Origin of the sequence: Micromonospora sp. URMC 103 (assembly GCF_051386435.1) — a bacterium.
In the GTDB taxonomy this organism is placed as follows: Bacteria; Actinomycetota; Actinomycetes; order Mycobacteriales; family Micromonosporaceae; genus Micromonospora.
Genome location: NZ_JBPQTR010000006.1, coordinates 5,001 through 60,730 on the forward strand (window position 1 = coordinate 5,001; position 55,730 = coordinate 60,730).

At 73.2% G+C, this 55,730-nt stretch carries 52 protein-coding genes and 2 tRNA genes (1 of these 54 only partly in view); 15 read left to right on the top strand and 39 right to left on the bottom strand.

The window, feature by feature from the left end; all coding sequences use genetic code 11:
* From ACSNOA_RS26240 to ACSNOA_RS26265, 6 genes are all read right to left on the bottom strand, one after another.
* A protein-coding gene (locus ACSNOA_RS26240; protein WP_436662467.1) for a carbon-nitrogen hydrolase family protein crosses the window boundary here: on the bottom strand, window positions 1-328 show its start. It extends 470 nt beyond the left edge of the window; 328 of the gene's 798 nt are visible here — the first part of the coding sequence; the start codon lies at window positions 326-328; its stop codon lies beyond the left edge, outside the window.
* 84 nt (window positions 329-412) lie between these two features.
* The gene (gene clpX / locus ACSNOA_RS26245) at window positions 413-1,705 is read right to left on the bottom strand and encodes an ATP-dependent Clp protease ATP-binding subunit ClpX (RefSeq protein ID WP_436662468.1); all 1,293 of its coding nucleotides are present in this window, start codon (window positions 1,703-1,705) and stop codon (window positions 413-415) included.
* Between the two features lie 206 nt (window positions 1,706-1,911).
* A complete protein-coding gene (locus ACSNOA_RS26250; RefSeq protein ID WP_436662469.1) occupies window positions 1,912-2,574 on the bottom strand; it encodes an ATP-dependent Clp protease proteolytic subunit in 663 nt (220 codons plus the stop codon).
* A 10-nt stretch (window positions 2,575-2,584) separates the two neighbouring features.
* Complete coding sequence (locus ACSNOA_RS26255; protein WP_436662470.1) at window positions 2,585-3,226, bottom strand: ClpP family protease; 642 nt, start codon at window positions 3,224-3,226, stop codon at window positions 2,585-2,587.
* A 170-nt stretch (window positions 3,227-3,396) separates the two neighbouring features.
* Window positions 3,397-4,749 carry a trigger factor gene (gene tig / locus ACSNOA_RS26260; protein ID WP_436662471.1) on the bottom strand — a complete coding sequence of 451 codons (1,353 nt, stop codon included), beginning with the start codon at window positions 4,747-4,749 and terminating at the stop codon, window positions 3,397-3,399.
* A 145-nt stretch (window positions 4,750-4,894) separates the two neighbouring features.
* Window positions 4,895-4,968: transfer RNA gene (locus ACSNOA_RS26265), tRNA-Pro, on the bottom strand.
* 394 nt (window positions 4,969-5,362) lie between these two features.
* On the opposite strand from ACSNOA_RS26265, the gene ACSNOA_RS26270 reads away from it, so the two are divergent.
* Window positions 5,363-5,433 (top strand) — tRNA-Gly (locus ACSNOA_RS26270).
* 92 nt (window positions 5,434-5,525) lie between these two features.
* On the opposite strand, the gene ACSNOA_RS26275 is transcribed toward ACSNOA_RS26270, so the two are convergent.
* The 4 genes from ACSNOA_RS26275 to ACSNOA_RS26290 all read right to left on the bottom strand — a co-directional run bounded on the left by ACSNOA_RS26275 (window position 5,526) and on the right by ACSNOA_RS26290 (window position 8,940).
* A complete protein-coding gene (locus tag ACSNOA_RS26275; RefSeq protein ID WP_436662472.1) occupies window positions 5,526-5,663 on the bottom strand; it encodes an integrase in 138 nt (45 codons plus the stop codon).
* A gap of 523 nt (window positions 5,664-6,186) precedes the next feature.
* Window positions 6,187-6,516: a DUF4304 domain-containing protein gene (locus tag ACSNOA_RS26280; RefSeq protein ID WP_436662473.1), complete on the bottom strand. Its 330-nt coding sequence runs from the start codon at window positions 6,514-6,516 to the stop codon at window positions 6,187-6,189.
* A gap of 345 nt (window positions 6,517-6,861) precedes the next feature.
* The gene (locus tag ACSNOA_RS26285; protein ID WP_436662474.1) at window positions 6,862-7,536 is read right to left on the bottom strand and encodes a TOPRIM nucleotidyl transferase/hydrolase domain-containing protein; all 675 of its coding nucleotides are present in this window, start codon (window positions 7,534-7,536) and stop codon (window positions 6,862-6,864) included.
* Between the two features lie 363 nt (window positions 7,537-7,899).
* Window positions 7,900-8,940 (bottom strand): L-dopachrome tautomerase-related protein, encoded by a 1,041-nt coding sequence (locus ACSNOA_RS26290; RefSeq protein ID WP_436662475.1) that lies wholly within the window; start codon window positions 8,938-8,940, stop codon window positions 7,900-7,902.
* A gap of 164 nt (window positions 8,941-9,104) precedes the next feature.
* Between ACSNOA_RS26290 and ACSNOA_RS26295 the strand changes: the two genes are divergently transcribed.
* Both ACSNOA_RS26295 and ACSNOA_RS26300 read left to right on the top strand, forming a co-directional pair.
* On the top strand, window positions 9,105-11,246 hold the full coding sequence (locus tag ACSNOA_RS26295) for a M14 family zinc carboxypeptidase (protein ID WP_436662476.1): 2,142 nt from the start codon (window positions 9,105-9,107) through the stop codon (window positions 11,244-11,246).
* Between the two features lie 112 nt (window positions 11,247-11,358).
* Window positions 11,359-11,625 (top strand): hypothetical protein, encoded by a 267-nt coding sequence (locus ACSNOA_RS26300; RefSeq protein WP_436662477.1) that lies wholly within the window; start codon window positions 11,359-11,361, stop codon window positions 11,623-11,625.
* Between the two features lie 149 nt (window positions 11,626-11,774).
* Here ACSNOA_RS26300 and ACSNOA_RS26305 read toward each other — a convergent pair whose 3' ends face one another.
* Entirely contained in the window at window positions 11,775-12,317 is a 543-nt protein-coding gene (locus ACSNOA_RS26305) for a hypothetical protein (protein ID WP_436662478.1), read from the bottom strand.
* Between the two features lie 235 nt (window positions 12,318-12,552).
* Between ACSNOA_RS26305 and ACSNOA_RS26310 the strand changes: the two genes are divergently transcribed.
* Complete coding sequence (locus ACSNOA_RS26310; RefSeq protein WP_436662479.1) at window positions 12,553-12,891, top strand: hypothetical protein; 339 nt, start codon at window positions 12,553-12,555, stop codon at window positions 12,889-12,891.
* A gap of 17 nt (window positions 12,892-12,908) precedes the next feature.
* Here ACSNOA_RS26310 and ACSNOA_RS26315 read toward each other — a convergent pair whose 3' ends face one another.
* The 4 genes from ACSNOA_RS26315 to ACSNOA_RS26330 form a co-directional block, all read right to left on the bottom strand.
* A complete protein-coding gene (locus tag ACSNOA_RS26315) occupies window positions 12,909-13,376 on the bottom strand; it encodes a ribose-5-phosphate isomerase (RefSeq protein ID WP_436662480.1) in 468 nt (155 codons plus the stop codon).
* A gap of 64 nt (window positions 13,377-13,440) precedes the next feature.
* A complete protein-coding gene (locus tag ACSNOA_RS26320; protein WP_436662481.1) occupies window positions 13,441-14,637 on the bottom strand; it encodes a DUF1015 family protein in 1,197 nt (398 codons plus the stop codon).
* A gap of 87 nt (window positions 14,638-14,724) precedes the next feature.
* On the bottom strand, window positions 14,725-15,123 hold the full coding sequence (locus ACSNOA_RS26325) for a hypothetical protein (protein ID WP_436662482.1): 399 nt from the start codon (window positions 15,121-15,123) through the stop codon (window positions 14,725-14,727).
* A gap of 152 nt (window positions 15,124-15,275) precedes the next feature.
* On the bottom strand, window positions 15,276-15,902 hold the full coding sequence (locus tag ACSNOA_RS26330; protein ID WP_436662483.1) for a mycothiol-dependent nitroreductase Rv2466c family protein: 627 nt from the start codon (window positions 15,900-15,902) through the stop codon (window positions 15,276-15,278).
* Window positions 15,903-16,119: 217 nt separating this feature from the next.
* On the opposite strand from ACSNOA_RS26330, the gene pepN reads away from it, so the two are divergent.
* A complete protein-coding gene (gene pepN / locus ACSNOA_RS26335) occupies window positions 16,120-18,666 on the top strand; it encodes an aminopeptidase N (RefSeq protein ID WP_436662484.1) in 2,547 nt (848 codons plus the stop codon).
* 187 nt (window positions 18,667-18,853) lie between these two features.
* Here pepN and ACSNOA_RS26340 read toward each other — a convergent pair whose 3' ends face one another.
* The 14 genes from ACSNOA_RS26340 to ACSNOA_RS26405 all read right to left on the bottom strand — a co-directional run bounded on the left by ACSNOA_RS26340 (window position 18,854) and on the right by ACSNOA_RS26405 (window position 32,260).
* On the bottom strand, window positions 18,854-19,264 hold the full coding sequence (locus tag ACSNOA_RS26340; RefSeq protein ID WP_436662485.1) for a DUF5130 family protein: 411 nt from the start codon (window positions 19,262-19,264) through the stop codon (window positions 18,854-18,856).
* Window positions 19,251-19,559 (bottom strand): aa3-type cytochrome oxidase subunit CtaJ, encoded by a 309-nt coding sequence (gene ctaJ, locus ACSNOA_RS26345; RefSeq protein ID WP_436662486.1) that lies wholly within the window; start codon window positions 19,557-19,559, stop codon window positions 19,251-19,253. The genes ACSNOA_RS26340 and ctaJ overlap by 14 nt, the downstream gene beginning before the upstream one ends.
* Before the next feature lie 57 nt (window positions 19,560-19,616).
* Window positions 19,617-21,080, bottom strand: a complete 1,464-nt coding sequence (locus ACSNOA_RS26350) for an amidase (RefSeq protein WP_436662487.1) — start codon at window positions 21,078-21,080, stop codon at window positions 19,617-19,619.
* Window positions 21,081-21,128: 48 nt separating this feature from the next.
* A complete protein-coding gene (locus ACSNOA_RS26355; protein ID WP_436662488.1) occupies window positions 21,129-22,157 on the bottom strand; it encodes an amidohydrolase family protein in 1,029 nt (342 codons plus the stop codon).
* Window positions 22,157-22,681, bottom strand: coding sequence for a 3-hydroxyanthranilate 3,4-dioxygenase (locus ACSNOA_RS26360; protein ID WP_436662489.1), 525 nt, complete (start codon window positions 22,679-22,681; stop codon window positions 22,157-22,159). The genes ACSNOA_RS26355 and ACSNOA_RS26360 overlap by 1 nt, the downstream gene beginning before the upstream one ends.
* Entirely contained in the window at window positions 22,678-23,106 is a 429-nt protein-coding gene (locus tag ACSNOA_RS26365; RefSeq protein ID WP_436662490.1) for a RidA family protein, read from the bottom strand. The genes ACSNOA_RS26360 and ACSNOA_RS26365 overlap by 4 nt, the downstream gene beginning before the upstream one ends.
* A 127-nt stretch (window positions 23,107-23,233) precedes the next feature.
* Window positions 23,234-24,007 (bottom strand): 2-keto-4-pentenoate hydratase, encoded by a 774-nt coding sequence (locus ACSNOA_RS26370; protein WP_436662491.1) that lies wholly within the window; start codon window positions 24,005-24,007, stop codon window positions 23,234-23,236.
* Window positions 24,004-25,080 carry a 4-hydroxy-2-oxovalerate aldolase gene (dmpG, locus tag ACSNOA_RS26375; protein WP_436662492.1) on the bottom strand — a complete coding sequence of 359 codons (1,077 nt, stop codon included), beginning with the start codon at window positions 25,078-25,080 and terminating at the stop codon, window positions 24,004-24,006. The genes ACSNOA_RS26370 and dmpG overlap by 4 nt, the downstream gene beginning before the upstream one ends.
* Complete coding sequence (locus ACSNOA_RS26380; protein ID WP_436662493.1) at window positions 25,077-26,009, bottom strand: acetaldehyde dehydrogenase (acetylating); 933 nt, start codon at window positions 26,007-26,009, stop codon at window positions 25,077-25,079. Before ACSNOA_RS26380 ends, dmpG begins: the two co-directional genes overlap by 4 nt.
* Entirely contained in the window at window positions 26,006-26,800 is a 795-nt protein-coding gene (locus ACSNOA_RS26385) for a 2-keto-4-pentenoate hydratase (protein WP_436662494.1), read from the bottom strand. The genes ACSNOA_RS26380 and ACSNOA_RS26385 overlap by 4 nt, the downstream gene beginning before the upstream one ends.
* 22 nt (window positions 26,801-26,822) lie before the next feature.
* A complete protein-coding gene (locus tag ACSNOA_RS26390; protein WP_436663382.1) occupies window positions 26,823-28,304 on the bottom strand; it encodes a 2-hydroxymuconic semialdehyde dehydrogenase in 1,482 nt (493 codons plus the stop codon).
* Window positions 28,305-28,327: 23 nt separating this feature from the next.
* Entirely contained in the window at window positions 28,328-29,665 is a 1,338-nt protein-coding gene (locus ACSNOA_RS26395) for an FAD-dependent oxidoreductase (RefSeq protein WP_436662495.1), read from the bottom strand.
* A gap of 371 nt (window positions 29,666-30,036) precedes the next feature.
* Entirely contained in the window at window positions 30,037-31,338 is a 1,302-nt protein-coding gene (gene kynU / locus ACSNOA_RS26400) for a kynureninase (protein WP_436662496.1), read from the bottom strand.
* A gap of 19 nt (window positions 31,339-31,357) precedes the next feature.
* Window positions 31,358-32,260 (bottom strand): tryptophan 2,3-dioxygenase, encoded by a 903-nt coding sequence (locus ACSNOA_RS26405; protein ID WP_436662497.1) that lies wholly within the window; start codon window positions 32,258-32,260, stop codon window positions 31,358-31,360.
* Window positions 32,261-32,405: 145 nt separating this feature from the next.
* Here ACSNOA_RS26405 and ACSNOA_RS26410 point away from each other — a divergent pair, with 145 nt between their 5' ends.
* The 3 genes from ACSNOA_RS26410 to ACSNOA_RS26420 all read left to right on the top strand — a co-directional run bounded on the left by ACSNOA_RS26410 (window position 32,406) and on the right by ACSNOA_RS26420 (window position 34,486).
* Window positions 32,406-32,879 carry an Lrp/AsnC family transcriptional regulator gene (locus ACSNOA_RS26410; protein ID WP_436662498.1) on the top strand — a complete coding sequence of 158 codons (474 nt, stop codon included), beginning with the start codon at window positions 32,406-32,408 and terminating at the stop codon, window positions 32,877-32,879.
* 214 nt (window positions 32,880-33,093) lie between these two features.
* Window positions 33,094-33,630 (top strand): hypothetical protein, encoded by a 537-nt coding sequence (locus ACSNOA_RS26415; RefSeq protein WP_436662499.1) that lies wholly within the window; start codon window positions 33,094-33,096, stop codon window positions 33,628-33,630.
* A gap of 13 nt (window positions 33,631-33,643) precedes the next feature.
* Window positions 33,644-34,486 (top strand): class F sortase, encoded by an 843-nt coding sequence (locus ACSNOA_RS26420; protein WP_436662500.1) that lies wholly within the window; start codon window positions 33,644-33,646, stop codon window positions 34,484-34,486.
* An 11-nt stretch (window positions 34,487-34,497) separates the two neighbouring features.
* On the opposite strand, the gene ACSNOA_RS26425 is transcribed toward ACSNOA_RS26420, so the two are convergent.
* On the bottom strand, window positions 34,498-35,031 hold the full coding sequence (locus ACSNOA_RS26425) for an HNH endonuclease (protein WP_120781325.1): 534 nt from the start codon (window positions 35,029-35,031) through the stop codon (window positions 34,498-34,500).
* 276 nt (window positions 35,032-35,307) lie between these two features.
* Here ACSNOA_RS26425 and ACSNOA_RS26430 point away from each other — a divergent pair, with 276 nt between their 5' ends.
* The 3 genes from ACSNOA_RS26430 to ACSNOA_RS26440 all read left to right on the top strand — a co-directional run bounded on the left by ACSNOA_RS26430 (window position 35,308) and on the right by ACSNOA_RS26440 (window position 38,763).
* On the top strand, window positions 35,308-36,387 hold the full coding sequence (locus ACSNOA_RS26430) for a mechanosensitive ion channel family protein (RefSeq protein ID WP_436662501.1): 1,080 nt from the start codon (window positions 35,308-35,310) through the stop codon (window positions 36,385-36,387).
* A 234-nt stretch (window positions 36,388-36,621) separates the two neighbouring features.
* Window positions 36,622-38,025, top strand: coding sequence for an MFS transporter (locus ACSNOA_RS26435; RefSeq protein ID WP_436662502.1), 1,404 nt, complete (start codon window positions 36,622-36,624; stop codon window positions 38,023-38,025).
* Between the two features lie 318 nt (window positions 38,026-38,343).
* Window positions 38,344-38,763, top strand: coding sequence for a globin (locus ACSNOA_RS26440; protein WP_436662503.1), 420 nt, complete (start codon window positions 38,344-38,346; stop codon window positions 38,761-38,763).
* Between the two features lie 106 nt (window positions 38,764-38,869).
* On the opposite strand, the gene ACSNOA_RS26445 is transcribed toward ACSNOA_RS26440, so the two are convergent.
* The 4 genes from ACSNOA_RS26445 to ettA all read right to left on the bottom strand — a co-directional run bounded on the left by ACSNOA_RS26445 (window position 38,870) and on the right by ettA (window position 42,538).
* On the bottom strand, window positions 38,870-39,454 hold the full coding sequence (locus ACSNOA_RS26445; protein ID WP_436662504.1) for a YbjN domain-containing protein: 585 nt from the start codon (window positions 39,452-39,454) through the stop codon (window positions 38,870-38,872).
* A gap of 131 nt (window positions 39,455-39,585) precedes the next feature.
* Window positions 39,586-40,245: a hypothetical protein gene (locus tag ACSNOA_RS26450; protein ID WP_436663383.1), complete on the bottom strand. Its 660-nt coding sequence runs from the start codon at window positions 40,243-40,245 to the stop codon at window positions 39,586-39,588.
* A gap of 149 nt (window positions 40,246-40,394) precedes the next feature.
* On the bottom strand, window positions 40,395-40,841 hold the full coding sequence (locus ACSNOA_RS26455) for an acyl-CoA thioesterase (protein WP_436662505.1): 447 nt from the start codon (window positions 40,839-40,841) through the stop codon (window positions 40,395-40,397).
* A gap of 20 nt (window positions 40,842-40,861) precedes the next feature.
* The gene (gene ettA, locus ACSNOA_RS26460) at window positions 40,862-42,538 is read right to left on the bottom strand and encodes an energy-dependent translational throttle protein EttA (RefSeq protein ID WP_436662506.1); all 1,677 of its coding nucleotides are present in this window, start codon (window positions 42,536-42,538) and stop codon (window positions 40,862-40,864) included.
* A 336-nt stretch (window positions 42,539-42,874) separates the two neighbouring features.
* On the opposite strand from ettA, the gene ACSNOA_RS26465 reads away from it, so the two are divergent.
* Entirely contained in the window at window positions 42,875-44,275 is a 1,401-nt protein-coding gene (locus ACSNOA_RS26465) for an alpha,alpha-trehalose-phosphate synthase (UDP-forming) (protein WP_436662507.1), read from the top strand.
* A 41-nt stretch (window positions 44,276-44,316) separates the two neighbouring features.
* Window positions 44,317-46,878 (top strand): trehalose-phosphatase, encoded by a 2,562-nt coding sequence (otsB, locus tag ACSNOA_RS26470; RefSeq protein WP_436663384.1) that lies wholly within the window; start codon window positions 44,317-44,319, stop codon window positions 46,876-46,878.
* An 82-nt stretch (window positions 46,879-46,960) separates the two neighbouring features.
* On the opposite strand, the gene cobA is transcribed toward otsB, so the two are convergent.
* Genes cobA through cobC form a run of 3 tightly spaced genes read right to left on the bottom strand, consistent with a single transcriptional unit; the run spans window position 46,961 to window position 50,419 of the window.
* Window positions 46,961-48,205, bottom strand: a complete 1,245-nt coding sequence (gene cobA, locus ACSNOA_RS26475; protein WP_436662508.1) for a uroporphyrinogen-III C-methyltransferase — start codon at window positions 48,203-48,205, stop codon at window positions 46,961-46,963.
* A gap of 22 nt (window positions 48,206-48,227) precedes the next feature.
* Window positions 48,228-49,313, bottom strand: a complete 1,086-nt coding sequence (gene cobT / locus ACSNOA_RS26480; RefSeq protein ID WP_436662509.1) for a nicotinate-nucleotide--dimethylbenzimidazole phosphoribosyltransferase — start codon at window positions 49,311-49,313, stop codon at window positions 48,228-48,230.
* Window positions 49,313-50,419 carry an Rv2231c family pyridoxal phosphate-dependent protein CobC gene (gene cobC / locus ACSNOA_RS26485; RefSeq protein WP_436662510.1) on the bottom strand — a complete coding sequence of 369 codons (1,107 nt, stop codon included), beginning with the start codon at window positions 50,417-50,419 and terminating at the stop codon, window positions 49,313-49,315. Before cobC ends, cobT begins: the two co-directional genes overlap by 1 nt.
* Before the next feature lie 132 nt (window positions 50,420-50,551).
* Here cobC and ACSNOA_RS26490 point away from each other — a divergent pair, with 132 nt between their 5' ends.
* Window positions 50,552-52,684: a transglycosylase domain-containing protein gene (locus tag ACSNOA_RS26490; protein WP_436662511.1), complete on the top strand. Its 2,133-nt coding sequence runs from the start codon at window positions 50,552-50,554 to the stop codon at window positions 52,682-52,684.
* Between the two features lie 21 nt (window positions 52,685-52,705).
* Here the strand turns inward: ACSNOA_RS26490 and ACSNOA_RS26495 are convergent, their stop codons facing one another.
* Window positions 52,706-53,275 (bottom strand): GNAT family N-acetyltransferase, encoded by a 570-nt coding sequence (locus tag ACSNOA_RS26495; RefSeq protein WP_436662512.1) that lies wholly within the window; start codon window positions 53,273-53,275, stop codon window positions 52,706-52,708.
* The gene (locus tag ACSNOA_RS26500) at window positions 53,272-54,675 is read right to left on the bottom strand and encodes a cobyrinate a,c-diamide synthase (protein WP_436662513.1); all 1,404 of its coding nucleotides are present in this window, start codon (window positions 54,673-54,675) and stop codon (window positions 53,272-53,274) included. Before ACSNOA_RS26500 ends, ACSNOA_RS26495 begins: the two co-directional genes overlap by 4 nt.
* Window positions 54,676-54,905: 230 nt before the next feature.
* Here ACSNOA_RS26500 and ACSNOA_RS26505 point away from each other — a divergent pair, with 230 nt between their 5' ends.
* Window positions 54,906-55,727 carry an SURF1 family cytochrome oxidase biogenesis protein gene (locus tag ACSNOA_RS26505; protein ID WP_436662514.1) on the top strand — a complete coding sequence of 274 codons (822 nt, stop codon included), beginning with the start codon at window positions 54,906-54,908 and terminating at the stop codon, window positions 55,725-55,727.
* The last annotated feature ends 3 nt before the right edge of the window (window positions 55,728-55,730 follow it).

Consider the following 55,730-nt stretch of genomic DNA (forward strand, 5'->3'; position numbering starts at 1 on the left):
TCCGATAGCTCGCGGCCAGTGTGCCGGTGCGGTCGAAGACCAACGAGGTGTTCCAGGTGTGCTCCGGATCCGGACCGGCCTCGTGGAACGAGCCGGCCACCAGCCAGATGCCCAGCCGGCGCGCGACCCCGGCGAAGAACTGCCCGACCTCCCCGTCGACGGGCTCCGGATCCGGCAGGCCGGCGGCCGGCCCGAGGTAGTCCACGTACTCGGGAAGGACCGCGAGGTCGGCGCCGCCGGCGGCGGCGCGCTCCAGCAGCGCCTCCGCGGCGGCGAGGTTCGCCTTGCGGTCGTCCCGGGCGTTCAACTGGCAGACGGCGACGCGCATGGGCTCAGCGTACGGGGACCGCCGGCAGCGGGACAGGGCCGGATACGGACCGAGGAGCCCGCGCCGACGAACCTCACGCCCGAATCAGGCGGACTTCTCCTCGCGGTCGCGGCGGGCGCGCCGGCCGGTGAACTCGCGCGGCACGATCGTCGGGTTGACGTTCTCGAGGACGGCCTCGCGGGTGATGAGCACCCGGGCGGCGTCGGGGTTGCTCGGCACCTCGTACATCACGGAGAGCAGGACCTCTTCCATGATCGCCCGGAGGCCCCGGGCGCCGGTGCCGCGCAACATGGCCTGGTCGGCGATCGCCTCCAGGGCCGCCGGATCGAACTCCAACTCGACGCCGTCCAGCTCGAAGAGGCGCTGGTACTGCCGGACCAGAGCGTTGCGGGGTTCCGTGAGGATCCGGACCAGGGCGTCCCGGTCCAGGCTCCGGACGCTGGTGATCACCGGAAGCCGGCCGATGAACTCGGGGATCAGCCCGAACTTCAGCATGTCCTCCGGCATCACCTGGCTGAAGATGTCGTCCGTCGAGCGCTCGGAGACCGCCCGGAGGCGGGCGCCGAACCCGGTGCCGCCGTGCCCCGTGCGCGCCTCGATGATCTGATCCAGCCCCGCGAAGGCACCACCGCAGATGAAGAGCACGTTGGTGGTGTCGATCTGGATGAACTCCTGGTGCGGGTGTTTCCGGCCGCCCTGCGGCGGCACGTTGGCGACCGTGCCCTCCAGCATCTTGAGCAGCGCCTGCTGGACGCCCTCACCGGAGACGTCCCGGGTGATCGACGGGTTCTCCGACTTGCGGGCGATCTTGTCGACTTCGTCGATGTAGATGATGCCCGTCTCGGCGCGCTTGATGTCGTAGTCGGCGGCCTGGATGAGCTTGAGGAGGATGTTCTCCACGTCCTCGCCCACGTAGCCGGCCTCGGTCAGTGCGGTGGCGTCGGCGATCGCGAACGGGACGTTCAGCATGCGCGCCAGCGTCTGCGCCAGGTGGGTCTTGCCACACCCGGTCGGACCGAGCAGGAGGATGTTGGACTTGGCCAGCTCCACGGCGTCGCCGGAGCCCGGCGCGCCGGCCGCCTCGGCCTGGATGCGCTTGTAGTGGTTGTAGACCGCCACGGCGAGCGCCTTCTTGGCCTGGTCCTGCCCCACGACGTAGTTGTCGAGGAACTGGCAGATCTCCATCGGCTTGGGAAGCTCTTCCCACTTCACCTCGCCGGACTCGGCCAGCTCCTCCTCGATGATCTCGTTGCAGAGATCGATGCACTCGTCGCAGATGTAGACCCCGGGCCCCGCGATGAGCTTCTTGACCTGCTTCTGCGACTTGCCGCAGAAGGAGCACTTCAGTAGGTCGCCGCCGTCACCGATCCGTGCCACCTACGTTCTCCCTGCACTCAACCGGCCGGAGGCCCGGCCATGACCCGCGGAGGCTACCCCGCCCGTCTCGTTCGCTTCGCCGGCCGACCGGCGAAGCGGTACGGAACCGACGTTACCCGCTGGCGGGAGTTTCTCCGACCCCCAAAACGGGTGTGTCAGAGGTCGGCCGGGATCAACGCCCCGGCCGACCTCCAACCCGGTGCTGTTCAGCTGGCGGCGTTGGCGGCCAGCAGACCCTTCTTGCGGCTGGTCAGGATCGTGTCGACCAGCCCGTACTCGCGGGACTCCTCGGCCGTCATGATCTTGTCCCGGTCGATGTCCTTGCGGACCTTCTCGATCGGCTGGTTGCAGTGCCGCGCGAGCATGTCCTCCAGCTGCGTCCGCATCCGCAGGATCTCCCGAGCCTGGATCTCGATGTCCGAGCCCTGCCCGTAGCCGCCCTCGGTGGCCGGCTGGTGGATGATGATCCGCGAGTTCGGAAGCGCCATCCGCTTGCCCGGGGTGCCCGCGGAGAGCAGCACCGCCGCCGCGCTGGCGGCCTGGCCGAGGCAGACGGTCTGGATGTCCGGCCGGACGTACTGCATGGTGTCGTAGATCGCCGTCATGGCGGTGAACGAGCCGCCCGGCGAGTTGATGTACATGATGATGTCGCGGTCCGGGTCCGTGCCCTCGAGCGTCAGCAGCTGGGCCATCACGTCGTTGGCCGACGCGTCGTCCACCTGCACGCCGAGGAAGATGATCCGGTCCTCGAAGAGCTTGTTGTACGGGTTCGACTCCTTGACCCCGTACGACGTGCGCTCGACGAACGACGGCAGCACGTAGCGGTTGTGCACGGCCGCGAACTGGGGCGGCAAACTCAGGTCGGTCATCGTCAGCTCCTCAGCTCAGGGTCCCGGCACCTTCCGGAACCTGGGTGGCTCCGGTGATGACCTTGTCGATGAAGCCGTAGTCAACGGCCTCCTGGGCGGTGAACCAACGGTCGCGGTCCGAATCCGCCTCGATCTGCGCGGCGGACTGACCGGTGTGGTGCGCGACCCGCTCCTGGAACATCCGCTTCGTGTAGAGCATCTGCTCCGCCTGGATGGCGATGTCGGCGGCGGTGCCGCCCATGCCGCCCGAGGGCTGGTGCATCATGATCCGCGCGTGCGGCAGGGCGTAGCGCTTGCCCTTGGTGCCCGCGCAGAGCAGCAGCTGGCCCATCGAGGCGGCCATGCCCATGGCCACGGTCGACACGTCGTTGTCGATGAACTGCATCGTGTCGTAAATCGCCATGCCGGAGTAGACCGAGCCACCCGGCGAGTTGATCCAGAGGTTGATGTCGCGGTCCGGGTCCTCCGCGGCGAGCAGCAGCAGCTGCGCGCAGATGCGGTTGGCGACCTGGTCGGTCACCTCGCTGCCCAGGAAGATGATGCGCTCCTTGAGCAACCGGTTGTAGACCGAGTCGTCGAGGTTGCCAATGCTGTCGCCACCTCGGGCGTCGAGCGCCCGCAGCGGCTTCGGTGGGATGTGCATGTCGGTCATGGCAGCCCTTCGCTCTCCGTACCGTCCTACCCGACACTAACCGCTCGCCCGGGCGGCAGAGTCCCGGTCGTGGCACTGTTCGCTCTCAGCGCAGCACCGTCGGGACGTACCCGGAAAAGGGTTGTGGCCGCCACCCGCCGGGACCGGCGGACGGCGGCCTCACCCGACGGTCAGTGCTCGTGGTCGTGGTTGTGCTCGGCCTCGTTGGCGGCCCGCAGCGCGTCGAGGGTCACCTCGTTGCCGGCGGTGTCCTTGATCGTGATCCGCTCCATGACCGAGGCGAGCGCCTTGCCGCGCCGCACGTCGCCGTACACGGCGGGCGCGGCGCCCGAGCGCACCAGCTGGTCGTAGTACTGCTGCGGGGCCATCCCGGCGCGCTGGGCCCGGTGCACGATCTCGTGGCCGAACTCGTCGTCGGAGACCTCGACGTTCTCGGCGTCGGCGAGGGTGTCCAGCAGGAGTTGGACCTTCACACCCTCGGTGGCCGCCTCGGTCAGCTCGGCGTCGATCTGCTCCTCGGTCTTCTCCTCCGAGGCGAGGTAGTCCTCCAGGCTGGCGCCGATGCGCTCGAGCTGGTCGACCATGGCCTGCTTGCGGCTCGCGACCTCCTCGCGGACGACGCCCTCGGGCGCCGGCACCTCGGCGGCGGCGACCAGCTGCTCCAGCGCCTTGTCCCGCGCGGCGTAGATCTGCTCGACCTGCTTGCCGCGGGAGACCCGCTCCCGCAGGTCGTTGCGGAGCTCGTCCATCGTGTCGAACTCGCTCGCCATCTGCGCGAACTCGTCGTTGAGCTCCGGCAGCTCCTTCTCCTTGACCGTGCGCACGGTCACCGACACGTCGGCGTCCCGGCCGGCGAAGTCGCCGCCCACGAGCTGCGTGCTGAAGGTGGTGCTCTCACCGGCCGCGAGGCCGACCACGGCCTCGTCCAGGCCCGGCAGGAGCTGCTTGCTGCCGACCTCGTGCGAGATGTTGGTGGCGGAGCCGCCCGGCACATCCTCGCCGTCGACGGTGGCGTTCAGGTCGATCTGGACGTAGTCGCCCTCCTGAGCAGCCCGCTCGACGGTCTTCAGCGTGGCGAACCGCTCGCGCAGGTTCTTGACCTGCTCGTCGATCTCGCTCTCGTCGATCTGCAGCTCGTCCACGGTCACCTCGAGGGCGGCCAGGTCGGGCAGGGTGATCTCCGGGCGGACGTCGACCTCGGCGGTGAAATTCAGCGAGTCACCGTCGTTGAACTCGGTGATCTCGACCTCGGGGCGGCCGAGCGTCTTCAGGTCGTGCTCCCGCACCGCGGCCATGATGTTCTCGGGGATGGCCTCCTGCACCGCCTCGTTGAGGACGGTCCCCCGGCCCACCCGCTGGTCGATCACGGCCGGCGGGATCTTGCCCCGACGGAAGCCGGGAACCTGGACCTGCTGGCCGATCTCCCGGTACGCCTTCCTGAGGCTCGGCTCGAGCTCGACGAACGGCACCTCGATGGCGAGCCGCACGCGCGTCGGGCTCAGAGTCTCGACGGTGCTCTTCACAGGCGTACTCCTTGACGGATCTCAGTTGAGTCTGGGCGTGTATTCAGCCCATCGAGTGTAGGCGAGCCGGCCGGGCACTCCGGCAGCGCCCGGGGACCGCGCGGAAACCGGCGGCACCCGGGGACGACCCGGCCGCGGACGACAGTCGGGGTGGCGGGATTTGAACCCACGGCCCCTCGCTCCCAAAGCGAGTGCGCTACCAAGCTGCGCCACACCCCGTGGCGACGAAGAGTGTATGCCGTCGCGGGCCGGCTCGGGCCTCGGGGCACGGCCAACCCGACACTTCGCCCTCTTCCGCACCCGTCCGCCGCCTCCGGCCGACGGGCGGCCGGGCGGGGTGCCGGGCGGGGCGCCGGGCCGCCAGGCGGCGAGGAGGCCGGGCGGCGGGCGGGCGGGGTGCCGGGCCGCCGGGCGGCGAGGAGGCCGCACTTTCGGGGAAAGTGCGGCCTCGCCGGCGGGTGGAGGCAGCACTTTCCCCGAACGTGTGCGGATCTTGGCCGGGCGGCGTTGGTCGGGTGGCATTGGTCGGGTGGCGGCCGCGGGCGGGTAGGGCTGCGCGGGCGACGAGGAGATTCGGTACGCTGTCGGCGCGTCCCTGCGTGTCGGGGCGCACGCGGGCGTAGCTCAATGGCAGAGCTTCAGTCTTCCAAACTGACGGTGCGGGTTCGATTCCCGTCGCCCGCTCCCCACGAAGGCCCAGGCAGACCGCAAGATCGCGGCACCTGGGCCGTCCGCATCTCCCCCATCTTCGATCTTGCGTGCCATCCGCGTGCCATTCAACGGCGGCGTCGGCCCTCACCGGCAATCCGGCGGTCCATCGCGGAGGCGATCTCGCGGTCCCGCTCGCTGGTGGCGTGCTGGTAGATCAGGGCGGCGCGCATGGTGGCGTGTCCCATGCGGTGCATCAGCTCCATCGAACTGATCCTGGATCTTGCAACGCGATATGGGCTGACGATCTACGACCCGCAGGGCGATGAAGCGACCCGACCTCACCGTTGATGTGAGCATGTCAAGCATCTGGTGGCGCCAGGGAACTGTAAGACGAACGAGACCTCCCTGTTGCCGACGACTTGACACAGAGAGGTGCCGTTCGTTTGACAGACCCGATCAGCGGCCCGCAAAGCGGGCCGCGCCGGCCCGGCCCTGGCCTGTTGGCGACCTTCGGCCGGCATCGGCCGGGCCGGCCGGCCACGCTTGGGGTAGACACGACCTGAAGACCTCAGGGCTCTGCCCCGAACCCCGGCCCTCCTCAGAGATGCCGCGGCGGATCACCTCGTCGGGCAGTCGCCAGACCAGGAGCGGCGAGGATCAACTCAGCTGTCGCTGATTGCAGTGCGGCGGGCGAGCAACGCAGGAAGGCCGAACTTCCGAATGGCCGCCACGACTTCCGCCGCGACGTTTGGCGCATCCCCCGGACCCGTGATCGTCCACCAATGGTCACGCCCCGATGGCATGAGAGCACCGATGCGTCTCGACCAGACCGGGTCGCCGTAGTAGGCCGTAGTAGGTGTTCGCCGAGGGCGTCTCGGGCAAGTGAGGTCTTTCCTCCCGGCTCCGGGTCCATGCGCCCTTATCCACCAGCAACAAGTTGACCGTGAACTTCGCGCGCTCAGCCGTGTTGTACACCGATGACTGGAATCCGAGCCGCGCCCAGCAAACTTCGTCGTCAAGCCGGTACAGCTTGCCTGATCCCTTCAGACCCATGTCTCGGAGGGCGGGAGCTACAACCTCGCGCAGCACCGCGTTGTAGGCGTCCTGAGCAGTCATCGCGTCGCTCCCTGCTCGGCGCTGGCGCTCTGAGGGTCCATCGGAGCACCATGCCATCCACGTGCCAGTAGCCGATGCCCCCGGCGGTCATCGGAGGGCACGAACGGTCACACCCTCGCTGCCTTGACCTCGCCCACCAGACCCTTTGGGGTCGGGATCTTCGTCCTTCCAACTGACGGTGCGGGTTCGATTCCCGTCGCCCGCTCCACCAGCCTCCGGCCAAGGTCAGAGGCTGCATCCCCCGATCCTGGGCCGGTCGGCCGCTCCCGCTTCGATCTTGCGGGCCATCCGTGGGCCGTAGCTCACGCCCACAGTTGCCCTCGAGTGCCGGGGAACAGCGGGGTGTCAGACGGTGGCGAGCAGCGCGTCGAGCGGTCGAGGCAGGGCGTCCCGGTCGAGCGCCGCCTCGACGAGCAGGCGCGCGTAGCGCAGGTTACGACGTGAGCTGCTGCGCAGGAAGCGCCACACCTGCGCCTCGGGCTCCCGGCCGCGCCAGGCGGGCTGGCTCTGGAACGAGCGGTACGTGCGGAGGTCGCCCTTCGCGTCGAAGAGCGCCTCGACCTGTGCGACGCCCAGGGCGCGGATCAGCTCGTCCTCCAGGTCCTTCACACAGACGTGGAACCCGAGATCCTCCATCTCCGCGCGGGTGCGGGGGAAGCCGTCGCGGGTGGCGGCCAGTCCACGCCGGAACACCTCCTCCTCACGTACGTCGCAGAGACCGGCGAGCCGTATCCCGGTGTCCAGGGGTGCCAACCTCGTCAGGAAGCGGCCGATCGCGTGCGCCCCACCGATCGGCACGATCACCACCCGCTCCGCTTCGAGATCCCGGCCGCGGCCCACCGCGGCGGTTTCCAGCGCCACCTGGTCGCTGATGCCCTCGACGAGCACCACGGCGGCGGCGGACTCGACCTTGGCCAGGGCCCGGGCCGTCGCCCGGATCGACGCGGCATTGCCACCCAGGTGGCCGTCGAGCGCCTCGGCGGGGAACGTGAACGCGTCAGCTCGCCCGCTCGTCGCCATGGCCGCCATCATCGGCGATACGCCGGTGCCCGACCAGGGATTTAGCCCGCCCATTCCGTCTGATCGACACCGTTCCGGCGATCTGGCGGGATCCCGATGCTCCGGATACCGCCAGATCGGCGAAACGGAGTCGATCACGGTGATCACCGCGACGCCCATCGAGACCGTTTCCCCCGGCTGGCCGCGGATCCCCGCTGGGTGCTGCTCGGCGCCCATGTCGACGGGGAGCTCGCGGGATACCGCCCGACCACCCGACCTTCGAGATCGACTTTCGCGACGACACTGCCGGGCGCGGGAACTAGCGTCGGGAGCAACCGGTCCCCGTTCGGCCGGCGCGGGAACCGGCACGCGCCACGGTCCGCGTCAGGCGTGGTCGTTCGGCGCGGGCGGCGCGCCGACGCTCATCCGGTAGATCCAGACCGGGTAGTCGACCCGCTGCGCTCCTCCGGCGAGGCCCGGTGTGCGGTGCAGCTGCGCCGCGGGCAGCCAGAGGTCGCCGTCGGCGTCGATCCACATGGCGTCCACCCAGGCCAGGCGGGGGTCGGCGACCAGCGTCGCCACCTCCCGGTCCGGCGTGATCGTGAGGACGCGTCGCCGCTCGGCGTCGCCGAGGTAGATGGTGCCCGTCGCGTCGATGGCCGTGCCGCCTGTCGTCGGCGTGTCGATCCAGGGCTCGACGTGCGCGGCCACGGTGTCCGGGGTGATCGCCGGGTCGTCGAGCCAGCGGGTCTCGATCCGGGACATGCCCCCGGACGCCGGCTGGTAGTAGAGGTGCCGCCCCTCGGGGGACACCTCGAGCTGGTCGACGTGCAGGACGACCTCGGCGCCGTCCGGATCGTGCAGCACCTCGCCGTCGGCGACGAGCGGGCGGCCGACGGTGCTCGGGTGTCCGTCCAGCACCCGGCGGACGTTCCCGGAGGCCAGGTCGAGCACGAGGAGACCCGGCGCGCCCGCGTCGGTGAGGTACGCCGTACCGCCGTTGAAGCGCACGTCGTCGACGTAGCTGGTGTCCCGGACGGCGGCCGCGAGGTCGTAGATCCGGGTCACGGCGGCGGTGGCCGGGTCGAACACGAGAAGCCGGGCGCCGCCGGGCACCTGGGGCCGGCCGAGCCCCGGCGCGCCCGCGTCGATGATCCACAGCCGGCCGTCCGGCCCGGCGCGCAGGCCGTTGACGTGCACGTACGCCCCGTCGGGGCGGGGCTCGTCGCGAACGGCGTTCCACGACTCGTCCGGAAAGGGCACCCGCCGGCCGTCCGGCATCGCCTCGGCGACCTGGATGCCCGGTCCGTCGGCGCTCGGGTAGCTCACGAAGACGCGCCCGTCGAGCGTGGTCACGCCGGTGCACACACGGTCGTTGGCCACCACCGGTTGCAGCCGGGGGTCCTGCGTGGTCGGCAGCGACATGACGCTCCCCTGGTGCGGCCCGGGTGACACGGATCCTGGCACGCGCTGCCTTCCCCGGTCCGCCCCCACGAAACACCGCCACCGCCGGGGCGGTGTCTTGACAGAAATCGATCTATGGACTGGTGTGTAAACGGCAGTGACATCGACTTCCGTCAGGAGGGCACATGATCGTCCGACGACGGTGGGCGGCCGCCGCGACCGCAGGGATCCTGGTCAGCGCGGTTCTGTCCCAACCCGGCTCCGGCACGGCCGCCCCGGCCGCGCCACGACCCACGGTCACCCTGGCCAGCGGCGAGACCGCCGTGGTCCGGGTCCAGCTACGTGACCAGGCGCAGCTCGACCAGCTCGTCGCCCGCGGCGCCGACCTCGCCAACCGTCCCCGCTCGGCGGACGGGCGGGTGCTGGCCGACGTGGTGCTGACCGGTGCGCAGCTCGCCGAGCTGACGGCGCAGGGGGCCACCGCGCTCCAGGTGGTGCAGCGGGCGGGTGACGGCGCCCGACACTTCGCGGACAGCGTCCGCGCGGCGCAGGCCCGCACCAAGGCGGGGCTCCGCGCCCCGGCCGCCGACCAGCGTACGACCGCCGCGGCGGCCACCGACACGCTCCAGTTCCTCCAGGCGTACTGGTGGACGAGCAACGGGCAGACGTTCGTGCAGACCGAGGTGGCGACCACGGCCACCGACGACCCCGACGTCGAGATCACGGTGAGCTGGCGGACGGCCGACGGGCGGACGGGCTCGTTCCCGCTGTTCCGGTTCGAGGACTCCGGCGAGTACCAGTACCACTACGCGCTTCCCCAGCCGGTGCCGGCCCGGCCCGTGCAGGTGACCGCCACGTCCAGCCTCGGCGGCGTCACCCGCCCGGTCACGCCGACCGTCTGGCCCAACGCCGCCCCGCCGCCGCTGCCGGAGGGCTACCAGAAGGACTTCATCGACGCGTACCTCACGCCGGTGGACATCCAGGCGCGGATCAAGCGGCTCGCCCGCCAGTACCGCGACCTCGTCGACGTGATCGACCTGCCGAACCGCACCCAGGGCTACCGGCGCACCGCCGTGGCGTACCTCGGCGACCCGGCGGCCGCGGCGGTCGTCGTGGAGTCGGTGCGCTTCGGCGACCAGGGCATGAACGGCGTCCAGGTCCGTACCGTCGACCCCGGCCGCGCCAACCGGCCACTCGCCGTCTCGTACCGGGACCGGGTGCTGACCGTCTCCCTGGCCACCGACGGCGCGGGCGCCGTCACGAGCACGACCGACCAGGTCGCCGCCGCCATCAACGGCCGGTTCGGCGACCGGTTCCAGGCGTTCGTGGAGGACGGCTCGGCGGGCCTGCCGATGCCGGTGGCGGGGCCGGCCCGCCTCGACGACGGGCTGCAGGGCACCGAGGTGCCGACCAAGCCGTGGACGGTCCAGGCGCTGCGCATCGGCGTACACCGGGACGGGTCGCGGATCGGCGTGCTCGCGTACTCCCAGGAGCACGCCCGGGAGTGGGCGACGCCGCTCGTCACGCTGGAGTTCGCGGAGCGGATGCTGGCCAACGCGCGCACCGACGCGGCCACCCGGGAGCTGCTGGAGCAGGTCGACATCTTCGTGATCCCGACGGTGAACCCGGACGGCGCCAACTACTCCTTCCACGACTACAACTTCCAGCGCAAGAACCTGGTGAACCACTGCACCGGGACCAGCCGCGATCCGCGTAACCGCAACTCGTGGGGCGTCGACCTGAACCGCAACTACACGGTCGGTTCCTACTTCGACGGGTACGTGGGCGGCAGCGGCAACTGCCTCTCCGGCACCTACTCGGGGACCCGCGAGCTGTCCGAGGCGGAGAGCCGCAACGTCATCGCGCTGGCCCGGGAGCACAGCAACATCCGGTTCGCGATGAACGTGCACTCGTACGGCGGGTACTTCATGTGGCCGCCGGGGGCGTACAAGGCCGACGGGCGGGTCACCCTGCCGCGCCCGTCGATCGACGAGTCGAAGCTGTTCCTCGACAGCGCCCGGCGGATCGTCGGCGCCATCGCCCAGGAGCGCGGCACGGTCACCTGGCCGTCCCAGACCGGTCCCGTGGCGGACGTGCTCTACTCGGCCGCCGGCAACTCGGCCGACGAGCTGTACTACGAGCTGGGCATCTTCGCCTGGGACTTCGAGGTGGGCAACGACCGCTGGAACGCGGCCACCGGCCAGTGGGAGGGCGTCGGCTTCCAGCCGCCGTTCGACGAGGCACACGGCGAATCGCAGGAGTACGCCGGCGGCCTCGTGGAGATGGTCCGGGTCGCCCGCGACTACGCGGCCGCCCAGGAGGGCTGACGACGGGTGCGGGCCGGCCGGGACGCACCGGCCGGCCCGCGCCGCCGGCACCCGTGACCGGGCACCACGTGCCGTCCGTTTTGCGCGGGGATCACCCGGGTACGGCTTCGGTATGGACACGAAGAGCACGGCACACCTCGTCGGTGGCCCACGGGACGGCAGCACTCACGACGCAGGCGGCGACGCCCTCGTCGAACTCGAGATCGACGGCATGTTCCACCGCTACATCCGCACGACGAAGCAGCACGACGACGGCGGCACGATCTACAACTACGACGGCATGGTGGCGCCGGACGGCGGCGAGCCCGGTGTCGAGGACCCGGCCGCCCGGGTCGCCTCGCCCCGGGCCGACGCCGAGGGACACGGCGGCACCCACTGACCGCACGCGGGCCCGGCCGGCACGGATGAACCGCGGCCGGCCGGGTAAGAAGCGGCATCCTGGTGGGGGACGGCCGGTGTCGCGGCGTACCCGCGACCGGGCGCGCGGGCGGGCGGCGTGTGCCGGCCCGCCCGGGCGTACCGCCGGGGTCAGTGCCCGGTGATCCAGTTCCAGGCGGAGACGACCCACTCGGTCTGCTGGAGCCAGGCGACGCCGAGCCCCACGAGGAACACGGCCGTCACGAGGTGAGCGCCGCGGGCGCCTCGCCGGACGCGGCCCATCTGCCGCTCGAGGACCACCCGGCCGACCAGCTGGGACAGCGCGAAGAGGCCCACCGCGACCAGCAGGCTGAGCACGAGGATCAGGAACGGGCCGGTGAGGTTGCCGCCGCCGGAGATGGCCCAGATTCCCCAGCAGACGAACGCGAAGAGGCCGGCCGCGGCACTCCACTCGCCGCCGCGCCGGAGCTGCGCGAGGTGCCAGCTCATCGGCCGGCGGGGCGTCGCCTCACCGGGCCAGCCGGTGCCCGTCGGCTCCTGCTCGACAGTGGGGAACGGCTCGGTACGCGGCGCCCGCTGCTGGCCGACCGAGGCGACGCCCCGGCGGAAACCGTCGCGCTGCGGTGGCACGACCCCGGGCTGCGGCGGCACCTCGACGGTCCGCTCCGCCCACGGCTGTGTCTGGTCCGCCATCTCGTCCTCCCCCTGACCGGCACCACCTTCGGCGCCTGGATCCGAGGGTAGCCACCCGGCAAATCGCCCGCCGAGCCCGCCACCACCCGCCGCACGCCCACTCCCGCCCGCCCTCACCCCGCCCAACCCCCGCGATCTTGCGCTTTGTGCCCCGGCACAAGGGACAAGAGCCGCGAGGCGGGGGCCGAAAGTGCAAGATCGCGAGGCCGGGAGGTGGGGGCGGTACGGTCGGGGAATGGGTGATGCGGAGCGACGGCGACGGCGGCTGCGGCACCACGGGGGTGGCGTCGACGCGGCGGGCTCGGAAGCCGAGGGCGTGTCGGCCAGCACGGCGGGCGTGCACGACGGGGAGCCGCCCCGGCGCCGCGGTCCAGCGGTCGACGAGCGGGAGGGCGAACGGGGCCTGCGCGGTCTCGTCGGCTCGGGTTCGTCGCAGGTCGGGCCGAGCGCCGCCCTCCGCGCCCGGGACGCCGCGCGGCCGACCGAGGAGGACCTGGCCGAGGCGGAGGCGCGGGTGGTCGTCGTACGGCGCAACTGGGTGCCCCGCGAGGACCTGCCCCGCTCGCCGCGCTGAGCGGCGGGCGCCGCCGGTCAGGGCAGCGGGGGCAGTTCGCGGCTCTTCTCGTACGCGGCGACCTGGGCGATGCGCCGCGCGTGCCGCTCGTTGCCGGAGAACGGCGTGGTGAGGAACGCCTCGACGATGGCGGACGCCTCGTCGAGGGTGTGCTGGCGGGCGCCGACGGCCACGATGTTGGCGTCGTTGTGCTGGCGTGCCAGTTGGGCCGTCTCGACGCTCCAGGCCAACGCGGCCCGCACCCCGGCAATCTTGTTGGCGGCGATCTGCTCCCCGTTGCCGGACCCGCCGATGACCACTCCGAGGCTGCCGGCGTCGGCCACCACCCGGTCGCCGGTGTGGAAGCAGAAGACCGGGTAGTCGTCGTCGGGGTCGAAGACGTGCGGCCCGACGTCCACCACCTCGTACCCCTGATTGGCCAGGTAGCTGGCCAGGTGCACCTTCAGCTCGTAGCCGGCGTGGTCGGAACCCAGGTAGACGCGCATACCGCGCAGTCTGTCAGGCCGCCGCCGGGCGCGCCGCGCGGGCGGCGCCCCCGGGGCGTTTTCGTCACAGCAGCTCGGCGACCACCAGGCCACCACGCGCCTTCGGCGTGAACCAGGTGCTCTTACGCGGCATCTTCTCCCGGGCCAGGTTCACCGCGACGAAGTCGTCGACAGTCACCGGGGCGATGAGCACGGCCAGCTCGGCGCGGCCGGCGTCGACCTCGCTGGTCAGCCAGCTCGCCGGGTAGTCGCCGCCCACGTAGGTGATCCGCTTGTCGCCCGGGTCGAGGCCCAGCGCGTCCCGCAGCACGAGCCGCTCGACCAGGGCGTGGTCGAGGTTCTCCAGCCGGCCACCGCCGACGTGCGGCAGCGTCACGGCGTACCCCCGGCCGGGGAGCCGGAGGTGGACGGTGCCGCCGGCGGCGGGAACCTCGACCGGGCCGTCGATCGGGGTGATGCCGGCGCCGGCCGCGCGGAGCCGGTCGAGCAGCTCGTCGCCGCTGGTGGTCAGCTCGCTCACGAGCCGGTTGTACGGCTGGATGGCCACCGACCGCGGCGTGGTGACGACGGCCAGGAAGCGCGGCAGGTCACCGGTCTGCGCGGCGAGGCTGCGGTGGTTGCCGTCGGCGACCACCAGCTCGCCGCCGCCGGCCAGCGCGGTCAGCGCGTCCTGCTCGGGGCCGGGGCCCACCAGCCAGATGGCGTGGGTGCGGCCGGCCTGGTCGGTGTCGGTGGCGGCGGGGGCGCCCGCCGACTCGGTCGCGGCGGCGAGCGCCTCGTGCAGCTCCTCCCCGCGCCCGGTCTGGAGCAGCAGCACCGGTGAGAGCAGGTGCCCGAGCGCGTGGGCCAGGGCGACCCGCTCCCGGACCTTGGCGAGAAAGACGTCCTCGTTGCGGATCACCAGGCCCGGCTCGTCGGCCCGGGTGGAGATCTGGTCCGTGTCCACCATGGCGAAGAGCCCGTACGCCGGGTCCTCCCCCGGCGCGCTGATCCGGTAGAGCACCACGACCTGCTCGGCCGGGGTGTAGCTGCCGTCGGCCTTCGCCTCGCCGAGCCGGGCGACGGCGTCGGGCAGCGCGTCGAGGAACGACTCCCCGAGGCTCTCCGGAGCCCGGTGCGGCATCTCGATGCCGAGGGCACTGTGCGGGTTCGCCTCGATGATCGCGGTGATCTCCGCGTCGTCGGCGAACTCGTCGTAGTTCTGCGCGCCGGTGCCGCCGGTGGTGATCCAGGCCCGGGCGATCGGATGCACGATCGTCATGCCCGCTGACGCTACCGTCGCCGTGCCGGGCGGGGACGCGGACCCGCGCCGTGGTCCACCAGGTGAAAGCACGGCGCGGCCGGCGGATCAGTGCCGGCGCTCGGCCGCCCGGCGATGCCGACCGGCACCGACCGGAGTCGCGCCGACGGGGCCGCCGCCCACCGGGCCCGCGCCGACCGGGCTGCCGCCGACCGGACCGGATCCGACCGGGCCGGATCCACTATTGGGGCCGACCGGGCCGCGGGTGGCCGGCGTGGGCGGGGTACGGCGGGCCGGGGCCGCGCCGGGCGGGGTGAGCCGGGACGTGGCCGCCACCCGGGCCACGCCCACCACGATCGGCGGCGCGAGCAGGTCGGCCACGTGCTCGGGCAGATCGGGCCGGACCGTCGGCCAGCGGGAGTCGTCGACCGACCAGTACGCGGGCACGTCGGCCGGCTCCTGCTTGATCGGCGCGTCGTCACCGGACACGCGGCGGTGCTTGGCCATCGGGATGCCTCCACGAGCTGCGAATTGCGGACTGCGAACGGCTGCGGCGGACATCGAGCCAAACGAGATCGGCGGCGCCCCGGTGACGGGCGCCGTAACGGTGTTAACAGGGCCCCTGCCGCGCCGGCGGCGACGACAGGGGCCCTTCCGCGTCAGTCGAAGATCGGCCCCAGCTCCCGGGTCCGCTTGAGCTCGTAGAAGCCGGGGGTGCCGGCGACCAGCAGGACTCCGTCCCAGAGCCGGCCGGCCGCCTCCCCCTTGGGGGCCGGGGTGATCACCGGGCCGAAGAAGGCGACGGTGCCGCCGTCCGGGCCCGGGGCGTGGATGACCGGGGTGCCGACCTCCTGGCCGACCGGCCGCATACCGGCCTCGTGGCTCGCCCGCAGCGCCTCGTCGTACTCGGTGCTGTCGGCGGCCGCGGCCAGCTCCGGGTCGAGCCCGGCGTCGGCCAGCGCGGCGGCGTACAGCTCCGGGCCGCGCTGCTCCTTCCCCAGGTGGATCCGGGTGCCGAAGGCGGTGTAGAGCGGGCGCAGCACGTCGTTGCCGTAGCGCTGCTCGGCGGCGATGCAGACCCGTACCGGGCCCCAGGCGGTGCTCAGGAACTCCCGATAGTCCTCCGGCAGGTAGTCCCGGCTCTCGTTGAGCACGGACAGGCTCATCACGTGGAAACGGATGTCCACGTCACGGACCCGTTCGACCTCGAGCAGCCAACGGGACGTGATCCAGGCCCACGGACAGGCCGGGTCGAACCACATGTCGACGGCGACACGTTCGCTCACGGTGCGGTCCCTTCACGACGGGGGCGCCGTACCACGCGGCGCCTTCCCCGATCCTCACCCCGGGGCACATCGACCGGCAGCGGAATGAGAGCGTGACCTCGGCCACCGCGGCGCGCCGGTGCGTGCAAGACTCGGTTCCGGGCCGACCACCAGGAGTGGCCGGCGGACGGCGCGGCGGGCGTAAGCGCGAGTGGGATGGAGACGAACAGTGCCGGGAGTGCGCAACCTGACGCAGGTCGAGGCGACCGAGCGGGCACGCCTGCTCGAGGTGACGGGGTACGACATCAGTCTGGACCTGTCGACCGCCGTGCAGGCCGAGGGCCGCACGTTCCGGTCCACCACGGAGGTCCGGTTCCGCTGCGCCGAGCCGGGCGCGAGCACCTTCATCGAGGTGGCCGCCGACTCGGTGCGGTCGGCCACCCTGAACGGGTCGCCGGTCGACCTCTCCGGCTGGTCCGCCGAGAAGGGGCTGACGCTCACCGACCTGCAGAGCGAGAACACGCTCCTCGTCGAAGGCGACTTCGCGTACTCCAACAGCGGGCAGGGCCTGCACCGCACGGTCGACCCGGTCGACGGCGAGACGTACCTCTACAGCCAGTTCGAGACGGCCGACGCCCAGCGCGTGTTCGCGTGCTTCGACCAGCCCGACCTGAAGAGCGTCTACACCTGGCGGGCCACCGTCCCGGACCACTGGCGCGTGGTGTCCAACATGCCGGTGGAGCGGGAGGAGCCGGCCGGCGAGGGCCTGAAGACCCTCCACTTCGCGCAGTCGGTGCGGATGAGCACCTACATCACGGCGCTCTGCGCCGGGCCGTACCACGAGGTGCGCGACAGCCACGACGGCATCGACCTGGGAGTGTTCTGCCGGGCCTCGATGGCGCGGTACCTGGACGCCGACGACCTCTTCCTGATCACCAAGCAGGGCTTCGACTTCTTCCACGAGCAGTTCGGCGTCCGCTACCCGCTGCCGAAGTACGACCAGCTGTGGGTGCCCGACTTCAACGCCGGCGCCATGGAGAACTTCGGCTGCGTCACCCACGCCGAGTCGCACTACATCTTCCGCTCGCAGGTCACCGACTTCGAGTACGAGCAGCGGGCCAACACGATCCTGCACGAGCTGGCGCACATGTGGTTCGGCGACCTCGTCACCATGCGCTGGTGGAACGACCTGTGGCTCAACGAGTCGTTCGCCGAGTGGGCCAGCCACTGGTGCAACACCAACGCCACCCGCTTCCGCGAGGCGTGGACGACGTTCCTGTCCATCCGGAAGAACTGGGGCTACCGGCAGGACCAGCTCTCCTCGACCCACCCGGTCTACACGGAGATGCCGGACATGGAGGCCGTCGAGGTCAACTTCGACGGCATCACGTACGCCAAGGGCGCGAGCGTGCTCAAGCAGCTCGTCGCGTACGTCGGCGAGGAGCCGTTCCTGGCCGGCCTGCGCGCGTACTTCGGCAAGCACGCGTGGGGCAACGCCACCTTCGACGACCTGCTCTCCGAGCTGGAGGCGGCATCCGGCCGGGAGCTGCGCAAGTTCGCGGCCCAGTGGCTGGAGACCGCCCAGGTGAACACGCTGCGGCCGGGGGTGGCCGTCGGCGCCGACGGCGCGTACGAGCGGGTGGTGGTCCGGCAGGAGGCCCCCGCCGGTCACCCGACGCTGCGCACCCACCGGATCGGGGTGGGCCTCTACGACCTGACCGACGGGCGGCTGGTCCGCCGGGAGCGGTTCGAGGTGGACGTCACCGGCGAGCGGACCGAGCTGACCGACCTGGCCGGCGTCCGGGCCGCCGACGTGCTGCTGCTCAACGACGACGACCTCACGTACGCCAAGCTGCGGCTGGACGAGGCGTCGATGGCCACCGTCGTGCAGCACATCGCCGGCTTCGAGTCGTCGCTGGCCCGCGCGCTCTGCTGGACGGCGGCGTGGGACATGACGCGTGACGCCGAGCTCGCCGCCCGCGACTACGTGGCGCTCGTGATGGCGGGGCTGCCCGCCGAGACCGACATCAACCTGGTCACCGCGACCCTGCGCCAGGCCACCACCACGCTCACCCTGTACGCCGACCCGGCCTGGGCGCCGACCGGCTGGGCGGAGCTGGCCCGCACCGCGAAGGCCGCCCTCGCCGCCGCCGAGCCGGGCAGCGGCTTCCAGCTGGCCTGGGCCCGGGCGTACGCCTCGGCGGCACGTGGCAGCGAGGACCTGGCCACCCTGCGGGGCTGGCTGGACGGCACGCAGGTGCCGTCCGGTCTCAGCATCGACACCGAGCTGCGCTGGGGCGTGCTCGCGGCGCTCGTCGCCAACGGGGCGGCCGGGGCCGCCGACGTGGAGGCCGAGCTGGCACGGGATCGGACGGCCAGTGGCGAGCGTGAGGCGGCGTACGTGAACGCGCTGGTGCCGACCGCGGAGAACAAGGCCGCCGTGTGGGCCCTGCTCACCGGGCCCGAGGCGCTTCCGAACTGGCGACACCGGGCGCTGCTGCAGGGCTTCACGCACCCGACGCAGGTCGAGCTGGTGGCACCGTACCGGGAGCGGTACTTCGCCGCCGTCGGCGAGGTCTGGGCCAGCCGCGACAGCGAGCCGGCGCAGGAGTTCGCCCAGCTCGCCTACCCGGCGTACCTGGTGGACGACGACACGGTCGCGGCCACCGACGTCTGGCTGGGCGGGGACGGCCACCCGGCGCCGCTGCGCCGGCTGGTGGCCGAGGGCCGCGACGGCGTGGTCCGCGCCCTGAAGGCCCGCGAGCGCGACGCGCGCAGCGCCTGACGCGACGATCGGAGGCGGCCCGGGGCCGGCGTGGGTGGAGACCCGCGCCCGCCCCGGGCCGGACGACCCCGTCGAGGTCACCGAGCCGTGGCCGATGGTGGTGGAGCCCTCCGCCTGGCCCCGTTGACCAAGGACGAGAAAGCCCGGCCCGCGTACCGCGGGCCGGGCTTCGTCGTACGAGAAGGGCTCAGCCCTTGCCGGCGTGGCTGGCGAGCTGGTCGAGGCCGTTGATGATGCCGCCGGCCAGGTCACCGCCGCCGAACGCCGCCACCATGGAGAGGGCGGCGAGCTTGGCGTACGTGTCCGGGATGCGCTTGCGCGCGTGCCGGCCGGTCACGATCTCCAGCTGCCGCTGGTTGGGCGAGACGGCGATCAGCACCGACCGGTCCGGGTCGGCGAGCTGCCGGTGCAGCCGCTCGGCGTGCTCGCGGATCGGCTCGTCGAGGCCGCCCACGAAGACCGAGAAGACCAGTCCGGTCCCCTGGTCGGCCAGGCGCAGCGCCTCGTCGATACGCAGCAGCTGCCGGGTCGAGAACGGGCCGTCCAGCACCTCCGGCGGGGTGCCCGTGCCGACCTGCGTCTCCTCACCAACGGTCACTTGCGCCTCCGGTTCCACCGGCCGGCGCCTCCCGGCCGGCCTGCTCCTGCTTGCGGCTGGTCAGCGCCGGCGCCTGCGCGCCCGCTGCCAGGGCGGTGCCGGCCGCGTCGGCCAGCTGCTCCGGGCGGGCCAGGAACCAGACCGGAGTGAAGTCGAAGGCCCGGCCCGGCCGGTAGCGCTTGGCGCCGCCACCACCGCCGCCACCGCGGCTGACCACGTACGCCAGACCGCCGATCACCAGTACGGCTGCCGCCGGGATGCCGACGTAGATCAGCAACGTGTCGGTAACAGACAATCCCAACGCCCCCAGGCGGAAGAAGGGACCTCGAGCATCAAGGTCGGGTGGACAGGGTCAGGGCGTCGACCGCCCGACTCCGCTGCCTTTCACGTTAGCGGAGCCGACGGCCCGCCAGATTGCGGGGTGGCGATCCCACCCGCCACTGGCGTGCTCCAGTTGCGCAGCGGTGGCGATCAGCCGTGCGTCGTCACCGTACCGGCCGGTGAGGAGGACCCCCACCGGCAGCCCCGCCGCCGTCTCGCCGACCGGCAGCGAGACGGACGGTTGACCCGTGACGTTGAAGATGGCGCAGTACGGCGAGAACCGCCGCTGCCGGTCGAAATCGGCCGCCGGGTCGCCGTCGGCGCTGAACCAGCCGACGGGCGCCTGCGGCGCCGCGAGGGTGGGGCAGAGCAACAGGTCGCACCCGGCGGTACGGCGCACGCCGAGGCGTACCTGGGCCTGGAGTTCGCCGAGCGTGGCCGACAGCGTCCCTGCCGACACCTCGGCGCCCCGGGCCCGCAGGAACCGGGTGAGGGGCAGGAGCTGGCTCTCCCGCTCCGGTGGCACCGGGGCGAGCGCCAGCACGTACCAGACGACCTCGAACAGCGGCCACGCGGCGGGGCCGAGCGGCGCGGGAACGTCGACCACCTCGTGTCCGGCGGCGGCGAGCAGCGCGGCGGCCCGGTCGACGGCCGCCACGCAGTCGGGGTGGACCGGTTCCTCGGCGAGCATCGGGGCCGTGAACCGGCCGATCCGCAGCCGGCCGGGGACCGCGGCGCGGGCGGCGCCGAGGTAGCCGGTGGGCGGCGCGACCGGCGGCAGGTAGGGCTCGCCCGGCACCGGCTGGGCCAGCACGTCGAGCAGGGCGGCGGCGTCCGCGACCGTACGGCTCATGGGGCCGTGTGTGGGCAGGCCGAACGCGCCGAAGCCGATTGGCCCGCCGGAGACGAGCCCGCGGCTCGGCTTGTAGCCGACCAGACCACAGAGCGCGGCGGGGATGCGCAGCGAGCCACCGCCGTCGGAGCCCTGGGCCACCGGCACCAGCCCGGCCGCCACGGCGGCGGCCGCGCCGCCGCTGGAGCCACCCGCCGTGTACGCGATGTCCCACGGGTTGCGCGCCGGCGGCGCGACGAGGCCCTCGGAGTAGAGCGAGCAGCCCAGCTCGGAGGTGGTCGTCTTGCCGAGGCTCACCATGCCGGCCGCCGCCATGAACCGCACCACGTCGGCGTCGACGGGCGGCACGAAGTCGGCGAAGGCCGCGGAGCCGAAGGTCGTCCGGACCCCGGCGGTCAGGGTCAGGTCCTTGATCGCGGTCGGTGTCCCGTGCAGGGGCCCTCGCGCGTCGGCGGGCGCCGCGTCGGCGGCCCGGGCGGCGTCCCGCGCACGCTCGGGGGTGACGGTGACGAACGCGCCGACGGTGTCGCCGAGCGCGTCCACCCGGCGCAGGTGGTGCTCGACGAGTTCCACGCTGGACAGCTCGCCGCGGGCGATGGCGGCGGCCTGCTCCAGCGCGGTCAGGTCGTGCGGCTCGGCCATGCCCTCATCCTGCCCGTCCGCCGGCCGCCGGGCGCGCAGACACGGCCGTCAGTCGGTAACGGGCCGGCCGAGGAAGCGCAGGGCGTTGCGGGAGAGCAGCTTGTCGCGCTGGCCGGCCGTGAGGAAGTCGGCCGTGCGGACCACCTGGCCGACGGGGCGCTCCCCCAGCGGGTACGGGTAGTCGCTGCCCACGAGCACCCGGTCCTCGCCCATGGTGTCGACGAGCAGCCGCAGGGCGGCCGGGTCGAAGACCACCGAGTCGACCAGGAACCGGTCGACGTACGCGCTGGGCGGTGCCGTCGAGGCGCCGCGGACCAGGTCGCCACGGCGGTGCCAGGCGTTGTCGGCACGGCCGAGCCAGAACGGGAAGCTGCCGCCGCCGTGCGCGAAGCAGATCCGCAGCGTGTCGGGGACCCGGTCGAAGACGCCGCCGAGGATCAGCGCCAGCAGCGACAGGTGGGTCTCGGCCGGCATGCCGCTGAGCCAGCGGGCCATCCACCGGTCGAGGCGCGGGCCGCCGGGCATGTCCCAGGGGTGGACGAAGACCGGGGCGCCGACGTGCGCGCAGTGCTGGAGGAAGGTGACCACGCCCGCGTCGTCCAGGTCGCGGTCGCCCACGTGGTTGCCGATCTCCACACCGGCGTGGCCGGCCGCGAGGCAGCGGTCCAGCTCGGCGCAGGCCGCGTCCGGGTCCTGGAGCGGCACCTGGCAGAACGGCACGAGCCGCGGTCCGCCCGCGGCGGTGACCGTCAGCGTGAGGTCGTTGAAGATCCGGGCGACCTTCACGGCCTGGTCGGCGGGGCGGTCGTAGCTGAAGAAGACCGGCGTGGGTGAGACGACCTGCACGTCGACGCCGTCGGCGTCCATGTCGGCCAGTCGTGTCGGCGCGTCCCAGCACTCGGCGCCGACCGGCCGGAACTCCGTCTCACCCACCATGATCATGGCGGCGCGCTCGGAGTCGACCCGCAGCCAGGGCCAGCCGGACCCGCCGCACGCGGCGCCGAGGTCCGGCCATCCCTTCGGTACGACGTGCGTGTGCACGTCGACGACCGGCGGCGCGGCGGCCGGACCGCCCATCAGCCCTTGCCCGGGTGCAGCGCGCCGCAGCTCGTGCAGGTGCGGGCCTTCTCGTCGCCGTAGAACGCCTGGAAGACCGGCGGCAGGTCGGCCGCGATGTCGCGGACCTGCAACTCCACCTCGTGCACCTTGTGGCCGCACTGCGGGCAGTACCACTGGAACCTCTCCAGGGTGCCCTCCTCCCGGACCCGTTCCACCACGACGCCGATCGAGCCGGCCTCTGGGCGCTGCGGCGAGTGCGGGGTGTTGCGCGGCAGCATCCACATCTGACCCTCGCGCACGTGCACCGTACGCGGCCCCTCGGGAAGCATGAGGTTGATGTGCATGTTGCCCTTGACCTGGTAGAAGAACTCCTCGTACGGGTCGACGTGGAAGTCGGTCCGCTGGTTGGGCCCGCCGACGACCATCACGATGAAGTCGTCCCCGCCGGGGAACATCTCCTTGTTGCCGACCGGCGGCTTGAGCAGGTGCTGGTTCTCGGCGATCCACCCGGGAAAGCTGAACGGCTCGGCGATCTCGCTCACGACTGACCTCCTGACGGGAGAAGGGCCACGGCCTGAATCTCGATGAGCAGGTGCGGGTGCGGCAGTTGGTGCACGGCGACCGTGGTGCGGGTGGGCCCGGTGGCGTCGAAGAACTCCGCCCACACCTCGTTGTAGCCGCCGAAGTCGTTCATGTTGACCAGGTACGAGGTGACCTGGACCAGGTCGGACAGGTCCGCGCCCACCGAGCGCAACAGGTCGCGGACGTTCTCGATGACGGCCCGCGTCTGCGCGCGGATGTCGAGGTCGGTCGTGCCGAACTCGTCCACCCGCACACCCGCGAACGTGTTGTCCGGGCGGCGCGAGGACGTGCCGGAGACGAAGACGAAGCCGCCGGCCACCTTGACGTGCGGGAACGCCCCGCGCGGGACGGCCTTCCCCGCGACGACCAACGCTTCACCACTCACGACACACCACGCCCGGGGACGGACGCGCGAACAACGACCACGACCGCGTTCCGGGCAGCCCGGCCGGCGGAGGGATCAAGCCTGACCGCCCGGAGCCGCCCGGGCTGCCCGGAACCCCCAACGCCGATCACGACGAAGCCCGCAGCGAGGCCGTACCCAGCTTCTCCACCACGGCCCGCACGTACGCGCCGCGGCGCAGCGGCACGGCAGCCGTCGCGGCGCCGGCCAGGAAGACCCAGCCCTCGCGCAGCCGCACCCCGTGCCGGCCGGCCAGCCGCAGCCCCTCGTCGAGCGCGCGGCGCGGGTCGCCGAGGATCGCCGCCGTCGAGCCGACCTGCGCCACCCGGCCGTCGATCTCCAGCAGCACGCCCAGGTTCTCCAGCCCGTCCGGCACGGGCGACCAGGGGCCGATCGCGAACGCGGCGGCCGAGGTGTTGTCGGCGATCACGTCGGGCAGCGAGAACGTGAAGTTCGCGTACCGGGAGTCGATCAGCTCGATGGCCGGGGCCACCGCGCGGACCGCGTCGGTGAAGTCGCCCACCGGCTCGCCCGGCTCGGGCAGCCGGTCCAGCAGGAACGCGACCTCCGGCTCGACCCGCGGATGGATGTACGCGCCCACGTCGACCGTGCCGCCGTCGGGCACCCGCATCGCGTCGGTGAGCCGGCCCCAGATCACCTCGTCCACCCCGACCTGGGCCATCTTCGCCCGGCTCGTGAGACCCATCTTGAGCCCCACGAGCCGCTCGCCCCGGGCCAGCCGGCGCTGCACCAGCGCGGTCTGCACCGCGTACGCGGCGTCCACGTCGAGGCCGGTCTCGGCGGCGAGCTGGCCGGTGGCGGTGGCCGTGTCGGCCGCCGCGCCCAGCCTCTCGGCGATCCCGGCGACGTCCGGTCCGATCACGCGGGCTCCTCCTGTTCGGCGCGCTGGCGCACCAGGTCCAGCGCCACGTCGACGATCATGTCCTCCTGACCGCCGACCATCCGCCGACGGCCCAGCTCGACGAGGATCGAGCGGACGTCCACCCCGTACCGCGTCGAGGCGCGCTCGGCGTGCCGGAGGAAGCTCGAGTAGACGCCGGCGTAGCCGAGCGAGAGCGTCTCCCGGTCGACCTGCACGGGCCGGTCCTGCAACGGCCGGACGAGGTCGTCCGCGGCGTCCATCAGCGCGAACACGTCGCAGCCGTGCTTCCAGCCGTGCAGTTCGGCGACCGCCACGAAGACCTCCAGCGGGGCGTTGCCGGCGCCCGCGCCCTGCCCCGCGAGGGAGGCGTCCACCCGTACGGTCCGCCCGTGCGGCGCCTCCGGGCCGGCCGGGCCCGCGCCGGCGACCCGCCCGTGCTCGACGGCCACCACGCTGTTCGCGACCCCGAGCGAGAGGTTGTGGTGCGCGTGGATGCCGATCTGCGTTCCCGGCTCGAGCACCTGCCGGTACGCGTCGATCCGCTCCGCCACGTCGGACATCAGCAGCCGGCCGCCGGAGTCGGTGACGTACACGCAGTGCGCCCCGTACGACTCCATGAGCCGGGCCTGCGCGGCCAGCGTGGCCGGGTCGGCCATGTGCGACATCATGAGGAACCCGGAGACGTCCATGCCGTTCTCCCGGGCCCAGGAGATGTGCTGGGCGGAGATGTCCGCCTCGGTGCAGTGGGTGGCGATGCGGACGCTGGTGACGCCGAGCGCGCGGGCGGCCCGCAGGTCGGCGATGGTGCCGATGCCGGGCAGCAGCAGCGTGGTGAGCTTCGCGTTCGTGAGCACCTCGGCCGCCGCCGCGATCCACTCGGCGTCGCTGGCCGCGCCGTGGCCGTAGTTGACGCTCGACCCGGCGAGCCCGTCGCCGTGCGCCACCTCGATGGCGGCCACGCCGGCCGCGTCCAGCGCCCCGGCGATGGCCCGCACCTGCGCGACGGTGTACCGGTGCGCGATGGCGTGCATGCCGTCGCGCAGCGTCACGTCCTGGATGTAGAGGTCGGTCATGCGGGCACCCCCTCCGCGCGGAGCGCGACCAGCCGCTCCGCGGTACGCAGCGCCGCCGAGGTCATGATGTCGAGGTTGCCGGCGTACGCGGGCAGGTAGTGCCCGGCGCCGGAGACCTCCAGGAAGACGGAGACCTGGAGACCCCGCAGGTGGCGGCCCAGCGACGGCACGTAGGTGTCCACCCGGTCGAACTGCACGTCCTGCTTGAGCCGGTAACCGGGCACGTACTCCCGCACGGCGGCCACCATCTCCGCCACGGATTCCGCGACGGCCGCCGTGTCGGCGTCGGCGTCCGGGCAGAGGCAGTAGACCGTGTCGCGCATCAACAGCGGCGGCTCGGCCGGGTTGAGGACGATGATGGCCTTGCCCCGCTCGGCGCCACCCACCACCTCGATGGCCCGGGCCGTGGTCTCGGTGAACTCGTCGATGTTCGCCCGGGTGCCCGGGCCGGCCGACCGCGAGGCGATCGAGGCGACGATCTCGCCGTACGCCACCGGGGTGACCCGGCCGACCGCGGCGACGATCGGCACGGTGGCCTGCCCGCCGCAGGTGACCATGTTGAGGTTCCGCTCGCGCAGGTGCTCGTCCAGGTTCACGGGCGGCACCACGTACGGGCCGATGGCGGCCGGGGTCAGGTCGATCACCGTCCGCCCGTGCGCGCGCAGCAGCGCGTCGTTGTGCCGGTGCGCCCCGGCCGAGGTGGCGTCGAAGACCAGCTCCACGTCGGCGAACTCCGGCATCGCCACCAGCCCGTCCACGCCCTCGACCGTGGTGGCCACGCCGAGCCGGCGCGCCCGGGCGAGGCCGTCGGAGGCCGGGTCGATGCCGGCGAGGGCGACCATCCGCAGGCCGGCGCCGAGCCGGAGCACCTTGATCATCAGGTCGGTCCCGATGTTGCCGGAACCGATCACCGCCACCCCGACAGTCACCCGGCCTCCCTCGTGAAACACGTCCGTACCGAACCGAGGCCGGAGATCCGTGCCTCGTACGCCGCGCCGGGCTCGACCGGCACCATGGGGCCGAGCGCTCCGGAGAGCACCACGTCCCCGGCGCGCAGCGGGTCGCCGGAGCGGGCCATGGTGCGCGCGAGCCACTCCAGCGCGTGCAGCGGGTTGCCGAGGCAGGCCGCGCCCGCGCCCACCGAGACGGGCTCGCCCGCGCGCTCCAGCACCATGCCGCACAGCCGCAGGTCGACGTCGGCGAGGCGGCGCGGCGAGGTGCCCAGCACGAACAGCCCGCTCGAGGCGTTGTCGGCCACGGTGTCCACGATGGAGATGTCCCAGTCGGCGATCCGCGAGTCGACGATCTCGATGGCCGGCAGCAGGTGGTCGACCGCGCGGACGAGGTCGGTCGTGGTGACCCGCTCGTCGGTCAGGTCGGCGCCGAGCACGAACGCGACCTCCGCCTCCACCCTCGGCTGGAGCAGCCGGTCCATCGACACCTCGACCCCGTCGCCGACGGCCATGGCGTCGGTCAGCATTCCGAAGTCCGGCTGGAAGACGCCGAGGCTCTCCTGCACGGCCCGCGACGTCAGCCCGATCTTCGCGCCCACCCGGCGCTCGCCGCGGCCCTGCCAGGCCCGCGCCTGGAGCTGCTGCACGCGGTACGCCGACTCGACGTCCCCCTCCGGCAGCAGCCGGCCCCGCAACGGCGGGCAGGGCTTCCCCGTGCTGCGCGCGTCGGCCAGCTCCCGGTTCGCGGCTTCCAGATCAACCCTCATGCCTGCTCCTCGCTGCGTGCGCTCACGACAGGTCCACGCAGACGTTGGTGAGTTCGGAATAGAAGTCGAGCGAGTGCACGCCGCCCTCGCGGCCGATCCCGGACGCCTTCACCCCGCCGAACGGCGTGCGCAGGTCGCGCAGGAACCAGGTGTTCACCCAGACGATGCCGGCGTCCAACCGGGCGCCGGCCCGGTGCGCCACACCCACGTCCCGGGTCCACACCGTCGCCGCGAGCCCGTACTCGGTGCCGTTCGCGAGCGCGTACGCCTCCTCCTCGTCGTCGAAGGGGGCGACGTGCACGACCGGGCCGAAGATCTCCTCCCGGTTGGTCCGGGCGTCCGGGCCGAGCCCGGTGAGCACGGTCGGCTGCACGTACGCGCCGCCGTCGCGGGCGTCGCCGAAGTGGGGCGTCCCGCCCCCGGTGAGCACCTGCGCGCCCTCCGCGCGGGCCAGGTCGTAGTGGCCGAGCACCTTGGCCCGGTGGCCGTGGGAGATGAGCGGCATGGTGGCCGTGGCCTCGTCGGTCGGCCAGCCGTACGCCAGGTCGCCGGCCCGCTTCGCGAGCCGGGCGGTGAACTCCTCGAACACCGGCCGCTGCACGTAGATGCGCTCGGTGCAGAGGCAGACCTGGCCGCCGTTGGTGAAGCTGGAGCGCACCGAGCCGGCCACCGCGGCGTCCAGGTCGGCGTCGGCGAAGACGAGACCGGCGTTCTTGCCGCCCAACTCGAAGCTCACGGCCTTCACCCCGTCGGCGGCGGCGCGCATGATGGCGCTGCCGGTGGCCGACTCGCCGGTGAAGGTGATGGCGTCGACCCCCGGGTGCCGGGTGAGGAACTCGCCCGCCGAGTCCGGCCCGAAGCCGTGCACCAGGTTGAACACCCCGGCCGGCACGCCGGCCGCCGCCATGACCTCGGCGAGCACCGTCGCCGACGCCGGCGTCTCCTCGCTGGGCTTGACGACCACGGCGTTGCCGCAGGCCAGCGCCGGCGCCACCTTCCAGGTGAGCAGCAGTAGCGGCAGGTTCCACGGGACGATGACGGCCACCACGCCGACCGGCTTGCGGACGGCGTAGTTCAGGGCCCGCCCGCCGGTCGGCGTGACGGTCGTGAACGACTCGGTGGGCGCGGTGGCCACGATCTCGGCGAACGCCCGGAAGTTCGCGGCGCCGCGCGGGATGTCGAGCGTCCGGGCCTGGGAGATGGACTTGCCGGTGTCGGCCACCTCGGCCGCCACGAGGTCGTCGAACCGGCGCTCCAGCTCGTCGGCGACCCGGCGCAGCACCTCGGCGCGCTCCCGTTCGCCCATCCGCCCCCACGGGCCGCGCAGCGCTGCCCGGGCGGCGGCCACCGCGTCGTCCACACAGGAGGCGTCGGCCTCGACGACCTCGAAGACGGGCTCGCCGGTGACCGGGCTGGCCTTCGGAAACCGTGTGCCGACGGCCACGAACTCGCCGCCCACGAAGTTGCGCAGCAGACCCGGCCCGTCCGGCGCCCGGCCGGTCATGAGCCGCGGATCCCAGGTGACCGTCATCGACGCCTCCCTCGGCTGAGCACCGCGCCGGCCGCCCCGGCCAGCAGCGCCGCCGCGCCCGCCGCGACCGCGCCGAGCACCTGGTGCTGCCGGCGGACCCGGCGGACCACCTCGGCGTACGGGGTGGTGGAGAACGACACCAGCTCGTACCGGGAAACGTACCGTCCGGGCAGCGTCCGCTCCAGCGCGTGTTCCACCCGCCGGCCGAGCTGGAACAGCGGCGAGGCGACCTTGTCGCGCATCTCCACGAAGTTGGTGAGCGCCATCCGCGCGATCGCCTCGACGTTGTCCTGCCGGCGCCGCTGGAACAGCGGCAGCGCCACCGTCCAGTCGTCGTCGCTCTCGTCCAGGCAGCGGTCCAGTTCGACCACGTCCTCGAAGGCGCAGTTGGCGCCCTGGCCGTAGAACGGGACGATGGCGTGCGCCGCGTCGCCGACGAGGCCCACCGTGCCGTTCGCCTGCCACGGTGTGCAGCGGACCGTGCCGAGCACGCCGACCGGGTTGTGCTGGTAGTCGTCGACCAGGTTGGGCGCGAGCGGGACGAGGTCGGGGTAGTGCTCGGCGAAGTGCCGCTCGATCGCGGCCGGGCTGCCCAGCGAGGCGAAGGCCGCGGTGCCGTGGGTGGGCCAGAAGAGCGTGCAGGTGAAGGAGCGGTCCGGGTTGGGCAGCGCGATCATCATGGAGGTGCCGCGCGGCCAGATGTGCAGGGCGTCCGGGTCCAGCGCGAAGTCGCCGCCGAGCGGCGGGATGGTCAGCTCCTTGTAGCCGTAGTCGAGGAAGTCCAGGCTCTCGGTGAGCAGCCCGTGCGCGAGCAGCTGCCCGCGTACCGCCGAACCGGCGCCGTCGGCGCCGAGGACGACCGGCGCGGTCGCTGTGACCTTGCCCTGCGGGGTCTCGAAGGTCATCCCGCCGGTGGCCGGGTCGAGCCCGACGAGCCGGTGGTCGAACGCGATCCGCACCCCGGGCAGCGCGGTGGCCGCGTCGAGCAGGGCGTTGTTGAGCGCGCCCCGGCTGATCGAGTTGATCGCCCGGTCGCCGGAGGCGCTGTACGACTGGAACTGCGGCTGCCCCGCGACGGGGTGGATCATCCGGCCGCGCATCGGTAGGGCGTCGCCCATCACCTGCGTGTCCAGGCCGATGCGGCGCAACGCGTCGAGACCGCGCTCGGACAGGGCCAGGTTGATCGACCGGCCCCGCTCGACCCGGCCCGTACGCGGATCGGGCCGCCGCTCGTAGAGCGCCACCCGGTAGCCGCGCCGGGCCAGGAAACAGGCGAGCAGGCAACCGGCGAGGCCCGCGCCCACCACCGCGATCTCGTCGCGCTCCGTGCTCATGGGCGGAGCCTGCCTTTCGTTCGCGACTGCGGGGCTCGCAAGACCGGCTCACTCCTCGCGCTCACCGACGCCTGCCTTTCGTTCGCGACTGCGGGGCTCGCAAGACCGGCTCACTCCTCGCGCTCACCGACGCCTGCCTTTCGTTCGCGACTGCGGGGCTCGCAAGACCGGCTCACTCCTCGCGCTCACCGACGCCTGCCTTTCGTTCGCGACTGCGGGGCTCGCAAGACCGGCTCACTCCTCGCGCTCACCGACGCCTGCCTTTCGTTCGCGACTGCGGGGCTCGCAAGACCGGCTCACTCCTCGCGCTCACCGACGCCTGCCTTTCGTTCGCGACTGCGGGGCTCGCAAGACCGGCTCACTCCTCGCGCTCACGGCGCCACCGTCGCGGCGAGCGCGTCGGCCACCCGCCAGCAGTCGTGGTACGTGGAGTAGAGCGGCACCGGGGCGAACCGGACGATGTCCGGCTCCCGGGCGTCGGCGATCACGCCGTGCTCGTGGCGCAGCCGCTTGGTGAGCCCGGCGGCGCTGCCGGCGCCGATCCGCACCGAGAGCTGGCAGCCGCGTCGGCGCGGGTCCCGCGGGGTGACCACGCCGAGCGGCCGGTCGGCCGTGACCTCGTCGAGGAGTCGCTCCAGGTACGCGGTGAGGCGCACGCTCCGCTCGCGCAGCGCCGGCATGCCGACCGTGTCGAACAGCTCCAGCGAGGTGCGGACCGGACCCATCGCGAAGATCGGCGGGTTGGAGATCTGCCAGGCGTCCACGGTGACCGGTGGCCGCGACACCGGGGTCATCTCGAAGCGGGTCGCCGCCTCGGTGCTCCACCACCCCTCGAAGCGGGGCAGCGACGGGTCGCCGAGGTGCCGCTCGTGCACGAAGGCCCCGGCCAGCGCCCCGGGGCCGGAGTTGAGGTACTTGTAGGAGCACCAGGCGGCGAAGTCGACGTCCCACTCGTGCAGGCGCAGCGGCACGTTGCCGGCGGCGTGGGCGAGGTCCCAGCCGACGGTCGTGCCGGCCGCCCGGCCGGCCGCCGTGATGGCCGGGATGTCGAGCAGCTCGCCGGTGAGGTAGTTGACGCCACCGAGCAGCACGAGCGCCACCCGGTCGCCCTCGGCGGCGAGGTAGCCCGTCACGTCCTCGGTGCGCAGCGTGTCCTCGCCGGGGCGTGGCCGCAGGCGGACCACCGTCTCCTCCGGGTCGAGGCCGTGGAAGCGGGCCTGGCTGCGCACCGCGTAGCTGTCGGAGGGAAAGGCGCTGTCCTCGATGACGATGCGGGTACGCGAGCCGGCCGGGCGGTAGAAGCTGACCATGAGCAGGTGCAGGTTCACCGTGAGCGAGTTCATCACCACGGTCTCCGCGGGGAGCGCGCCGACCAGTCGCGCGGCCGGCGCGGTGAGCAGCTCGTGGTACGGCAGCCAGGGCCGTTCGGCCTCCAGGTGCCCCTCGACGCCGAGCCGGCTCCAGGCGTCGAGGTCGGCGAGGAGCTCCTCGCGGGTGGCCCGCGGTTGCAGCCCCAGCGAGTTGCCGGCCAGGTACGCCGCCTCGGGGTAGCGGCCGCCGTCGGCCGGGGGCACGTGGAACAGGTGGCGGTGCCCGGGGTCGTCGGCGTCGAGCCGCCGCGCCTCCTCCTCGGAGGCGGACAGGCGCGGCCGGGCGGGGTGCGGGGCGTTCATGAGGGGGTCTCGCTTCCGGTCACATGCTGGTGCGGGCCGACCACAGCTCCGGGAAGACCACCCGGGCCATGCTGCGCTGCAGCCAGGCCAGCCCGGCGGAGCCGCCGCTGCCGACCTTCGCGCCCATGGTCCGCTGCACCGCCTTGACATGTTCCCAGCGCCAGTCGCCGAACTGTTCGGCCACCTCGGTGAGCGCGTCGCCGAGCAGCCGGAGGTGGTTGTCCGGCCCGTCGTCGGCGTAGATCCGCACCCAGGCCGCCTCGACGTGGGGGTGCGCCTCGTGCTCGTCGGAGACGTCCCGCTCCAGCAGGTCGGCGGGGATGTCGAAGCCGCGGCGGGCGAGCAGGGCGACCACGTCGTCCCAGAGGCTCGGCGCGGCGAGCGCCTCGCGCAGCTCGGCGTACACGTCGGACTGCCGGCGGAACGGCCGGATCAGCGCCGCGTCGCGGAGGCCGAGCAGGAACTCCAGCTGCCGGTACATGGCCGACTGGAACCCGGACGCCTCGCCGAGCAGGTCGCGGAACCGGTTGAAGTCGGCCGGGGTCATCCAGCGCAGGCCCCGCCAGGCCGCATTGAGCGCCTCCAGGTGCAGGCCCGCCCGGCGCAGCGGCGCCAGCGCGTCCCACACCCGGTCGGCCCGGATGAGCCGCTGGGCCTCGATCAGCTCGTAGCGGGTCAGCCCGAAGTACAGCTCCATGATCTGGCTGACCATGAGGAACGACATCTCGCCGGGGTCGTCGCTGATCGGCTGTTGCAGCCGGTGCAGGGTGCTGGCGTGCGTGTACACGTCGTACGGCACACGGTCGTCGAACTCCAGGGTCGGTTCGCCGCCGGTGCGCGCCGCCCTGGCCTCGCGCTGTTCGGGCGTGACCGGCCGCACCGGTGCGGGCGCGGGGGGCCGCCGCAGCTCCGTCTGCTTCACCGTCGTCTCCTCCATGAGCCGGGTTCCGCCATGATGTCGCGGCGGATCCCCCGGATGGAATGCCCGATCAACGGGACTGGCGGGCCTCGACCTGCCGGACCGAAGGCGTGAGGGCGATTCCGGTTCAGGAAAGTAAGGTCTGCTCATGGACGACATGGACTGGGCGCTGCTACGCGAGTTGCAGGCCGACGCCCGCCTCTCCTTCAGCGAACTGTCCCGCCGGGTGCACCTGTCGCCGCCCGCGGTCGCCGAGCGCGTACGCCGGCTGGAGGAGTCGGGGGTGATCACCGGCTACCACGCCCACGTCGACCTCAGCCGGGCGGGGCGCAGCGTGGTGGCCCTGATCCGGATGTCCTGCTACGGGTCCCGATGCATCCTGTACGACCCCGAGGTCGCCGACTGGCCCGAGATCCTGGAAATCCACCGGATCACCGGCGACGCGTGCAGCATGCTGAAGGTGGCGGCCGGCTCGATCGGGGAGTTCGAGCGGGTCATCGACCGCCTCGCTCCGTACGGCCAGCCCTCCAGCACGATGGTGCTCTCCACCCCGCTGGACTGGCATCCCGTCACGCCGCTCCCGCGACCCCGCCCTCCCCGAACCGACGCCCGCCACCGCTGACCCCTCCCCGCGTTCCCCGCGCTCTCTTCACGGCGGTGATCAGTCAGTTATCGGTGCTGGATGCCCGTTTGTCGGCAACGACTTCATGATCACCGCAGGGCGCGGGGTGGGGACCCGTGCGGGGGCCGGCACGGCGGGTTTGTGAGCGGTCGATGGGGAAAGCACCGCGGGTCGCCCCAGCAGGACCGGTACACCGGTGCCGGGAGGGAGGATCATGCGGGGTCTGCGACCGGACGGCGGCGTGTTTCCCGCCCCGTCGACCATCCTGCGGCTGCTCGGCGCGTTCGCGCTGGTCGCGGCGTTCGTCCTGATCGGCGCCGGGCCCGCCCGCGCGGGCGAAAACGTCTTCGTCGAGGTGACGCCCAACAGCGTCCAGGCCGGCGGCCGGGTGCACATCCGGGCGAGCTGCGACAACGCCAACAACCGCCAGGCCCAGGTCGACTCGGACGCGTTCGGCCGGGTGACGCTGCGACCGGACAACGGCTTCCTCACCGGCTCGGTGACGGTGCCGGGTAACAAGGAACCGGGCGACTACCCGGTCAACCTGCGCTGCCAGAACGGCAACACGGCGTCCACCAACCTCACGGTGCTCAACATGGCCCAGCCGAGCAAGGGCCCGGCGACCGGGGGCGGCGGCACCGCCAGCCGGGGCACCGGCATGCTGCTGCTGATCGGCGGCGTGGCGGCCGTGGGCGCCGCGGTGGCCCTCGGCATGGCGGGCGCCCGCCGGCGGACCGGGACGGGTTCCTGACCCGGGAAGCACCATGGCCCGCACATCCGCACGCCGCAGGCGCCCGGATCGCGGCCGGCTCCGGGCGGCCACCCGGTCGGCGCTGCACGCGTCCGGTCGACTGGCCTTCCGGAGTTCCCGCCGGCTGCGCCGGGTCGCCCGGCACGCGTTCTCCGCGAGCGTGGCCACGACCGACCCGTCGGCCCGGCCGTTGCCGGTCCGGCCCCGACGGTCCGCGGTACGCCGGCGGCTCGGCGCCGGCACCGGCCCCGGATTTCCGGTGCTGGCCATCGCCACGCTCATGGTGCTGATCGTCGCGATGCTCGGGGTCGAGCGCGTGACCGGGATCGACGTCCTGCCGGACCAGATCAGCGCCGGCCTTCGACCGCCGCCGAAGAAGTTCCCGGTCCTACCGGCCAGCACGCCCGTGGAGCTCACCATCCGCACCATCGACCTGCGGGCGCCGGTGCACAGCGTGGGCATCGCCGCCGACGGCAGCATCGGCGTACCGGACGCGGGCCGGGCACAGGAGGCCGGCTGGTACGACCAGGGGCCGACCCCCGGCCAGTACGGGCCGGCCGTGATCGTCGGGCACGTCGACACCACCACGGGGCCGGCGGTCTTCCACGAGCTCAAGGAACTCCGCGCCGGCGACCGGGTCGAGGTGACCCGCTCCGACGGCACGGTGGCGGTCTTCGAGGTCAACGACGTGCAGCGGTTCGACAAGTCGGAACTGCCGGCGGGCGAGGTGTTCGGTGACTTCAGCCGCCCCAACCTGCGCCTCATCACCTGCGGTGGGCGCTGGGTCGGCGGGGAGACCGGCTACGCCGACAACGTGGTGGTGTTCGCGTCGCTGGTGAAGGCGCGCCGGACGTGAGCCGCCGGGCCTCAGGCCGCCTCGGGCTCGCGCAGGTCGAGCCAGTCGGCCCAGCGCGGGTCGGGCGCCCGGTGGCCGAGGACCCGCCAGGCCGTGCCCTTCGGCGCCGCCGGCAGCGCGTGCAGCCGCCAGCCCAGCTCGGCCGGGGTCTTGTCGCCCTTCGTGTGGTTGCACCGGGCGCAGGCGGCCACCACGTTCTCCCACGCGTGGCGGCCACCCCGGCTGCGGGGGAAGACGTGGTCGATGGTCTCGGCCGGGCCCCGGCAGTAGGCGCAGCGCCAACCGTCGCGGGCGAAGATGGCCCGGCGGGACAGGCCGACGTGCGTGCGGTAGGGCACCCGGACGTACCGGGTCAACCGGACCACCGAGGGCACCGGGAGCGCGTCCCGGGCGCTGTGCAGGATGCCGTCGCCGTCGGCCACGCAGACGGCCTTGGCGGAGAGGACGAGGATCGCGGCACGACGCACCGACACGACACACAGCGGCTCGTAGGTGGCGTTGAGGACCAGCGCACCGGAGCCCACCGTGGGTCGTATGTCAGGCATCGCGATCACCCTCCCGGTTACAGCGGCCCCCTCCGCGCGCCGCCGACCGGGGGCACGACGGCCCACACGGTCGACGCCGGTCGGATCACCGACGTCCGTTGCGCCAATAGTCCCTGATCGGACCCCGGATTGCACGTACTAATCCGGGGTCCCTCATGAAGCATTTTCCGACCGTGGCAAGATGACCGGTTTCGCCCCCGTCCGTTCACCGGGCCGTCGGCGCGGACTCCTGCGGACGTCACCCTCCGGTGGGTCGGCGGCGGCCCGTCGGGCCCGTTGCGGTACGAAGACAGGGTGACTGCCTCCGTCCTGACGCTTCTCGCCGCCGCCTCCGCCGCACCGGCCCCGAGCGAGACACCCAGCCCGGACTGTCTGAACGAGGCGCTGTGCAACGCCGTGTGGCGGTCCACCCGGTCGGTCTGGTTCGCCGAGGGCAGCTACTGGATCCTGATCAAGCCGCTGCGGATCGTCCTCATCCTGCTGCTGGCGGCGGTCGCCCGCTGGGCCGTACACCGCACGATCGACCGGCTGGTGCGCACCACCAGCGACGCCGGCGTGCCGACCATGCTGCGCCCGCTGCGGGAGCGCATCCCGACCGCCGCGACCGAGCCCGGCGAGTTCGTCCCCGAACGGCGGCGGCAGCGGGCCGAGGCCATCGGCTCGGTCCTGCGCAGCCTCACCACCGCGTTCGTCTTCGGCATCGCCATGCTCATGATCCTGCGGGAGTTCAGCTTCGACCTGGCGCCGCTGCTGGCCAGCGCCGGCATCGCCGGGGTGGCGCTGGGCTTCGGCGCGCAGAGCCTGGTCAAGGACCTGCTCGCCGGCCTGTTCATGCTGATCGAGGACCAGTACGGCGTCGGCGACACCGTCGACCTTGGCGAGGCGACGGGCGTGGTCGAGTCGGTCGGGTTGCGGGTCACCACCGTCCGCGACGGCCGTGGCGTGCTCTGGTACATCCGCAACGGCGAGATCGTGCGGGTCGGCAACAAGAGCCAGGGCTGGGCGCTCGTCGTGGTGGACCTGCCGATCGGCTTCGCCGGCACGGAGGAGGCCACGGCCGTGCTGCGTACGGCCGCCGCCTCGGTGGCGCTGGACCCGGAGCTGTCGCCGGAGATCGTCGAGGCGCCCGAGGTGCTCGGCGTGGAACAGATGACGGTGGACGGCGCGGTCATCCGGACGGTGGTGAAGACGACGGCGGACGGCCAGTTCGCGGTCGGGCGGGAGCTGCGCCGCCGGCTGGCCGAGGCGCTGGAGAACTCCGGGATCACCGCGCAGATCGCCGCCGCACGCCTCTTCCCGGGCGTGGCGGCCCGGCCGCCGGCCGGCGGCGAGACGGGGCAGAGCGGCGCGACCTGATCCGCCGGCTGGCCGACGATCCAGGGGTCGCGGGCCGGCCGGCCCCTCAGGTATCGTCCGTTCGTTCAGTCGGAGATGCGACGATCTATCCGTTCGCCCTAGCCAGTTGTCAGACGATCGGGCAGAATCCGGGGCACGCGTTCCGCCAGAAGCGTGCTGCGTCCTCGCTGATCCGCAGATCTGACGAGAGTTCCCGGGCTGGCGTCGTCACCAGTGGCCCGGCCCTGGGGAACGATGGAGGCGACGGTGTCCGACGAGCGACCCTCACCGGAAGGGCCAGCCACCTTCCGTGAGGTCTTCGCCCAGCGGGAGTTCGGGGCCCTCTTCACGGCGAGCGCGCTCTCCTGGGTCGGCGACTACCTCGCGAAGGCCGCGGTCACGCTGCTGGTCTACGAGGAGACAAAGTCGGTCGCGCTCTCCGCCGCCGCCTTCGCCGTCAGCTACCTGCCATGGCTGATCGGCGGGCCGCTGCTGGCCGCCGTCGCCGAGCGGCACCCGTACCGGCGGGTCATGGTGATCTGCGACCTCATCCGGATGGCGTTGATGCTGCTCATCGCCATCCCGGGGCTGCCCGCCCCGGCCCTGCTCGGGCTGCTCTTCCTCGCCACGCTGGCCAATCCCCCGAGCCAGGCCGCCAAGTCGGCGCTGATACCGCAGATCCTGACCGGCGACCGGCTCGTCCTGGGGCTGTCGCTCACCTCCAGCGTCGGCCAGGCCGCGCAGGTCGTCGGCTACCTGATGGGCGCCGCCATCGCGGGATTCGACCCCGTCATCGCGTTGCTGATCAACGCGGCCACCTTCGCCGTCTCGGCGATCCTGGTCCGCTTCGGCGTCGCCGACCGGCCGGCGGCACTGGGCCGGGCGCACCGCTCCCACCTGCTCCGGGAGACCGCCGAGGGGTTCCAGATCGTCTTCGGCACCCCGGTCCTGCGGGCGATCGCCGTGCTCGTGTTCAGCGTCATGCTCTTCTCGATCGTGCCCGAGGGCCTCGCCGCCGGTTGGGCCAAGGACACGGCGGGCGACGGCCTCGACGCCGGTGTGGCGCAGGCGGTCATCATGGCCGCCAATCCGGTCGGCTTCATCCTGGGTGGGCTGGCGATCGGGCGCGTCTTCGGCCCGTCCCGCCGGTTGGCACTGATGCGGCCGCTGGCCGTGCTCGCGCCGCTCACCCTCGTGCCGGCCCTGCTCGATCCCGCACCGGTGGTGGTGGCCCTGCTCGCGGCGGCCTGCGGCTTCGCGGTCGCGGGCATGCTGCCCACGGCGAACGGCCTCTTCGTGCAGGCCCTGCCCGACGCGTTCCGGGCCCGTGCCTTCGGGGTGATGGGCACCGGCGTCCAGGTGATCCAGGGGCTGGCCGTGCTGGTCACCGGGGTGCTCGCGGAACGCTTCTCCATCCCACCGGTGGTCGGCGTGTGGAGCCTCGCCGGCGTGTTTCTCATGCTGGTCGTCGCGCTGACCTGGCCGAGCCGGCGGTCGGTGGAGGCGGCCGTGGCGGAGGCCCGGTTCGGCCCCGGGGGCGCGGCGCGGGTGCCCGCCCCGGAGCAGCCGGGGCCGGGCGGCGAACCGACCGACCCGGCCACCGGGCCGGTCGCCGGTCCGTCGACGGACGACGGGCGCCGCCGCCACGCGGTCACCTAGCGCAGCGCGGCACGGTCGACTCGACTTCCAAGGAAGGCGCGGTGTCGACGGCCCGCGGACAGCGCGACATCACGGAACCCGAGTCGATCTCGGCGCGCGACGCTGGCCTCCAGGGAACAACCATCGCGCGTCGCTTGATCAACACCAGCTCGCCGATGTGGCGGTGACCGACGCCTCGGGACACCGGCACATCGCCGAAACGGAGCCGATCAACCTGCGCCCGGCCCCGAGCGGACCGAGCCGGGCCGCCGCCCCCGTGACCCGACGCACAGAGGCCTCCGTGCCGCCGGCGCCACGCGCGCCTGGCAGGATGGAACGGTGAACCCCGCAGGCGAATCCGACCGTTCCCGGCCGTCGGCGACCCTCTTCGACGCGATCGGCGGCGAGCCCACCTTCCGGAAGCTGGTGGACGAGTTCTACGCCGGTGTCGCCACCGACCCGCTGCTGCGGCCGATGTACCCCGAGGAGGACCTCGGGCCGGCGGCCGACCGGCTCACGCTCTTCCTGATCCAGTACTGGGGCGGCCCCAACACCTACTCGTCCCAGCGCGGGCACCCGCGACTGCGGATGCGGCACGCGCCGTTCCGGATCGGGGTCGCCGAGCGGGACGCCTGGCTGCGCCACATGCGCCGGGCCGTCGACCGGCTCGACCTGCCGCAGGACCACGCCACCGCGCTCTGGGAGTATCTGGAGCGGGCCGCGTTCTTCATGGTCAACGTCATGGAGGACCCGGCCTGACACCCGCCGGGCCGTCGCGACGGCCCGGTGCCGCGACGCGCTCGGCCCTCGCTCCACCACGAGACGCCCGCCGGAGGCTACCGGCGCGACCCGCGGCCGGCGCGGCTCAGAGCAGGGCGCCCTCGTCGTGCAGCCAGTCGACGAAGCTCGTGGCCACGGCGGCGCCGCAGTCGAGCATCTCGACCAGGAGGGCGTCGTGCGTCCCGGCGCCCAGCGGCACCTGGAGCTCGGCGTAGATCGGCAGTTGACCGCGCTCGGTCGGGTCACCGACGTACGCCTTGCAGAACCGTCGGGTGTGGTTCCACTCGTTGACCACCCGGTAGGCCCGGTCGGCCCAGTCCGGCGGCACCGTCGCGTGTGGACGCGCCCGCATCACGAGGATCTCGTCCTCGGGCCCCTCGAGCGCGACCAGCACGGCGTGGCGCTCCCACATGGCCAGCAGGTTGCCGTCGCCGTCGGCCAGGTAGCGCACGTCGAGCAGGTCGAGCGCGTCGCAGACCCGGCCCAGGGTGACCGGCGCCACGGTGGCCGGCATCTCGGCGAGCACCGACCGGTCGTTGGCCGTGCAGTCGTCTCCCGGCTGGCGCGGGGTCGGTGGTCCGACCCGGACGGTGCCTTCCACTGTGATCCCGCTTCGACTTTCCGGATCGCCGCCGTTGGCGGGACCGGGGCGCCATGACCACCACGGCATCGCTCGCGCACCTCACTCCCCAGCGGATCCAGCTGCCTACGGTGCGTTGGATCCGAGCATGGACGGTACCCGGACAGCCGGGTTGAAGCATCCCCCCAACGACCGCCCCGGGCCAGAAGAATGAGTGCGGGTCATCCGTTCGGACGATCTCGCAGGGGCGTCAGGCCAAGATCGCTGCCCTTCTGCAACCAGGCCGCTCCGTACGGCCCCACCAGACCGACCCATCGGCCGGCGACCCGCACCTGCACGGCGGCCGCCGCGTGGGGGCCACCAGACGGGCCCAGGAAGCCCATCCGGACCAGCCCCTGCACGAGGCGCTGCGGCACCTCGACCGGCGCACCGGGCGGGTCGTCCGGGGTGACCACGACGGCCACGTGGTCGAGGAGGGCGTCCCGCACGGCGCGCTGCCCCACGGCCCGGCCCGCCACGCCCTGCTCGCTGGCGGCACGCAGCGTGCCGGCAGCGGCCCGGGCGATACGCCGCAGGTCGTCGGCCGGCAGCGTCTCCACGGGCCGGCTCACGGCCGGCGGCAGTGGCCAGCGCCACTGGGCGTCCCGTCGGGGCGGCAACGCGGCGCCGGAGCGCTCCAGCTCGGCCAGCAGGTCGGCGGCCGCGACGGCCACGTCGCCGGGGCACACGCCCGTCACGGTCCGCACCACGAGCACGTTCCAGGGCAGCCGCGCCCAGAGCGCCGTCCGGTCCGGGCCGACCGGTCGGAGCCGTACGGGTGCGGCCGAATCCAGGCGGACCAGCCGGGCGAGGAACGCGCCGGCGTCGGCCGTCTCCACGATCCCGTGCCCCCCGTCCGCCGGCTCGGCGGGCCGCGGCCCCGCCTGCCCCGGCGGCGGCCCCGCCTGCCCCGGCGGCTGCGCCGGCCCGCCGGGCACGGGGAGCGCCGTCCCCGGGCGGGAAGGACCGGGGCGAGCCGGACCCGGGCGGGTCACGGCGTCCCGCCCGAGGGCGCGTAGGTCAGCAGGAACTCCCGCTCCTGCGGGGTGATCCGCCGCGGGACCTGCCGCTCCAGGTCGAACGGCACCAGCACCGAGCGGGCCCGCCCGGCCAGCACCTCACCGTCGTACAGCTCGTAGGCGACGGTGAACCGGGAGGGTCGGATCTCCTCCACCCACAGCTCGATGCGCACGGTCGGCGCGGCCTCGCTGGTGGCCCGGTCGAGGGCGTAGTCGACCGGGCGCAGGTAGTCGACCTCGTGCCGGCGGATGACCACGCCCTCGGCGAACGAGTCCACGCCCCACGCCCGGCCGCCGGCGAACATCAACGCCACCCGGGCCTCCTCGTACAGCGTGAGGAAGCGGGAGTTGTTGACGTGCCCGTACGCGTCCAGGTCGGACCACCGCAGGGTGCAGTGGTAGACAAAGCGGTCACTCATGGTCCGGCGCCGGTCGGCGACTAGTCCCGGGTCAGCTTGCGGTAGGTCACCCGGTGCGGGCGGGCCGCCTCGGCGCCGAGCCGGTCGATCTTGTTCTTCTCGTACGCCTCGAAGTTGCCCTCGAACCAGAACCACCTGGCCGGGTTCTGGTCGTCGCCCTCCCAGGCCAGGATGTGCGTGGCGACCCGGTCGAGGAACATCCGGTCGTGCGAGATGACCACGGCGCAGCCGGGGAACTCCAGCAGCGCGTTCTCGAGGCTGGAGAGGGTCTCCACGTCCAGGTCGTTGGTCGGCTCGTCGAGCAGGATCACGTTGCCGCCGATCTTCAGCGTCAGCGCCAGGTTGAGCCGGTTGCGCTCGCCACCGGAGAGCACCTTGGTCGGCTTCTGCTGGTCCGGCCCCTTGAAGCCGAACGCCGCGATGTACGCCCGCGACGGCATCTCGACCTTGCCCACCATGAGGTGGTCCAGACCGTCGGAGACGGTCTCCCAGACCGTCCGGTCCCCGGCCAGCCCCTGCCGGTTCTGGTCGACGTACGACAGCGAGACGGTCTCGCCGACGCGGACGTCGCCGCCGGTCGGCTGCTCCAGCCCCACGATGGTCTTGAACAGCGTCGTCTTGCCGACGCCGTTCGGGCCGATGATGCCGACGATGCCGTTGCGCGGCAGCGAGAACGACAGGTTGTCGATGAGCACCCGGTCGCCGAAGGCCTTCGTGAGGTTGTGCGCCTCGATGACCGTGTTGCCCAGGCGCGGGCCCGGCGGGATCTGGATCTCCTCGAAGTCCAGCTTGCGGGTCTTCTCCGCCTCGGCGGCCATCTCGTCGTAGCGGTCGAGGCGGGCCTTGGACTTGGTCTGCCGGGCCTTGGCGTTGGAGCGCACCCACTCGAGTTCCTCGGAGAGGCGCTTCTTCATCTTGGCGTCGCGCCGGCCCTCCACGGACAGCCGGGCGGCCTTCTTCTCGAGGTACGTCGAGTAGTTGCCCTCGTAGCCGATGGCCCGGCCGCGGTCCAGCTCCAGGATCCAGCCGGCCACGTTGTCGAGGAAGTACCGGTCGTGGGTGATGGCGAGCACGGTGCCGGCGTACTTGGCCAGGTGCTGCTCCAGCCACTGCACGCTCTCGGCGTCCAGGTGGTTGGTGGGCTCGTCGAGCAGCAGCAGGTCGGGCGCCTCCAGCAGCAGCTTGCACAGCGCCACCCGGCGGCGCTCGCCGCCGGAGAGCTTGGTGACGTCGGCGTCCGGCGGCGGGCAGCGCAGCGCGTCCATCGCCAGCTCGAGCTTCGAGTCGATGTCCCACGCGTCGGCGTTGTCCAGCTCCTCCTGGAGCTTGCCCATCTCCTCCATCAGCTCGTCGGAGTAGTCGGTCGCCATCTGCTCGGCGATCTTGTTGAACCGCTCGAGCTTCGCCTTGGTCTCGGCGACCGCCTCCTCGACGTTGCCGAGGACGGTCTTCGCGTCGTTGAGCGGCGGCTCCTGGGCGAGCAGGCCCACGGTGTAGCCGGGCATCAGCCGGGCCTCGCCGTTGCTCGGCCGGTCGAGCCCTGCCATGATCTTGAGGAGGCTGGACTTACCGGCGCCGTTCGGCCCGACCACACCGATCTTGGCCCCCGGCAGGAAGTTCAGCGTCACGTTGTCCAGCACGACCTTGTCGCCGTGCGCCTTGCGCGCCTTTTCCAGGACGTAGATGAACTGGGCCACGGTGCGGGCTACCTCCGTAGGTTGCGACTGGGAGCCGGCGGGCGAGAGCGCGGGCGGCGGGTGCCTCCGCGGCCGCCGGCCGGGGCCGGCCGCACGCACGCCGTCGTCAATCCTGACAGGTACGAGCCGCCGCGCCCACATCACCCCGCCCGGCGTACGCCCGCGTCGTGGGAACCCGGACCCCCGGGTGCGCCCCCGCGCCGGCTGTTGACAAGATCACCGGAGGGATTCGACGACCGCGGGGCGGGTAGGGAACTCCGGCACGGGGGTCCAGACGCCGCAGCTACGCTCAGTACGCTCATGCGGTTGACCCGTCAGCACCGGAGGTGGCCGAACGTGACCGTCCGCAGCTCCTTTGTCGTAGTGGCGAACCGCCTGCCGGTCGACGAGGTGAGCACGCCAGAGGGACGGCAGTGGCGGCGCAGCCCGGGTGGGCTGGTGACCGCGCTGCACCCCGTCCTCGCCGAGCACCAGGGCACCTGGGTGGGCTGGGCCGGGGGCACCGGCGCCGCTCCCGAGCCGTTCGACCTGGAGGGCATCCGGCTGCACCCGGTGCCGTTGAGCGCCGAGGAGCTGGAGCGCTACTACGAGGGCCAGTCCAACGCGACCATCTGGCCGCTCTACCACGACGCCGTCGAGACGCCGGTCTACAAGCGGCGCTGGCGGGAGACGTACCGCCTCGTCAACGCCCGCTTCGCGGAGGCCGCGGCGGACGTGGCGGCCGAGGGCGCCACGGTCTGGGTGCAGGACTACCAGCTCCAGCTGGTCCCCGCGATGCTCCGCGAGCTGCGGCCCGACCTGCGGATCGGTTTCTTCCTGCACATCCCGTTCCCGCCCATCGAGCTGTTCATGCAGATGCCGTTCCGCACGGAGATCCTGCGCGGCCTGCTCGGCGCCGACCTCGTGGGGTTCCAGCAGCGGCTGGCCGCCCAGAACTTCGTCCGGCTGGCGCGCCACCTCCTCGGCCTGCGCTACGAGGGGCAGATGATCCAGGCCGACGGCCGGCAGGTGAAGGCCGGAGCGTTCCCGATCTCGATCGACACCCGTGAGATGGAGCGGATGGCCGCCGACCCGGCGGTCCAGGCCCGCGCCAAGGAGATCCGCGAGGAGCTGGGCAACCCCCGGACGATCATCCTGGGTGTCGACCGGCTGGACTACACGAAGGGCATCGAGCTGCGGCTCAAGGCGTTCCGGGAGCTGCTCGCCGACGGGAAGCTCACGGTGCCGGACGCCGTCATGGTGCAGGTTGCCACACCGAGCCGGGAACGGGTCGAGCACTACCAAGCCCTCCGCGTCAAGGTCGAACGCGAGGTTGGTCGGATTAATGGCGAATTCGGCAGGGTGGGCGTGCCCGCGGTGCATTATCTGCATCAGTCGTACAGTCGCAGCGAGCTGGCCGCGATGTACGTCGCTGCCGACGTCATGATGGTGACCCCGCTGCGAGACGGAATGAATCTGGTGGCCAAGGAGTACGTGGCATCGCGCGCCGACCAGGGCGGCGCGCTCGTGCTCAGTGAGTTCGCCGGCGCCGCCACCGAGCTGCGCCAGGCGTTCCTGTGCAACCCGCACGACCCTGACGCGGTCAAGGACGCCCTGCTGCGGGCCGTGCACGTCGAGAAGCCGGAGGCTCGCCGCCGCATGCGGACAATGCAACGCCACCTACGCACGAACGACGTGGGTCACTGGGCCAAGTCGTTCCTCACCGAGCTCGGCGTGCCGGAGGCGGAGGCCGCGTGACCACGCCCGTTCCCGGTGGCGCGGTCGTCGCCACCGACGTGATGGACCCCGAGCTGCGCGCGGCCATCGGCCGGATCGCGCGGGTGCCCCAGCTCCTGGTGGCCTGCGACTACGACGGCACCCTGGCGCCGATCGTCGAGGACCCGAGCAAGGCCGTGCCGCTGCCCGAGTCGGTGGCCGCCATCCGCGCGCTGGCCGCGCTGCCGCAGACCACCGTGGCGGTGGTCTCCGGCCGGGCGCTGCGCGACCTGGCCGCGCTGTCCCGGCTGCCCAGCGAGGTGCACCTGGTCGGCAGCCACGGCTCGGAGTTCGACATCGGGTTCGTCGAGCGCCTCTCCCCCGAGCTGATCGAGGTCCGCAGCCGCCTGCGCGGCGCGCTGCGGGAGATCGCGGCGGCCCACCCGGGCATCCGGTTGGAGCGCAAGCCGGCGAGCGTCGCGGTGCACACCCGCGGGGTCGACCCGCAGATCGCCGCGGCCGCCATCGAGGCGGTCCGCAGCGGCCCCGCCACCTGGGACGGCGTCACCGTCACGCAGGGCAAGGAGGTTATCGAGCTGTCGGTGGTGGCCACCCACAAGGGCACCGCCGTCGACCAGCTCCGCACGCAGCTCTCCGCCAGCGCCGTGCTCTTCATCGGTGACGACGTCACCGACGAGAACGCGTTCGGCAACCTCCACGGGCCGGACGTCGGCATCAAGATCGGCCCGGGCGACACCCAGGCGCACTACCGGGTCGCCGAGCCGATCGAGGCGGCGCGGGCGCTCGGCCTGCTGCTGGAGACCCGGCGGCACTGGCTCTTCGGCGAGCGTGCCGTGCCGATCGAGCGGCACTCGATGCTGGCGAACGGCCGCACCGTCGGCCTGGTCACCCCCGACGCCAAGATCACCTGGCTCTGCCACCCGAAGCCGGACTCCGCGGCCATCTTCGCCGACCTGGTCGGCGGCGGCCCGGCGGGGCACTTCACCGTGTCCGCCGAGCGCGGCGGGATCCCGCTCGGCCAGCGCTACCGGCCCGGCACCATGACCGTGGAGACGCGGTGGTCGGGTCTCACCGTCACCGACTGGCTGGACGAGCCCTACCAGGAGACCACGCCCGACGGACCGGTCGTCATGAGCGGCGACTCGACCCTCGTCCGGGTGCTGAGCGGCACCGGCCGGGCGCGGATCGAGTTCGCCCCCCGCCCCGAGTTCGGTCAGGTGGCCGTCCAACTGCAACCCCTCGACGACGGCCTGCTCGTGCTCGGCTCCAACGAGCCGATCGCCCTCTACTCCCCCGGCGTCGAGTGGGAGGTCGCGAGCGACGGCGTCTACGAGTACGCGAAGGCGGTCGTCGACCTGCGGGCCGCGGGCGGCCAGATCGTCCTGGAGCTGCGTTTCGGCACCCACAGCCTCGAGCACCACCGGGTGCCGGTGCACGAACGGCAGGCCGCGGCCGAGCAGCCGTGGCGGGACTGGGTGGCCACCCTCCGGCTCCCCACCACCGCCCGCGACCTCGTGGTCCGCAGCGCGCTCACCCTGCGCGGGCTCTGCCACCAGCCCACCGGCTCGATCCTGGCGGCCGCGACCACCTCCCTCCCCGAGGAGCTGGGTGGCGTCCGCAACTGGGACTACCGCTACTGCTGGCTGCGCGACGCGGCGCTCACCGCCCGGTCGCTGGTCGACCTCGGTTCGACCGAGGAGGCCGAGGGTCTGCTCCGGTGGATCGACGGCGTCGTCGAGCGCACCGGCGGCCACCCCGAACGGCTGCACCCGCTCTACACCGTCGACGGGTACGAACTCGGCGCCGAGGCGGTCATCGACACCCTGCCCGGCTACGCCGGCTCCCGTCCCGTCCGGGTCGGCAACCTGGCCAACCACCAGCTCCAACTGGACGTCTTCGGGCCGGTCGCGGACCTCATCGCCGCCGTGGCCGACCTGCGCGGCTCGGTACGCGAGACCGAGTGGCGGGTGCTCGAGTCGATGGTCGAGGCGGTCAGCCGCCGCTGGCACGAGCCCGACCACGGCATCTGGGAGGCCCGCCTCCCGCCCCGGCACCACATCTTCTCGAAGGTCATGTGCTGGATGACCGTCGACCGGGCGCTGCACGTCGTACGCCAGCACGGCGGCGAGGACCGGCCCGAGTGGGTGGAGCTGCGCGACCGGATCGCCGCCAACGTGCTCGAGTACGGCTGGCACGAGCACGCCGAGGCGTACAGCGTCGCGTACGGGGACGAGGACATGGACGCGTCCTCGCTCTGGATCGGCCTCTCGGGGCTGCTCCCGGGCGACGACCCGCGTTTCCTCTCCACCGTTCTGAAGATCGAGGCCGACCTGCGCAGCGGCCCCGTCGTCTACCGCTACCACTGGGACGACGGGCTGCCCGGCCGGGAGGGCGGCTTCCACATCTGCACCGCGTGGCTCATCGAGGCGTACCTGCGCACGGGCCGGCGTGCGGACGCCGAGGAGCTGTTCGCCCAGATGGTCGACACGGCCGGCCCCACCGGGCTGCTCCCCGAGCAGTACGACCCGCTGGCCGAGCGCGGGCTGGGCAACCACCCGCAGGCCTACAGCCACCTCGGCCTGATCCGCTGCGCCCTCCTGCTGGACAACATGCTCAAGCAGTGACCCACCGGCGCACCGGGCGCCCGCGCGCGGCTCGCGAACCGCGGGCCGCGCGCGGGACCCTTGGGCCGGTGGGCCCGCGGGGTCAGGCCCGGAGGGCGTCCACCACGTCGCCGATCACCACGGTCGCCGGTGGGCGCAGTCCGGCGGCGGCCACCTCGGCGGCGACCGTCCCCAGGGTCGAGCGGAGCATCCGCTGGCCGCCCGTCGTGCCCTCCTGCACGACGGCCGCCGGAGTCTCGGCGGAACGGCCGTGCGCCACGAGGGTCGCCGCGATGGCCGCGAGGTTCTTCAGCCCCATGAGGACCACGAGGGTGCCGCGCAGGGCGGCCAGGGCGTCCCAGCGCACCAGCGAGGCCGGTGAGTCCGGGGCCACGTGCCCGGAGACCACGGTGAACTCGTGGGCCACCGCCCGGTGGGTGACCGGAATGCCGGCCGCCGCGGGCGCCGCGACGGCACTCGTCACGCCGGGCACCACGGTCACCGGCACACCGGCCGCCGCGCAGGCCAGCAGTTCCTCACCGCCCCGGCCGAAGACGTACGGGTCGCCGCCCTTGAGGCGGACCACGAACCGCCCGGCGCGCGCTCGGTCGACGAGGATCCGGTTGATCTCCTCCTGGGTCCGGGCCGGCCCGTACGGGATCTTGGCGGCGTCGACGAGCTCCACGTCGGCGCGCAGCTCGTCGAGGAGCAGCCCGGGCACCAGCCGGTCGGCGACCACCACGTCCGCCCGGGTGAGCAGCCGCCAGCCCTTCACGGTGATCAGCTCCGGGTCGCCCGGACCCGCGCCGACCAGGGCGACCCGCCCGCCCGCCGTGTCGGCCGGGGACTCCCGCACCGCCGGAGGCGCGGACACCAGGCCCGGACGGCCCGCCAGGAGGTCCCGAACGGCGTCGCGCACGGTCATGGCCCGCCGGGGATCGCCGCCGCCCAGCACGGCGACGGTCACCGGCCCCTGCCGGGTCACGGCCGGGGTCCAGGCCGTCGCCGCCGCCCGGTCGTCGGCGCGTACGCAGAAGATGCGCCGCTCGGCGGCGGCCGCGCTCACGGCCACGGCGGCGCCCGGGTCGTCCACCGCCACCTGCACGAGCCAGGCCCCGTCCAGGTCGGTGGGGGCGAAGCGACGCTCCGCCCAGCGCAGCCGGCCGGCGTCGGCGTGCGCGCGCAACGCCGGGGTCAGCTCCGGCGCGACCACCAGGACGTCGGCACCGGCGTCCAGGAGCGCCGGCACCCGGCGCGTGGCCACCGCTCCCCCGCCCACCACGACCACCCGCCGTCCGTGCAGGCGAAGCCCGAGGGGGTACGGGCTCGCGTCGCCCCGCCCGCTCACACCGCCACCCCGCGCCGCCCGGTCACTTCTCGGACACCCCGGCCGAGTCGAACGTGGCCACCTCGTGCAGCACCCGGACCGCGCCGGTCACCACCGGCAGCGCGAGCAGCGCGCCGGTGCCCTCGCCGAGGCGCAGCCCGAGGTCGACGAGCGGGTCGAGCCCGAGCCGGCGCAGGGCGAGCGTGGCGCCGGGCTCGGCCGAGCGGTGCCCGGCCACCATGGCGCCCACCGCGTCCGGGGCGAACGCGGCGGCGGCGAGCGCCGCGGAGCAGGCGATCACCCCGTCCAGCAGCACGGGCACCCGGCGGGCGGCCGCGCCGAGGACCAGCCCGGCCAGCGCCGCGTGCTCCAGCCCGCCGACCGCGGCCAGCACGCCCAGCGGGTCGGCCGGGTCCGGCCGGTGCCGGGCCAGCGCGCCCCGCACCACCTCCACCTTCCGCCGGTACGTGGGGTCGTCGACGCCGGTGCCCCGGCCCGTCGCGTCGGCCGGATCGGCGCCCGTGAACGCCGCGACCAGGGCGGCGGCGGGCGTGGTGTTGCCGATGCCCATGTCGCCGGTGAGCAGGATCCGGGCGCCGGCGTCGACCAGCTCGCCGGCCACCCGGATGCCGGTCTCCAGCGCGGCGCGGGCCTCGTCCCGGGTGAGGGCGGCGGTCACCGAGAGGTCACGGGTGCCGGGCCGGACGGTGGCGCGCACCAGCCGCGGCACGCCCTGGTCGAGGACGGCGGTCGCCGGCTCGCCGCTTTCGGGCAGCGGGGTGGCCACGCCGACGTCGACCACGGTGACGGCGGCGCCGGCCTGCCGGGCGAACGCGTTGACCACGGCGCCACCGGCCAGGAAGTTGCCGATCATCTGCGCGGTGACCTCCTGCGGCCAGGGGCTCACCCCCTGGGCGTGGACGCCGTGGTCACCCGCGAAGATCGCCACCGCGGCCGGCTCGGGCAGCGGCGGCGGGCAGGCACCCGCGAGGCCGGCGAGGCGTACGGAGAGGTCCTCCAGCGCGCCGAGCGAGCCGGCGGGCTTGGTGAGCCGGCCGTGCAGCTCCCGCGCCGCGGCCATGGCGGTCTCGTCCAGCGGCCCGATCGCCGCGATCGTGGTCTCCAGCATCATGCCTCCATGATCTCGCCCAGTACCCGGGTGAACGCGTCGGTGGTGGCGCGGTCCCGCACGGCCACCCGCAGCCAGTCCGGCCCGAGGCCGGGAAAGGTGTCCCCCCGCCGTACGGCCCAGCCCCGCTCGCGCAGAGCGACCCGGACTGCGGCGGCGCCCGGCAGGTGGACCAGCACGAACGCGCTCGCGGGCCGGCCGGCGACGCGTACGCCCGGCAGGTCGGCCAGGCGGGCCACCAGGTGGTCGCGGTCGGCGGCGAGTTGCGCGGCGATGGCGCGCTCGGCCTCGACCGCGACGGGGCTCGCGCAGGCGGCGGCGGCCGCCAGCGCGGGCGTCGAGACGGCCCAGAGCGGCTGGACGGCGGCGAGCCGGTGCAGCAGGTCGGGTGCGCCGAGCAGGTAACCGACCCGCAGCCCGGCCAGTCCCCAGGTCTTCGTGAGGCTGCGCACCACGAGCAGGCCGGGGAGGTCCCGGCGGTTGGCGAGGGACTCCGGTTCGCCGGGGTGGCCGGGGGCGGTCGTGGTGTCGGCGAACGCCTCGTCGACGACGAGTACGCGGCCGGGGCGGGCGAGCGCCGCCACGGCCTCGGCCGGGTGCAGCACGGAGGTGGGGTTGGTCGGGTTGCCGATCATCACGAGGTCGGCCTCCTCGGGCACCCGCGCCGGGTCGAGGCGGAACCCGTCGGCGGCGTCGAGCAGCACCCGCTCGACCCGGTGGCCCGCCGCGCGCAGCGCGGCCTCGGGCTCGGTGAACTGCGGGTGCACCACGACCGGCCGGCGTACGCCGCGCAGCGCCTGGGCGAGGAGCACGAAGCCCTCGGCGGCCCCGGCGGTGAGCAGCACCTCCTCCGGGGGACGGCCGTGCCGGGCGGCGACCGCCTCCCGGGCCGCCGTCGGGTCGGGATAGCGGGCCAGGTCGGTCAGCGTGGCGGCGATCGGCCCGGCCAGCCACGGCGGCAGGGGCGCCCGGCGGACGTTGACGGCGAGGTCGACGAGCCCCTCGCCCACCTCGGCGTCACCGTGGTGGGCGAGGTCGGGCTCGCCGCCGGGCACCGGCCGCGGGGGACGGCGGCCCGGCCGCGCCTCGCTCGCCCGTCCACGCATGCCCGCGATCCTGCCGGGAAGGCGGCCCTCGGGACAGCGGGCGCGGGCGTGGGACGCGTCACCACCCGCATCCCGTCCGCCCGTTTATGAATTCTTCTCATTTCCGAATCGGAAATGTCATAGCTTGGCCCTGTGAGCAACCGACCCCTTGCTGCCGCTGGTCGTGCCATTCCTCTCCTTCGCATCGGGCTGATCGCCGGGATCGTGATCGCCGCCGTCGCCTACCCCGTGGTCGCCTTCACCGGGCTGGGCGCGAAGGCCACCGCGCACGCCACGGAGCACAAGACCAAGCTGTTGACCAAGGCCCTGCCGGCCGAGACCTCGTACCTGTACGCCCCGGACGGGCGCACCGTGCTGACGATGTTCTACGAGGAGTACCGGCAGTACACGAAGCTCGAGGACATGTCGCCGAACATCCAGCAGGCCATCGTGGCCGCCGAGGATTCGCGCTTCTACCAGCACAAGGGCGTCGACCCCAAGGGTGTGGCGCGCGCCTTCGTGGCCAACGCCCGCTCGAGCGGGGTGTCCCAGGGCGCCTCCACGCTGACCATGCAGTACGTCCGGATGGCACTGCGGGACAGCGCGACGACGCCGAAGGAGGTGCAGGAGGCCACCCAGCAGACCAGCCTGCGCAAGATCAAGGAAATGCGGCTGGCGCTGGACCTGGAGAAGGAACTGAGCAAGGAGGACATCCTCGAGCGCTACCTGAACTCGGCGTACTTCGGCCACCGCGCGTACGGCATCTACGCGGCCAGCGAGATCTTCTTCTCGAAGACGCCGAAGGATCTCACCCCCGTGGAGGCGGCGACCCTCGCCGGGCTCGTGAAGTCCCCCAGCGAGTACGACCCGGCGACCTCGGACCAGAAGGAGGCCACCGGCCGGCGCAACTACGTCCTCGACCGGATGGCCCAGCTCGGCTACCTGTCCCCGGACGCGGTCGCGGCGGCCAAGGCCGAGCCGATCCGGCTGAAGCTCACCGACCCGCCGAACGACTGCGCTGCCATTCCCGAGAAGTTCAACAGCTGGGGCTTCGCCTGCGACTACCTGAAGAACTGGTGGAGCGCGCAGCCGGCGTTCGGGGAGAACCGGCTGGAGCGGATGGACAAGCTGCGTCGCGGCGGCTACCGGATCGTGCTGAGCCTCGACCCGAAGGTCCAGGAGGCGGCGGAGAAGAACGTCGGGACCAAGGAGGCCACCGGCAGCCCCTTCGCCAACGGCATCGTGGTCTCCGAGCCCGGCACCGGGCGTGTCAAGGCCATGGCCGTGAACCGGACGTACTCGCTGGACCTCAGCGAGAACCCGCAGAGCTCCAATCCCGAGGCCGGGCCGAAGGTGAAGGCCAACTACCCGAACACCGTGGCGCCCCTGCTCGGCGGCGGTGACCTGCCGGGCTACCAGGCCGGGTCGACGTTCAAGATGTTCCCGATGCTGGCCGCGCTCAACGCCGGGATGCCCCTCTCCACGTCGTTCAACGCCCCGTACCGCTACCAGTCCAAGGTCTTCGACAACTGGGCACCCACGAACGCCAGCGGGGCGATGACCGGTCAGCAGACCATGTGGTCCGGGTTCGGCAAGTCGGTCAACACGTACTTCGTCTGGCTGGAGGAACGAATCGGCGCCGAGGCGGGCGTCCGGCTCGCCGAGCAGCTCGGACTGCGCTGGCGCACCGACGTCGACCGGGACCAGGCCTCCCCCGAGAAGGTGAAGAAGTGGGGCGCGTTCACCCTGGGCGTCTCCGACGCCACACCGCTGGAGATGGCGAACGCGTACGCGGCCATCGCGGCCGACGGCCGGTACTGCGAGGCGATGCCGGTGCAGGGCATCTACAACCGCGACGGCACGCCGGCCACGTACACCACCGCCAGTGGCATCAGCCGGGAGGTCGCCAAGCCCCGCTGCCGGCAGGTGGTGAGCGCCGACGCGGCCCGGGCGGCCACCGACGCGGCCCGCTGCCCCACCGGCGACACCCCGGCACGGGGTGGCTGCGGCGGCTGGTCGACGGCCGACAGCGTGCGCGGCACGGTCGGGCGGCCGGTGGCCGGCAAGACGGGTACCACGGACAGCACCCGGTCGGCCTGGTTCGTCGGCTACACGCCGGAGTTGGCCGCCGCGAGCTTCATCTCCGACCCGGACAACCCGTTCAACGCGGTGGGTGACGGGCAGTCCCAGGTGCCGATCGCCGCGGTGGCGGAGACCCTGCGCGACGCCCTGAAGGGCAAACCCACCCGCCAGTTCACCCCACCCTCCGACGCGATGGTGGGCTGAGGGGCGGGCCGGGCCGGGCGGTCAGCGGAGGTCGGCCGCCACGAAGGACCACACTTCCAGGTCGACGCGGCCGCCGCGGACGTACCCGGCGTTGCGGAGCAGTCCCTCGTAGCTGAACCCGGCCTTCTCGGCGACCCGGCGCGACGCCGTGTTCCCCGGCGCCACCCGCAGCTCGACGCGCTGGAAGCCGTGTTCGAGGATCAGCGCGATGGCCACGGCGTCGACGGCCTCGGCGGCCAGGCCGAAACCCCGGGCGTCCGGCGCGATCGCGTACGAGACCTCGGTGAGCCGGGCGCCCCAGTCGGTACGCCGGGTCCAGAGGCACCCGACGAGCCGGGAGTCCTCCCGGCGGACCACCCCGTAGTGGTCGCCGTCGCCGCTGTCGCGACGCTGCCGGGCCAGATCCGTGCACCAGGCGTGCCCGTCGATCGGGCCGGAGTCGTCGGCCAGCGGCAGCCACCGCCGGGTCAGCTTGTCGGCGAAGATCTCCCCGGCCGCCGCCGCGTCCGCCGCCGCGAGCTGCCGTACCTCCGTCCGCGGCGTGGAGACGGTGAGCGTCGGGAAGCGGCGTACCGCCACCTGACCGATCACGCCGGCGCCCCGCCCGACGCGGCCGGCACCGCCTCGGGGGCCGGATCGGCCAGCGCCGCGGCCACCAGCCGGGTGGCGATCTCCGGGTGCCCGGCCCAGTGCAGGGTGAGTTGGGAGGCGTACACGTTGCGCCAGACGAAACCCTCCGGCGTTCCGCCCTCCCAGCTCCAGGCCGGTCGCTCGCCGGCGCGCGGGGAGAGCACGGCGCGGTGCTCCTTGTGCCCCACCAGCACCGAGCCCTGGGAAGCCACGACGCTGTCGGTGCGGGCCGTCGCCTCCCGGTAGCCCACGACGAGGCCGTCCCGCGTGGCGCCCACGGCGTCCAGCACCCCGCACATCGGCAGGCCGTCCAGCTCGCGGGCGAGCCAGAGCAGGCCCGCCCCCTCGGCGACCACCGGCCGGCCGGTGCGTGCCAGCTCGGCCACCGCGATGCAGAGCCGCCGGTTGGCCGACAGCTGCTCGGCGTACGACTCGGGCAGCGCCCCGCCGACGACCAGCGCGCGGGTGCCCGCGGGCAGCGCCTCGTCGCGCAGCGGGTCGAACGTCACCACCTCGGCGCCGGCGGCCCGGAGCAGCTCCGCCGTCTCCGGCGGGCTGTAGCTGCCGCCCGGCCCGCCGGCCACCGCGACCACGGGACGCTCCGCCGGCGCCTCCGGCGAGCCGAGCTCCTCCCGCGGCGACCAGGCCGTGGCCGGCAACGGCGGCGCGGACCGCGCCAGCCCGAGCACCCGGTCCAGGTCGACGGTCGCGGCGACGGCCTCCCCCAGGCGGCGCACGGCGCGGGCCGTCTCGGCGGAACCGTCGATCGCCGGGATCACGCCGTGACGCCGGCTGGGCAGCACGGCCGGCAGGTCCTGGCGGCGCAGCGCCCCGTAGACCGGGACGTCGATGTCGTCGAGCGCCTCCCGCAGCATCGCCTCGTGCCGGGAGGAGGCGACCCGGGTGAGGATCACGCCGCCGAGCCAGAGCTGCTCGTCGAAGGAGCGGAAGCCGTGCACGAGGGCGGCCGCCGACTGGCCCATGGCCGCCACGTCGACGACCAGCACCACGGGGCTGCGCAGCGCCGTGGCCACGGCCGCGGTCGAATCCTGTTCGGGACGGCCGGTCACGCTGTCGTACAGGCCCATGCTGCCCTGCACCACGGCGAGCCCGGCGCCCGCGGCGCCGTGCGCGAGCAGCGGCCCGAGCCGGTCGGCGCCGACGAGCCGGGGATCGAGGGTGCGTCCGGGCCGGCCGGTGGCCAGGCCGAGATAGGCGGCGTCGACCTGGTCCGGCCCGATCTTGAAACCGGCGACCTCGACGTCGCGGTCGGCCAGCGCGGCGAGCAGCCCGATCGCCAGGGCGTTCTTGCCGTGGCCGGAGGACGGCGCGCTCAGCACCAGGCGCGGCACGACGGTCATCAGCGACTCCTCGCGGACGGCGGGGGACCCGGTCGCGGCACCGCGGCAGCGGTCCGCCCGGTGACGATACCGGCCCGCGCCGCCGCCCGAGTGACACCCGAAGGGGCCTGTCGCCGCGCCGGAACGGGCCGTCACCGGCCCGTCGCGCACCGGAACCGGCCCGCACCGGCACCGTCGCCCGGCGCAGCCGGACCGTCGCCGCCAGTGGCCCCCGTCATACGAGTAGCCTCGTGGCTGTGTACCGGTTCCTGCTGACCCCGCGCTGGCTTGGGTTCCTCGCGCTGGCCCTGGTCGCCGCGACGGTGATGGTGTTCCTCGGCAACTGGCAGCTGGACCGCTACCGGGGGCGCACCGCGATCAACGAGCGGATCGACGCCGGCGAGAGAATGACGCCGGTGCCGCTGCGCGACGCGCTGGCCGCCCCGAGCGGAGGCGCGGGCACCACCGGGCCGGCCCCCGCCGAGGAGAAGGTCTGGACCCGGGTCACGGTCACCGGCCGGTACGACCCCACGAACACCGTCCTCGTCCGCGGCCGGACGGTCGACAGCCGGGTGGGCTTCGAGGTGGTCACCCCGCTCGTGCTGACCGACGGCAGCGCCGTGCTGGTCGACCGGGGCTGGATCCCGCCGGCGCCCGGCGGCGCCACCGCGCAGCCGCAGGTGCCGCCCACCCCGACCGGCGACGTCACGGTGGTCGGCCGGGTGCACGAGACCGAGAGCCGCCCGGGCGCGGTGGACCGGCGCGACGGGCGGCTCGAGACCCGGCGGATCGCCGTCGGCCGGCTGGCCCGCGAGCTGCCCTACCCCGTCTACGGCGCGTACGTGCTGCTGGACGAACAGACCCCGGCCGCCGACCCGACCTTCCGGGCCGTGCCCGTCGGGCACACGAACAACTGGCAGAACTTCGGCTACATCGTGCAGTGGTGGCTCTTCGCGGCGATGACCCTCTTCGCGTACGGGTGGGCGGCCCGCCGGGAGGCGCGCCGCGCGGCCGGCCTCGACACGCCACCCGGCGACCGGGCCGCCGAGCCGGAGCCGAGCGCCTCGGCCTGAGCC

What these genes read in the sequence shown, in the direction of transcription:
- ACSNOA_RS26350 (WP_436662487.1), bottom strand. Translation starts at nt 21,080, where the DNA reads ATGGCCGAGCCGCACGACCTGACCGCGCTGGAGCAGGCCGCCGCCATC.
- ACSNOA_RS26280 (WP_436662473.1), bottom strand. Translation starts at nt 6,516, where the DNA reads ATGACTGCTCAGGACGCCTACAACGCGGTGCTGCGCGAGGTTGTAGCT.
- ACSNOA_RS26355 (WP_436662488.1), bottom strand. Translation starts at nt 22,157, where the DNA reads ATGGGCGGTCCGGCCGCCGCGCCGCCGGTCGTCGACGTGCACACGCAC.
- ACSNOA_RS26275 (WP_436662472.1), bottom strand. Translation starts at nt 5,663, where the DNA reads ATGGAGCTGATGCACCGCATGGGACACGCCACCATGCGCGCCGCCCTG.
- ACSNOA_RS26290 (WP_436662475.1), bottom strand. Translation starts at nt 8,940, where the DNA reads ATGTCGCTGCCGACCACGCAGGACCCCCGGCTGCAACCGGTGGTGGCC.
- ACSNOA_RS26285 (WP_436662474.1), bottom strand. Translation starts at nt 7,536, where the DNA reads ATGGCGACGAGCGGGCGAGCTGACGCGTTCACGTTCCCCGCCGAGGCG.
- ACSNOA_RS26445 (WP_436662504.1), bottom strand. Translation starts at nt 39,454, where the DNA reads ATGCCGTGGTGGTCATGGCGCCCCGGTCCCGCCAACGGCGGCGATCCG.
- ACSNOA_RS26410 (WP_436662498.1), top strand. Translation starts at nt 32,406, where the DNA reads ATGGACGACATGGACTGGGCGCTGCTACGCGAGTTGCAGGCCGACGCC.
- ACSNOA_RS26395 (WP_436662495.1), bottom strand. Translation starts at nt 29,665, where the DNA reads ATGAGCACGGAGCGCGACGAGATCGCGGTGGTGGGCGCGGGCCTCGCC.
- ACSNOA_RS26300 (WP_436662477.1), top strand. Translation starts at nt 11,359, where the DNA reads ATGGACACGAAGAGCACGGCACACCTCGTCGGTGGCCCACGGGACGGC.
- otsB (WP_436663384.1), top strand. Translation starts at nt 44,317, where the DNA reads ATGGACCCCGAGCTGCGCGCGGCCATCGGCCGGATCGCGCGGGTGCCC.
- ACSNOA_RS26385 (WP_436662494.1), bottom strand. Translation starts at nt 26,800, where the DNA reads ATGAGGGTTGATCTGGAAGCCGCGAACCGGGAGCTGGCCGACGCGCGC.
- ACSNOA_RS26455 (WP_436662505.1), bottom strand. Translation starts at nt 40,841, where the DNA reads ATGAGTGACCGCTTTGTCTACCACTGCACCCTGCGGTGGTCCGACCTG.
- ACSNOA_RS26255 (WP_436662470.1), bottom strand. Translation starts at nt 3,226, where the DNA reads ATGACCGACATGCACATCCCACCGAAGCCGCTGCGGGCGCTCGACGCC.
- cobT (WP_436662509.1), bottom strand. Translation starts at nt 49,313, where the DNA reads ATGCTGGAGACCACGATCGCGGCGATCGGGCCGCTGGACGAGACCGCC.
- ACSNOA_RS26315 (WP_436662480.1), bottom strand. Translation starts at nt 13,376, where the DNA reads ATGCGCGTCTACCTGGGTTCCGACCACGCCGGCTACGAGCTGAAGGTG.
- ACSNOA_RS26500 (WP_436662513.1), bottom strand. Translation starts at nt 54,675, where the DNA reads ATGACCGTCGTGCCGCGCCTGGTGCTGAGCGCGCCGTCCTCCGGCCAC.
- ACSNOA_RS26325 (WP_436662482.1), bottom strand. Translation starts at nt 15,123, where the DNA reads ATGGCCAAGCACCGCCGCGTGTCCGGTGACGACGCGCCGATCAAGCAG.
- ACSNOA_RS26415 (WP_436662499.1), top strand. Translation starts at nt 33,094, where the DNA reads ATGCGGGGTCTGCGACCGGACGGCGGCGTGTTTCCCGCCCCGTCGACC.
- ACSNOA_RS26310 (WP_436662479.1), top strand. Translation starts at nt 12,553, where the DNA reads ATGGGTGATGCGGAGCGACGGCGACGGCGGCTGCGGCACCACGGGGGT.
- ACSNOA_RS26390 (WP_436663382.1), bottom strand. Translation starts at nt 28,304, where the DNA reads ATGACCGGCCGGGCGCCGGACGGGCCGGGTCTGCTGCGCAACTTCGTG.
- ACSNOA_RS26320 (WP_436662481.1), bottom strand. Translation starts at nt 14,637, where the DNA reads ATGACGATCGTGCATCCGATCGCCCGGGCCTGGATCACCACCGGCGGC.
- ACSNOA_RS26250 (WP_436662469.1), bottom strand. Translation starts at nt 2,574, where the DNA reads ATGACCGACCTGAGTTTGCCGCCCCAGTTCGCGGCCGTGCACAACCGC.
- ACSNOA_RS26425 (WP_120781325.1), bottom strand. Translation starts at nt 35,031, where the DNA reads ATGCCTGACATACGACCCACGGTGGGCTCCGGTGCGCTGGTCCTCAAC.
- dmpG (WP_436662492.1), bottom strand. Translation starts at nt 25,080, where the DNA reads ATGACCGACCTCTACATCCAGGACGTGACGCTGCGCGACGGCATGCAC.
- ACSNOA_RS26420 (WP_436662500.1), top strand. Translation starts at nt 33,644, where the DNA reads ATGGCCCGCACATCCGCACGCCGCAGGCGCCCGGATCGCGGCCGGCTC.
- ACSNOA_RS26295 (WP_436662476.1), top strand. Translation starts at nt 9,105, where the DNA reads ATGATCGTCCGACGACGGTGGGCGGCCGCCGCGACCGCAGGGATCCTG.
- ACSNOA_RS26305 (WP_436662478.1), bottom strand. Translation starts at nt 12,317, where the DNA reads ATGGCGGACCAGACACAGCCGTGGGCGGAGCGGACCGTCGAGGTGCCG.
- kynU (WP_436662496.1), bottom strand. Translation starts at nt 31,338, where the DNA reads ATGAACGCCCCGCACCCCGCCCGGCCGCGCCTGTCCGCCTCCGAGGAG.
- cobC (WP_436662510.1), bottom strand. Translation starts at nt 50,419, where the DNA reads ATGCGTGGACGGGCGAGCGAGGCGCGGCCGGGCCGCCGTCCCCCGCGG.
- ACSNOA_RS26435 (WP_436662502.1), top strand. Translation starts at nt 36,622, where the DNA reads ATGGAGGCGACGGTGTCCGACGAGCGACCCTCACCGGAAGGGCCAGCC.